Genomic DNA, 57,671 nt, shown 5'->3' on the forward strand with positions numbered 1-57,671 from the left:
CTGTAGCCAAATAATTCTGGTTCTTGTAAATAATCCGTAAAAGCGTCTGCCAACGAACGTTGGTTTCCTATTACTTGACTAACAATATTCCATGCATCGACATCCGCAATTAAATCTTCTCTACTAAAGAATCCCTTGCTTCCGCCAATCCAGTCAAAACCAAATTGATAAACAGAATCAATCGTATCTTTATTATTCCAGTAGTCAATCAAAAGTGTATCCAAATCTCCTAACCAACCACAGCCATCACCAATATTCGCCTTTTCATAATCTGGCAATCCATGGTTTAAATAACCAGCGATTGCAGCAAAGCAGTGTGCCCCACCAATCGTAGCTCCACTCATCGGATCAATATAATCAAATTGTCTTTCACTTGTAGGGATTGTTTCGTTTACCAAATCAACGAACTTCCAGTCAATAAATCCTGCTACAACTTCCCAAATCGTGTTGCCGTATGCTTTATTTCGGAAGTAATCTGCTACTAATTTAGCTTTACCCGCGGCAGTATTACCAGGGAAATATTTTTCTGCTAACGTTTCTACTCGTTGAACAAACTCGATAAAGCCATTTTTATCTTGCTCGTGGTCTACTACTAATGTATTGACGATAGCAGCATTTCGTCCAGGGATCGGTGCGAAATCTTCAAAATTACGACCATAACCAAGTTTGATTTGTTTTGGAGACTTGATATCTAACATTGCTAAGCTTACCGTTACCTCCACAGCGTTACTTTTTTTGATCATTTTTTTTACATGGCCTATCTCAGTCCAAGTGAAATCATCTCCGGTACCTGCATAGCGATAAACTATATCATTTTGGATCATAAAATTCATTTTCGCATTTGGCCAAGCCCAAATATTTGCACCAGTATCTGCTCCTGTATCTAAATAAAAATTGCTAGAAGTATCAAGATCATAGCCTCTTGCATAAAGATATAAATGATTGTTGTCTTCCGCTGCACTTAAATCAAAGATTTTTCCTGAACCAATTGCCAAAGATTTGATCTTAAGCCATTCCGAATTATCTCCTGTTGAACTGATCGTCGTCTTCAACTTTGTAGTCATCGGTATCGTGTATCTAAATTGCACACTTTGAGACAGTTTTCCATTTGTGATGTAGGCGATTTTAATATTCTGGGATTCCTTAATATGAATTGGCCCCTTATAGATCGTGCCATTTGCAAGTGTTGGTTCTAATCCATTAGTCGTGTAAATCAACTGGTCTGCATTACACGTGAATTCTACATCGAATGGTTGAGTGTAATTTCCAGTCCGCTTACTTGCGTAAATAATTTGTGGTTGTTTCCAATGATCTCTTTTTACTTGAGCATAGGCCCAAATATAAGTTTCGCCCATGCCAACATTTACACCATCCATAATCGCTTGATGAATTCTTTCCCACACAGCAGCATCATTCTTAGGATCTAGAACAAATCCTGTGAAGTAATGGATTTTTTCTGAAGGATATCCTAAATTATTTTGAATAAAATCTAGCACATCTTGATGTTCGCGCATTTGATTTTTAATCAAGTAATCGTAATCTTCTAGCATAAAGAAATCGAGATTTGGATATGCCCATTCTACTTTAGGAAAATTCACCATGCCCATCATCATTGGTGTTCGATTCTTATCCATAACAGAAGGTGGGAAAAATAATACCGTAAACTGTGCATTTGAATAATTCGCCTTGACTGCATCACGAAGCATTAATGTAAAGGAACCAATTTTTGTTTGCAACCATGAAAGCATTGGTTCATGGCCAATGATTGATTCGTTGACCGTATGAAACTCATGCATGTCTAATCCAGTTTCTGCTTTATAAAGATTTCTAGTGGCTTGATCATAAAAACAAGGAGTTAATTCATCTTGGTGCCACCACCATGGTTCACCTAACTGTACGATAGGGGTTAAACCAAATTGATTAGAAATATCAGCTAAGCCAACTGCTAATCGTTGATAAAATACTTGAACACCTGCATTTGTAAAGCTTAAGAAATGTGGAGTAGGCGTCCAACCACTTGTCCCCGGTGTTCCATCATATGTTCGTTGCCACCAATCCTCTTTCGCATCCACGTTTTCCATTGAAATTGAATGAATAATATCCATTTGATTATCAGCTAAGCGTCTTACATAGTCTTTATACCAAGCTTCAAATGCCTGATTGAATAATTTGTCTTCAAGTAAAATACCAGTACCATCTACGATTTTTTTATCATAGTAATGAGAAGCACCAATGTAAAAGTTTACGATTTTGGCGTAACCTAACTTGAGATAACTATCAATGATCCGCTCAGGTGTTAAATTATAACTATCATCGTAATCATCGCACATTCTGATTACTCCAGCAGAAACAGCTACTGGGTCATCACCAAGATAAGTGTCTCCTGTCACTTTCCAGTTCGTCACGTTCATAGCAAAAGGATAAGAATCATCTAAATATTGAGTAGCTCCTCCGCCATTTCCAGTATAGCCAATTGGTGTGAATGCCCACATGATTGTTTTGATATTCGTTACATCAATTTTTTTCCATTCAGGATTTTTGTTCCATTTTCCATTTGCATCAAAAGTATAAGGACTCCAACCTTCATAAAGATTATTGAAATCCAGTTGGATCGTTCCCAATTTTCCTGTTCCATTTCCCGGAGTTCTTCCTGCTGGAAAAACAATTTCTTCTTGTTTCTCCCATTCGTCTTCTGGTCGATTAGTCACATAATTCCATAGACGAATATAATGAATATCGCCATCAACTGTTTGAATTGTTAAAGCTGAAGCCTTATCAGAATCTAACCCTTCCGTATACCCACTTAAAGCATAATCATAACTTAACGATACATTTTTGAAATTCGGATTTGTTGGATACTTTAAAGATTCATGACTGTGAGTGTCTTCTGTCTCCCAAATAAGTCCAGCTAAATCATCTGTTGTTCGAAAATGCCCTTGTACGGAAAACGAATTTTCATTTTGTGTCACAACTGAAGCCGTCATTTCAAAATTGAAATTAATTGTTAAATATTTTGCTTGTAATTTGTACATACTCAATACCACTTCTTTCTTGTTGAATTATCAACATAAATTTTATTTGATCACTTAAACCTAAAATAACAGTATGAAACTATAAAGCTCTATGCCGTTTTCATAATACTTTATAAACTAAAGTTGTTTTGCTACCTTAAATTACGCATTTATCGCCTCCTCAAAAACCATTATACGAACATGCGTTCTTTTTAGCAAGCATTAATTAAATATTTTCACAATAAACTATAAAAAGAAAACAAAAAAATAACTTAAAAAATATTTTTATTAGTTATATTGTAAGATAATTGATTAAAATAACATTTTATTTTTTATTACCTGTACAAAAAAAACTGTAAACAAAAACCCAAAGTTGGTTTGTTTACAGTTTTTTATTTTGTTCAACTTTTTCACTTGTGATAACATGTTAAAAAAGTTAATTGGCTATTTTTTTACATTGGTTACAACATATTCTCTGATTTTTTCAGTACCATTCATAAAATAAAAATTGTAAGGGATACTGAATCCTTTTTTCTTGGTTTCTTCATCAAGATATTTTTCATCCACATCTGTATAAATAATTAAATCCGCAGTTGGCACCTTAGGATCTCTTAGATCATAGCTGATAAATTCTAAATCAAATTCTGGCATTAATTCAGCCTTGAGTTCCTTTTGAAATTTTATTCCATTCCCAAAAAGATATTGCCCAGCCTTCGTTCCCATGTATCCTAAAGGAGGTACGCCATCCGCATTGACGGAAAAAATCCATATGACTTTTTTCATAATGTTCACCTTGATCGTCTAAAATTTTTTGTTGACCTATTCAGTATGTCCAAACGTTTAATAAAACAGATTGCTAAAAAAATAATGAACTCTTTTTCACTTAAGTGATTCTCTTCTTCTCATCATACTTCTTATCGCACGAATATAAGCGGCCTATTTTTGCTCACTCTTCCTGTTAAAGTCACTAACACAAAAATGAACGATTTAATGCGAATCACCGATCTACTTACTTCAGCAACAGATAAAACCCTATCTTCAACGAAGTAGGAAAATGCATACAAGTATCAGAAGACTTCATCGTAAGCTTACTACAAATGATTATAACATAGCTTTTTTACTAGCTTAAGATATAAGCAAAAACCTCTTTTGCTTGCACAAAAGAGGTCCATTCTTTTCTTAATTAATATTCAAATTGACGATAATAACGACGAATATCTAATGGATGACAATTTAGTTTTTCAACGTGAGCATCTATTCGTTGCGTCACGCAGTGCATCAGCAAGTGAGATAGCACTCTTCCTCGATTTTTTTCACTAATTCCTTCGATAGGATAGTCTTTTGAGTCAATAAACGTATAATTTCCACAAATGCGTGGTAATAGATTTTTTACACGTTCAGCTAGTGGACGTTGCTCATCTTCGCCTAGAAATAAAGTGACCGGTGTTGTTTCATCAACGATTTCTAGTGTACCATGTAAAAATTCAGCTGCATGAATAGACTTGGATCGTAACCAACTTTGTTCTTCCCAATAACACATTGCATATGAATATACACCTCCCCATTGATTTCCGGCGCCGATAAAATAGTGCATTGAATCATGACGGTGCTTTTCTGCGAACGCTTGACCAAAAGTATCTGCCTGCTTTTCTGCTAAAACTAATCCCTTAGGTAAATAAGCTTCTAGTTCCGCATAGTATTCTTCATAATCAGGAAAATCTCCATTATGTTTCATCAGTCGATCAGCAACCATAAAGAATTTGATTTGTTCCGTCCCGGGTGCTGGATAAGTAACTACGTAGTCACAACTTTTCGCAAGTGGGGTATCTTCTGTATCAATAAATCCTATTAATGTTGCCCCAATCTTTTCAATTTCATTCACTGCTTTAACAACTTCCTCTGTCGTACCTGTAACAGATGACAGAATCACAAGCGAATCTTTCGTTAATCTTTGATTTCCAGTTGTATAATATTCCGCAGCATGTTGTACATAAACTGGTAGATTACTATGTCCTTTAATGTAAGTCTCTGCTTGCATTGCAGAAGCATAAGTTCCCCCGATCCCCAGATAGAAAATAGCATCATATCCTCTTTCACAGATTTCATCCACAATTTGCTCCACTTGGGGGCGTAATTCCAATGCCCCTTGAATATCATTGATTTGTTTTTGTTCGTCAAATTTCAACATTTTTAGTTCTCCTCAACTTTCTCTATTTTACTTTTTAATACTGAATCAAAGTCATCAAAAATTCTTCTACTTAAATCTATCCCTTTGGTTGTGGCTATACGGTAAGCTAATAGTTGAAAGGGAATAACTAGTAGCAATGGAGAGAACATCTCTGAAACCATGACATTTAATCCTAAAGTATCACTACTAGAACTTTTATCTGTCGTGATTTTAAAAATTTCCCCAACGTAATTAGCCATATAACTTGCTAATGCCTGTGACCGACTTTGGTTACAACTTGGCGTTTCGACAAAAAACAGCGTATGTTCCCAATTTGCTTCTAAATAAGGACCGTGCATATATGACTCTAGCTCAAATCCTTGACTAGGACGACGAACTGTTTCAGTGAACTTCGTTTCAAATTCTTTTACCGTTCCCCAATTTGGTCCATACCCCAATGCAACGAATCTTCCACCCAGTTTTAATACATTCTCATGCTGTTCAAAAAAAGTATTAGATTTATCGATTACTACTGAGAACTGACCGATTACTTCATACAATTCTTTTTTCAATTCATCCAGTTTATGAGTATCAATCTTTCTTTTAGAAACACCAATTTTAATTGCAAGTAACATCAGTTGTAATACAGTCGCTGAAAATCCTTTTGTTACAAAGCCAACTGTTTCAATCCCCATATTCAAATCAATTACATAGTCGGCCACTTCTGCAATAGGACTTTTCAAATCACTCGTTAGAATAATCCGTTGTATTTCGCTACTTTTCAAAGCTTTTACAGCTTCAATAGTTGAAGTACTCTTGCCACTTTGGGAAACGCCAATAATCGTGTCCGTCCCCTTTACTAGCCTTCCATAATGAGTAAAATGATAAGGCTCCTCAATCACAATCGTCACATCAGCCATTGTTTCCATGGCGAACTTAGCCGATAAACAGGCATTATAAGATGATCCTGTAGCTAAAATCGTCACTGTATTCGTATTTTTCAATTTGGAATCTGACGAGAAATCATAATCATCTAAAATTTTAGTCAACGCATTTTGTTCCTCATCGATATAGTGAAGCATTGTCGTTGGTTCCATTTTTTCCCCCATTCTAGAAAAAGCCGACCCATGAACCAAAAATTCCAAAGATAGCTAGTCCTAATAAAATTGTTAATGCTTTTACTTCTTTTTTAAGTAAGTAAAAGACCACACCGAAAGCCCCAAGTGATAGAATTTGAGGAACAATATCGTCAAAAATACTTTGAATAGTCACGGCATTTTCACCTGTTCCGATTTTTAACGGAATATTGATATCAATCATTGAAGCGGTCATTCCACCCACTACCATTAAGCCAATGATTGAGGCACCTAATGTCAAACTTCCCATCATGCCATTTTCTTGAATTTTCTTTAAGAATCCTGTGCCTAATTTATATCCCCAAGATGTTGCAAAATAACGAAATAGTAAATGAGGTATGTTAAAAATGAGTATAAATAAAATCGGTCCTAATATATTTCCTTGCATTGCTAATGAAGTACCCACGCCAGTAGCAATTAAGCGTAGCGTTCCCCAAAAGAAAGAATCACCTATACCTGCTAAAGGCCCCATAAGCGAGGTTTTGATATTATCAATCGTCGAAACATCAAAATTGGGATCATTAGCATTTTCTTCTTCCATCGCCGCATTGATTCCTAAAATCAAGGTCACAATATGTGGTGTCGTATTGAAAAACTCCAAGTGACGACTTAAAGCATTGGCCATTTCATTCTTAGTTTTGTAAAGTTTTTTCAAAATGGGAATCATTGCATAGCAATAAGCAAGATTCATTTGTCGTTCATAATTCCAAGAAAATTCCATCTGAAATGAACGCCAGAACACTTTACTCAAATCTTTTTTAGTGATTTTTAATTCATTGTTCTCATTAGAAGTCATCATCCATTATCTCTCCTGTCGAAGTTTGGGCACTGTTTTCTTGATTGCCACGTACATTCATAATATTAACAACTACTACTGCTACGATAGCGCCAAAAATTGCAATTCCAGTTACTGGAATTTCTAAATAAGCAGCTAAAGCAAAACCTAAGAAAAAATAGGGTGTTACTTCTTTATTGATTAAAAGACGTGCCAGCATTGCAAATCCAAGTGCAGGGATCAATCCTGTAGCTACTGATAACCCATGCTGAATGAACTCAGGAATCATACTTAACAAATTACCTATTGTTTTACTCCCCACCACAAATGAAATCATGACCACTAAACCTAACATCAGTGATAGACCAAATCCAGCTGATAAATGCATGCGCTCGACACCTTTATAGTTTCCTTCTAAGGCATATTTATCTGCTTTTTGGTTCATAATCGGAATCAAAAGGCCAAGATAGATATTCTTTAAAATCAAAGTCAAGGTTGCAATAGGCAAGCCCAATAGCAAAGCTGTTTCTGGTCCCGCATCAGCAGTAATGGCGAAAGCTGTTCCCAACACACCGCCAGTAACGACATCTGGTGGAATCGCTGCACCAACGGAAAAAGAGCCAATAAATGCTAATTCTAAAGTAGCTCCCATAATGATTCCAGTCTTTATATCTCCTAACACCATACCAGTGAATAGGCCAGTCACAATTGGTCGTGACAGTAATGAGGTACCCAATGCATATTCCGACTGAGCAATAAATGCTACGAGTCCGAGTAAAATTGCTTGAATGAACATTTTTCTTCAACCTTTCTTTTAAAGAACTTCAGTAACATTAACTTTTTTATCAGACGGTACTTGTCGTATTTCTACTTCGATCCCTTTATCCACCATTTCTGTTAATAGGTTTTCTTCTTCTGGTAAAACATTAACTGCCTTGCCAAGACTTCGTGTTCCTTCTTTTGCTTTGATTCCACCCAAATTGATTTTTTTTATTTCTGGATAGCCTTCTGCTAATTTCTTAGCATCAGCGATCGACTCCACTACAATAAAAAGTTTGTACTTATCTGTTACACCACTTTGTAATGCCAAAATTGAATCTTCGATATTTTTGATGACCAATTTTACTCCTTGTGGTTTTGCTAATTTGATTGTCGTCTTCCGAATTTCATTTGTTGGTACATCATCATTTGCAATCAAAATACAATCTGCGCCCAACCCTTGTGTCCAAGAAAAAGCCACTTGTCCATGTAACAAACGATGATCCACTCTTGTTAATAAAATCATTATTTTTCCTCCGTTTTCTTAATGAGTTAAAACTCTTCTTCCTCTACTTCATTACTGATTAATGCGTTGCAAAACAGAATCGTTTGTTTCGTTTTCTCTAAAGTTTCTTTTATTAAGTTTGAGAGTGATTCTGTAATTTGAAATTGCATAACTAACTCAATTAAAAAAGGTAAATTCATTCCAGTAACTAAATAAAAATTGTCTCTTTGGATATACGTTAAAAATTCATTGTTCACACTTCCACCAAATAAATCTGTCACAACTACTAACTGATGATCTTGGTAGCGTTCAATTATTTTTTTTACTTCCTCTTCCAGATTAAACTCTTCACTCAAGTAGCAATCCAATATTTCAACTTCTGTTTCTCCACAAATCAAATCCAAAGAAGATTTTATCCCAGATGCTAATTTCCCATGTGATGCCAGAATCAGTTTTCTTTTCAATAATTCTCACCTCTCCATTTCTTTTCAGTTTAATAAAAGCAAGCAGCGTGCCAACTTTAGTGGCGCACTGCTTGCTTTTCTAAAATTCTTCTGTTTTCATTGAAGTGTCTGTGTTTCGATAGATGATATCAAAAATATACGCGACTTCAGAATCCGGAATTGTGACACTATAATCACGTTCAATGACACTAAAAGCTTCCTTGAGGTTTTTCAAACGTTCTTTTTGACACTGATCAAATACCAAGGATCCTTCATAAGTTTCGATTGGAATATTTCGAATCAATCGTTCAATCAGACAACTCACATGGACATATAGAGCTAATTTTTTTGCATTTGATAGCTGGATTAAATTGACTAATTCCAAGTCACGGATAAATAAATCAATTTCGCTCATTACTTTATCCGTATCAAGAATCGTGACTGAATCAATCACTCGTTCTAATGAAAAGTTGCGGATGACGTTTGTATTAAAGATTTGCATTTCTTCTGGAGTCATCACTTGACTTAGCCATTCATTCAGTTTCTGATACTTATCTCCTGAAATCAATTCTTCTAAAGATAAATAGGCTATACCTTCAATTGTTGGATCGTCTGTACCAATAATTCCTAGAACATCATAAACAGAAAAAACGATTTCATCTGCTTTTCTTTCATTTAAAATCCGATATTCTTGTGGCAAGATTTTTAATTTGCAGGAATTAGGTAAACTTTTTTCTAATAAATGACTAATCTTAGTTGCCGTTCCGATGCCTGTTTGACAAGTAGTTAACAAGGCTTTTGGTCGATTTTCCTCTGGATAGATGATTTCCCAATCGAAATGGACTTGATCCACAGACTCACTTGCAATTTCATTTAAAGTTCGTTGGTTCTTAATGTTTTCACCTACTAAAATCGCTAACGGCGTTGTCACGTTGTTCATAATGACAATCGGTACATTGATTTGCTTGGGAAAATACTGATAGATCTCTTTGAGACTCCCCATATCCACTAAAATGACTAATCCATTAGAAATATCATTGTTCTCACTGTATACTAAGATTTCTTCTGCAATTTGCTGTGGCGTTACATCTAGAGGCATATCAAATGATTCAAAAATATTATGTTCTAAAAAACGATTCGCAACGTTTGCAATACTGCTAGCTGTCGCGTAACCATGGGCGACAATAATCGCTTTGGGTATTCCCTGTTTTTTTGTCCAATCTACTTGTTTTAAATATAAAGTCAAAACGATTCGATCCATTACTGATACTTCAATATCGACCTTTGGCTTGCATAATTCAAGAATTCTTTCAACATAATGATAGCTCGCCGGATAAGCTTCCAAAAGCTGCTCTTCCAATTGATAGACTAATGTCATAATTTGACTATCCTCAAGTATCCAACGACTAGCACCACGTTGAAATAAGTAATAACCAACTGCGTATACACTATTTCCATTAAACTTTATTTGATACGCATTTTCCATTTGTTGAAAAGTTTCGCGAACATATTGCGTTAAATATAGTAACGTCTCATGTTTTTGCTGACGGTCTGTTTTGAATAACAAATAGTCAAATAGTCGATCAACTATTTCTTTTAATTTTAAATGGCAATCGGTCAAATGCCCATGAGCTTTTTGATATTCTAAAATGATAGTTGATAAAAAGTCATCCACTTTTATTTGATCGTGCGTATTTGGCATCATTAAATTTCCTACTTTAGATTCGCTATGGATGACTATCTCTTCTGGAAATGATGTTTGTAAATTGTAATTATGCTGCGAAAATAATCTTTCTGGGAGATGATAAATAGTTAATTTGATTGGCTGTTCTTTCATAGAGTCAGAGAATGCTTTAGCTACCATGACTTTAATAATGTTTTTTAATTCTCCGATATTTCCTTTAAATTTTCCATTAGCTAGTAATTCAAGTGTTTGGCCACTAATCAAAAGATCGCGTTTGATTTTTGTTTGTTCATTAATCAAAAAAGAATAAATCAACGCCACTCGTTCATTCTTTTCTCGCTGTTGTAGCGAAGGAATGGTCACTTGGATCGGAATTCGTCGAATAAATGTATTTAAAAAATTACTCGTTAATTCTTCTGTGGTTGCAAAGAATAACCTTGTTTGAACATCAATTGGATTACTTGTATCTCCCATTCGATAAATTAGATGCTGATCTAAGTAAGTAAATAATTTTTCTTGCCCTTCAGCAGTCAAGCGATGCACTTCATCTAAAAATAAAATTCCACCATTTGCTAATTCAAATGCACCTTTGCGATCGTCGTCCGCTCCAGTATAGGCACCTTTTACGTGTCCAAAAAGATTACTAGTTAATAGTTCAGGATTATTCGCATATTGTGCACAATTCAATGTCACAAAAGGGGCATCTTCTGCTATCAGATCATTTTGGATACAGTAATGATGGATCAATTTCACCAAATAACTTTTTCCTGTACCGCTTTCTCCATTGATCAGGACAGGTAATCCACCATCAGGATAGTTAAGTGCTGCCTTGATTTGTTCAATTACTGGATTCAAACTTTTATCGTGCCCGATCATAAGAGAAAATAAATCTTGTTTTTTACCAAACATTGGTTGCTCAGACAAAATAAGTTTAGCGCTTTCATAATAATTCGTACGCAAAGTAAAAAACTGTTTTTCAAATGCTTCTTTGTGAAAATAATAAACTGGACGCGAATTGATCTTTACTAACTCGCCAGTTTCTGTCAGAAGATTTAAATATTGACTGACTGTATTTCGTTTCACTTTAAATATCTCTGCCAACTTTGAAGCAGTAAAAATATCACTTAGATCATTCAAATTAAGAAATGCCGTTTGATTCTTCAAATAATGTAACAGTTCTTCTTTCATATACTCCCCCCTTCTCTTTATAATAGAAAAAAAGCATTCAAAGTCAATCTTTGTTTTTCACCCAGAAAATAATTCTGCTGTCATTGATAGCTACTATAACTTTTAACTTTTTTATTTTCAATCAGGTGACTAGTCTATAAAAAAGATCAGAGAAATCCATTTTCTCTGATCTTTTACTTATTTTACAACTACTGCATATTTTCTTGCATTGTAAATATCCTTAAACGTTGTTCGGTTTAACCAATATGAACCACTGATTGGATCAGAAACATGAACTTGCTTACTCCTTTATGTCAGCTATTCCACGTTATAACCTATTCGAAAAACTGCAGTGTTTACTTTTCTCAATTCAAAGTAATCGAATCATGGTTGGAATATTGTTTAAAATTTATCCAGCCATTTGTCCATCTTCTTGCTAACCTGTGTGTCCATTTGTTGTTGGAGTAAGTCACTAAAAGTATTGGAATCAGGAATCAAGCTGTCAGCAAAAGCTCCTACATCTTCACCTGTAACTTGAAGAACATCTTTCTCTTTATTCGCACTCTCTTCAAAGAGATCGAGTAGCTCATTTAATGGGGTAAAGTCCTCAGATAAATTAATTGGATCAACCTTCATCAGATATTTTTGGATTTCTTTGTATACGATCAAATACTCTTTGGGCAATTTTCCCGCACGTTTTTGTAGATCACGCCAGTCTTTTTTTTCTTCAAAAGTTTCTTTAAATCCCATGATAGTTTTCACCGTCCTACTTTCTTTTTGACGTTTTTGTTTAGCTGATCACGTAGCTTATCTCGATAAGTCTTTGCCCCTTCTATATGAGCGATTTCCGAAATGAAATTTTCAATACGATCGCCAGTGACCGCTTCGATTGATAACCCTTCTGCAGCACTTTCTTCGAAAAGACCAACAATTCCTTCTAATATCGGATAAAGATTACGTCCTGTAAAATCGCTGAATTTCCATATTTCTTGATTCAATGTTCGCCAAGTATTTTGATACTCAGTAGGCAATTTTTCAATACGTAATTGGTATTCTTTTTGTAGTTTATTCATATCATTACCAGTAACCTTGTCATAAAGATTCATCACATATATCCTCCTTATATAGTCATATATTCACAAAAATTTGTTTATAGCGTTTTAATGACAGGAATGAAAAGACCAATACTAATGTAGCTAACCAGACTATTGTGAGCACGCTATTAGTTGATCCAAATGAGAATGTCCCATCAAGAAGACTCTTTGCCGTTTCAATAATTGAGGTCATTGGTTGATTTTCTCCCGGACTTCAGCAGCTTCATTTTGAACAGCTATTCCTAGAATTTTAGCAGTACCAGAGCTAGCTTTGGATAATGTTGTCCAACGTTGATTTACCTGCGCCATTTCCCCTAATAAAACAAAAATCTCTCCTTGTTTGATAGTTAAACTAATCCCTTTTAAAACTTTGTGATTCCCAAAAGATTTAGTTATTCTATCAATAACTATTGATTCCATTATTGTTCCTTCTTTCTGACCCAATTAGCTAATGTTTGATTTTAGCTAGCTGATTACTAAGAAATGCCCACTTATCCCAAAATTCTGCTAAATAAGTTTCACCAGAAGGATTCAGACGATAAAATTTCCTTGCTGGTCCCAATTCTGATTTTCGCTTTTCGACAATAACTAATTCTTTTTTTTCTAATCGAAGTAAAACTGTATAAACAGTTCCTTCAACGATATCTTGAAACCCTAGTTTAATCAGAGTATTTGTAATCTCATATCCATATGTTTCTTGGCTGTTTTTGATTACTTGAAGAACTACTCCTTCAAGTACCCCTTTGAGTAATTCAGTCATTCCTTTCAATTCCTTCATCCTCTCAAAAATCATTTACACATATACTTAGTAATACTTAGTACTGCTACATAATAATACCGAATAGCATAGGTGTCAACTACTTTGTAATAACTAGTAGATAAAAATTTTATTTTTCTAGTGAAACGGATTAATGGAATTTCTCATTGGTTATCCTAAATCTATTTATGTATAAATACCAATCAGAATACTAATGAGCTAAACTAAAATAAAAAAAGCTACCATAAAATGGTAGCTTAAAAAGATAACCCAAACGAAAAGGCTATTAAAACTAATACCACTGTCATTGTGCCCTGGATACACAAAATATTAGCTTTAACAATTATTATTATAACCTATTAAATTACAACTTATCATTATTTTTATTTATAATTAAATTTACTTTATTTATATTTGATGATCACCTCTAACTATCATAGTTTTTATTCTTTTCTGAATTGCGTATAAAGTCTATGACTACGTTTAAATTCAATATTTGCCTTCTCCATCACTTTTTTCATTGCCTCTTCTGACGATTCAAACTGATAATGACTCTTTTCAAAGCCTTCTTCGCATATGCTGTATCCTTCTTGATTATAAATGATAAGCAAATAACGATCCTTTTTAAACGTTAGTATTTTTAAAGCAAAATAGTTCTTTGACTTAAACGTTCTTTTCAAAAATTGTTTTAACTTTTTTTTATAAATCATGGTCATTTTATCCTATTCATTCCTTCATTGACTTGATAACCAAAGATCCTTACTAAAACGAATGACTAATTTGTTTACTTCTTTATCAAATACTTCTTTTTGTAACGTTCGACTAATATAAAAAACCTGCACCCTCTTATCATCTATTCTAAAAGCAATTCGAAAATATTCCTTTCCCAAATGGATTTTCATTTCATAAACAGGTTGTTTAACAGACAAACGAACAGACTTGATTCGATAAAAATCGTGTGTCAAATGCTCATTCACTTTATACATAATCAATTCCTGATAACTTTTAGATTGATGTTCTGGAAACATCTTCTGGATTGCGGAAGTAACTTCGATTTTATATTCCATGGCTCCCCCTTCTTAATAGTATTTAAAAAGTATTATATTAATCCCCTATCTTCACTAATATTCTACACTGATCGATCCATACTTGTGAAGTAAGTAAAAAATTACGCTTTAATTTAGCAGTTTATCTAAAAAATTATTTTAAATATATATTTCTTAACACATAGCTAATACATTAATCCCCTTTTGGAACAAGACAGTGGTATATTTTTTAACCGATTAACTAATAAAAAAGAACGTCCACTATTCTCTATAAAGAGAAAATAGTGGACGTTCTTTTTAGAAAATAGCTCATTTGAAAAGAAAAGTGATAGTTTACACTCTCACTAACTACTTGATTTTTATTAAAATGTACCTAAATCACAATACGCACCTTAATTCTTGAGTAAGGTAGTTACTTTCAGGTAATGTTTCAGTTGTCATTTGCTCTTTTCCAATATTGGTTTTTGTCTATTTTATCTTTTTTATCAACTCTCCTAGGCCTTCCACAAAAATCGTCAACCCCCACTCAAACGCTTCTTTACTTCCTAATGTATCTAAGACATTGCCTTGCAAAATTTGAAAAATTGGTTCATCAGATGCCATTCCAAACAACGATTGTTCTTCACCTTCGACCCTTTTGTTTTGATTTTCCTTTTGAGCAAGATAATCAATTTCAAAAGAAATGATGTAATTCATAAATGCATTGATACTAGTAAATTTTTGACTATATGTTAATGGTTGACTATCGATGATTTTTAATAATTCATTGTTTAATCTCAATAGCTCTGGATTATTCGGAGTAGTCCGTAAAAGTAAGTAAGCAGAATAAGGATATTTCCGTAATTTCTGAAAAAGTAGCTCACCGTAAAAGATTAATTGCTGTTGCCATTGATCTGCTATTTTGACTTCGTCTAACACTTCTCTTATAACTTGTGAAGCGAGTTTATCAAAAATTTGCTCTTTGCTTTTTACATACCAATACAAAGAAGGCGCTTTGATATTCAATAATTGGGATAACTTTCGCATACTAAAATTATTGAGTCCTTCCGTTGCCAATAATTTCCACGCTGCACCTAAGATTTCGTCTTCATTCATTTTATTTCTCAAAATACCTTCACACTCCTCGTATTCATTATATCAGAAAATCTACCAGTGTTAGTTTGTTCTTGCATTTTTTATTAAGAAGTGATAATCTAACACCGTTAGTTTAACTAACAGTGTTAGATTTATATTGAAAAGAGGTTTTTTAAATGGAACAAATGATGGAAAATTCAAATGAATACTTGTTAAAAGATGCTCCGATAAAAAAGGCAGTATTAAGTTTATCGGTCCCTATGATGATTGGAACTTCGGTCGGTGCAATCTACAGTGTAATAAATGCTTACTTTATTGGTTTGCTTCACAATACGCAGATGATATCAGCGATTACAATCGGAATGCCTGTGTTTATCGCATTGATGGCCATTGGGAATATGTTTGGGGTAGGCACGAGTACATACATTACTCGCTTGATTGCTGTTAAAAACACAGAAAAAGCAAAGAAAGTGGCTGGTTATGGCTTTTATATGAGTTTGATCGTAGCACTTTTATTAGGTGTAATCGGAGTAGTCGCAATCAATCCTTTATTAAAATTATTAGGTGTTGATATGCCAATGTACAATTATGCGATGCAATATGTCGTGACACTTTTAATCACCGGTTTTACTACAACGATCAATTTCACCTTAGAACAAATCATACGTTCAGAAGGGGCTGCGAAAGAATCAATGTATGGCATGATTATCAATGTTGTAGTGAATCTGATTTTTGATCCGCTATTGATTTTAGTTTTGCATTTTCATGTAATTGGGGCTGCTTTGGCGATCGCGGTGGCTAATCTGGCTTCGATGCTTTATTATCTTTATTATTTATCTAACAAAAGCGACCACTTAAAGGGTTTTGCTAGACACATTTTTTTATCTGTAAAAGATCAAATCGAAGTATTGAAAATCGGAGTTTCTGAATTAATGAATTCTGGTTTTATGATTATTTCAACATTATTATTAAATGTGTATGCTGTCCATTATGGTGATGATATTGTGGCTGGCTTTGGAATTGCGACGCGCTTAGTTCAAGTTCCACAATTTTTGGTAATGGGGATTTTCTTTGGAGTGATTCCTTTATTTGCTTACAACTATTCAAGTAAAAACAAAAAACGTTTAAATGCTAGTTTCAAAACAGCTTGTGCGTTTATTGCCTTGATTGTCTTCGTATTTGTATCCTTGACTTATCTTCTCCGTTATCCGATTTTGGGATTGTTCACGGACAGTCCAAGTCTAATCAAAGTAGGAGAATATATTTTGATAGCATCACTTGTAACCACAGTTTTTAATGGATTTACAGGATTGATTTTAGGTTTGTTCCAAGGTACTGGTAAAGGTCTACCTACAATTATTATTTCCATCATCCAAAGTTTATTGATTATTCCAATCATCCTTTATATGAATGCCAACTTTGGTTTGCATGGGCTTGTTTGGGCTTCTACAGTAACTGAATTCATCGCTTTTTGCATTGGTATTGGCTGTTACTTCTATTATCGCAAAGACTTTCACGCTGCTTGAATAGACTCAACTCAGTGGAGGGACTTATTGATTAGCTACTCAAAAAGTTTTAGAATGCTCTTCAACGTATCCTAAAGTAGGAGTCTGCTAGTCATCATTAACTATACGAAAAAACCTCTAAAGTGTTCTCTTTAGAGGTCATCTATATATATTATTACTTTTGACAGCAAAGGGTGGTCTATCTAATTGAAATTTAAGTAGTGATTATGCTCGCACTTCTGAAATCTGATGAAAGATAATACCATTTATCCATGTACGCGATAATTCAAACTCTTCTCATTTTTAGTATGTTTTCCCTTGCTTTGATTTATCTGATTGTGAATATTCTTAAAAAGAAATACGCGTCTACTTTAAGAAGAAATTTTCACAGCAGTCGTTTCGATACTTCCAATTTATCGTCGTCTTTAACGATGTGTCTAAGAGGACATAGTGACACTTTCCTCTTTTCATCTTCATTAGGACACGTTGTTTGACAATCAGAAGGGAAGTTCATCAAATTTATATCCATTTGCCACATAAACTCCGCGAACTATTTTTAGTTGGAATCTACTCCTGAATGAATTTGTTCTCAAAGTCCAGAAAAAACTAATCTTTTCTGGACTTTTATCTTACAACTACCGCGTATTTTCTTGCATTGTAAATATTCTCAAATGTTGTTCGGTTTAACCAATATGAACCACTGATTGGATCAGAAACATGAACTTGATTACTGCCTTTATTGTATCCGTCGAGAGTTACTGCATGATTATTATTGGCAGCTAGACCAAAGTTCCAATTTCCCCAGCGAATTGGTTGAAAATTGATTGTTACCCAAGCAACTACTGGGTTACCGCTTTTCACTTCATTTAAAAGAGTATTCATCGAACTTCCAGAAATATTTTGTACATTACCATACTTTTGTCCCCAAGTTGTTAATGGTGCAGGATAGATTGCGGAATAGGTCCAAGAATTTTCCACAAAGGGGCTACCAACAAAACCTGTATTTGGATTTCCATTTGTGGATTTAGGAATCGTATTTAAAAATTGAGTTAACCCCCAGTTAGTGATTTTCCCTTTGTATTGTAAAGCTTGCAGTAGTGAAGCACCTTCACAACCACTGGGTGCGCCTAAAGCATATTGGTTGTAATTTTTTACACCAAGAAGCTTATAGTCATCATTCGTTGGTTGGCCATTTCCTACCGCGTACCAGCCTACACCTTCATATGCCCAACCTTGTTTGCTAATCACATTTTTCTCATTTTCGTCTAGCGTGTAGTGATGCCAATTGACTCGTTTACTATACAGACGACTAACAGGAATCCCATTTGCACCTGTGTAAGAATACCAGCCAATGCCTTCATATTTCCAACCATACTTCGTGATATTATCGCGTTCTTTTGCATTTAACGTGTAAAAATGTTCCCCGTTGTAACGGTTATACAAACGATAGACAGGTGCACCCGTTGTTGGCGCTTGCCAACCAATTCCTTCATAATTCCAACCAATTTTTCTCAGTTTATCACGCTCACCAGTATCTCTTGTGTAGAAATGCTCACCACTATAGGGATTGAACAAACGATACATTGGAAATGTTTTAACTGAACTACGTGCATAAAGACTTGGTCCACCTTCTTGCAGCTCTTCTTTGGGTGCCTCCGTTTTCTCTGCCTCAGATTGACCTTCTTTGACTGGTGGTTCAACAGTTACTTGTTCTCCATTGACAATGGTTGTCTGCAATTCTTCATCCAGTGGGTCATTCTCTGTAACTGTACTACTTGTCGCCTGTTCCTCCACATAAGTAGACATTACCGTCTGCTCATCTGTTCCTGTATTCATTGTCGTATCAATTGTTTCTTCAGCAAAAACACTTGTCGTTGCTAGCATCATTGTCGACAATAATGTCACACATGCGAAATACCCTACACTCTTTTTCATTAAACCGTTCCTCCGTAAAAGATATGTTTCATTTATGATAACATTCTTTTTTATATTTATAAAAAAAGACATAAGTGACTCAAACAGGCATGTATCTATCACATCTTCCTAGGTGAATATATTCTAGTCACTTTATATAGTGAAAACTTGTCTTTCTTTTATTTACTTAAATATAAAAATAGCTTAAGAAACCCACCTTCCTGATTTCTTAAGCTATCCTTCATTTAGTCATTTTGGCGTCACATCTTCCCCAAACCATCGCTTCGACAGTTTTTGAAATTCACCTGACGCTTCCAACTGGTCAAAAGCCTGATTTATTTTGGTCACTAATGTCCGATCTGCCTTTCTTGCACCTACAGCAAAGTCCTCACTTGCATAATTCCCAGTTAAAATGTGATAGTCTTGCAATTGATTTTTTTGTTTCAAATAATAATTTGCATACACGCGATCCATCAATAGCCCATCAATTCGACCGCTTCTTAAATCAATCAATGCTTCATTAAAGCTATCATATAGCACAGCTTCCTGGTCTTTTACATAATCTTTTAAAACTTCTGGTTGTTTCGTAAAGACATCATAACCTGATGAACCATTCTGAGCACCTAAGATTTTCCCCTTCATATCTGCAAAGCTTGCGATTTCAAAACTTTTAGGGGTTATCAAGACTTGCGTATTTTCCATGTATGGCTGCGTGAACTGCACTTTTTTTTCACGTGCTGGGGTTTTCGAATAGCCATTCCAAATCAGATCAATCGTTCCATTGGTCAACTCAAATTCCTTCATTGACCAGTCAATCGGCTGAAAGTTGACTTTGATGCCATATTCTTTGAATACAGCTTTAGCTAACTCAATATCAAAACCAGTTAACTTACCCTCTTTATCACGAAACCCCATAGGGACAAACGTATCATCTAAACCGATTGTGATTTCTTTTTCTCGATCAATCGTTGTCCAACTATCTTCTGTTGGCTTTCTTCCACAACCAGAAAGTCCGAGTAAAATAAAAAGAACTAAAAATAATGCCCGAGTAATTTTTTTCATCTATTTTTTCTCCCTTTCTTTTACTGGTTTGGTGTTACCTTTAATAACTGATCACTCACATTTTCTGCAAAAACTAAATCATGGGTCACGATAATTTGAGTCACGCCTTCTTCTTTCAAAGATACAATCAGTTTTTCAACTTGTTGACGCAACTCGGGATCAAGTGCACTAGTTGGTTCATCGTAAGCCAAAACTCTTGGATTCATAGCTAACGCACGGGCAATTGCCACACGTTGTTTTTGTCCACCTGATAATTGGAAAGGATAACTATCTAATAAATCACTGATACCTAAAGATTTTGCCAGCTCTTTTGCCTTTTTGATATACACTTCTTTCGACTGCTTTAATACATTCTTAGGTGCTAAAGTGATGTTATCAAAAATACTTAAGTGTGGAAATAATTGAAAGTCTTGAAACACCACCCCCACTACTTGCTCTCGATTTTTTAGTTCTGCTGGGTTAAATGGTTCGTGATCTAAATAAAACTCACCACTATCTGCTTTTTCAAGACCAGCTAATACGCGAAGAAGCGTTGTCTTCCCACCACCTGAAGGACCAACGATAGCGAGTGTCTTACCATCAGGAATGACTAAATCTAACTCTTTGATTACTTGCTTTTTACCAAATGTTTTACTTACTTTTTTTAACTCGATCATCTTTTTTCCTCCTAGCGATAATAGTTCAACTTCTCTTCCACTTGTTTCATCACCAAAGTCAAGATTCCAGTTAGCGCAAGATAAATTCCTGCTACACCAAGTAATGGGAATAAACTAGCATCACGTTCCATAGCAATCTTCCCTGCACGCATAACGTCTCCCAAACCTAGAATATAAACTAACGAAGAATCTTTCACCAAGTTGATAATTTCATTTCCTACTGAAGGAAGAACAATTTTTATTACCTGTGGAATAACGATTTTCGTTACTGTTTGAAAAGGACTAAACTGTAAAACTTGTGCTGCTTCATACTGGCCTTGCGGAATAGATTGGATCCCACCGCGAAAGATTTCGGCAAAGTACGCCGCGTAATTCAATACGAAAGCGAGTAAAGCTGCCTCAAAACGATCAAAAACAATTCCAATCGTCGGTAATCCATAAAATACAAAAATCAATTGTAAAAGTAAAGGTGTTCCTCGCATAACCCAGACATAAGTTTGAAGAAGATAACGAACTGGCTTAAAGTTGAGTGATAACCCTAACGCTAAAATCAATCCGAGTGGTAGCGAACCGACCAATGTTAAACAAAATAATTTCAAGGTTGTCAGTGCGCCCACTAATAATTGCGGCATAACTTCAATTAAATCTTTCATTGTTTTTCCTCCTTTAAATAAAAAAGTCCTCTTGGCTTAATGCCAAGAGGACGTTCACACGTGATTCCACCTCTGTTTGCTTTTTCCTTGCAGAAAAAACCTCCAGCGGTCATGTTCCCAGAAAATAGTGAAAAAAAAAGCCTTTGGTCATTATGACCAAAGGACGAATAATCGTGGTTCCACCTTTTTTTGTCAGCGCTTCACAGTCAGCCAACCTCATCTGGTCATCAAACAATGACCGCAGCTATAACGGGCTACCCGGGTTTTCCTACTTCTCGATTTCAGAAAACCGACTCCAAGATGTGTTTCACAATTAGTCGCTATCTCTTCGCACCAACCAGAGACTCTCTAAAAACTGCTAATGGCTACTCTTCTTTTCGATGTCATTTCATTTACTTACGTGTAATTTACAGGATTTATTTTCATTTGTCAAATTTTTTTTACCTGTTAAAATAAAAAGAAATGAAGGAGGTCGAATAAACCATGCCCCAAGCAACTGAACAAGAAGCATATGATTTACTTTCTCATCTCGAAATTTCTTATCAAAAAGTTGACCATCCAGCAATTACCTCTGTCAAAAATTTAACATTTGATTTGCCTGGTCCTCAAGTCAAGAATCTATTACTGAAATCAAAAAAAGGCAAGCAAATTTATCTTGTTATCTTGCCTGATGAAAAACAGGCTGATTTAAAAAAATTAGCCGAGGAATTATCTGAAAAACGACTTTCTTTTTTATCGGAAGAACAAATGAATCAATTATTAGGGGTTCCTGCCGGCACACTCACTCCTTTAGCGCTCATGCATGATACCGAAAATCAGATTCAAGTAGTGATTGATGCAGAAATCGACCAAAAAAACACCGTTGGTTTTCATCCAAATGTGAACACAACGACACTAATCATTGACTTTGTGGATTTCCAGAAAATTTTGAAGTATTTAAATCATCCGCCAATTTTTGAAAATTTATAGAAATTTGAAATTAAGTAAATAGTCTGATTTAACTTTTCTGTCTCGATCCTAAATAACCTGCTATCACATGACAGAAACTTCCATAAAAAAAGCCACGCAATCTCTCGTGCAGAAAATTGCGTGGCTTTTTCGTTTTTTTTGTTCTTCAGTTGTTTAAATGATTTTTTAGAAAAAGCATTCTTACTTGTTCGAAGCTAACCTTTTGCACTACAACCTTTTTCCTCGGTGTTCAAGAAGTAACTCCTTCAAAATAAAACTAAATTACTCAAAAATTTGGGAAGCAATTTCTGGGAATTCATTCTTGTTTATTGGCGCTAAGCACTTCTCGCACACCCTTTTTTACTACTCTTTCATCGCAGCTCTTAAAGCAGCTGCTAATGGACTTTCTTCTGGCTCTTCCGCCTGCGAATATTTCTTCATCAGACGACGTTCCTCGTGCTTTGTCATCTTTTTCTTTTGCTCTTTTTTTCCTAACATTTTTTCTGTCGTTCCATCATATTTACAACGGAAATAAGCACCATTTTTTCCTTCAATGATTTCCATTTTCCGATGACATTGTGGACAGCGATGGTTAGACACCTTAGGATCTTTTCGTCGACGGTAACTACAGTCCACATTCGTGCATACATAGATTTTACCATCACGTGTATTTTTTTCTCGTAAATTTGATCCACATTCAGGGCATTTCTTTTGCGTAATTGAAAAATCTTGATAAGATTGCTTGCTTGTTTTGATTTCTTGCACTAAACGTTTCGTTTCTTTTTCAATTCCTTGAAGAAATTGATTGGACTGTTTTTTTCCAGCAGCAATGGCTTCTAAATCTTTTTCCCACCTTTCAGTCAATTCCGGTGTAACTAATGAAGGATTGACTAATTCAAGTAATTGCTTGCCTTTTGGCGAAACTTGTAATCCCACTGGTGTACGTTCCATCAATTCTGATTTGATCAATTTCTCAATAATTTCTGCGCGAGTCGCTGGTGTACCCAAGCTGTATTTCTCCATAAATCCAAGTAAACTTGCTTCAGTCAATGGTTTTGGTGGTGCTGACAGTTCTTTTTTAACTGTAAAGTTTGGTGCAATGCGCTGTCCTTTTTTCCACTCAACTTCGTTCACTGCTTCTTCAGTTGATTGTTTCCAACCAGCTTGAACTACTCGATTTTGACGAAAAACAAAGATTTCTGTTCCAAAACTTACGGTAATTTTTGTCTGGCTCACTTTATATGGTTCCGCAAATAACATTAGAAAACGTGTGACGATCATTTGATAAATTTTCTGTTCTTCGTTACTCAATTTTTCATAACGTGGACGGTTTTCCGTTGGTAACAACGCATGGTGATCTGTTACTTTGTTATCTTGAAATACTTTTGTTTGTTTCACTACTGCGCCATTTTTCAAGTAAAGTTTTACTTCTGGTGCAAAATCACTAACAGCTTGTAAACGTTCTTTCATCGTACTTTTCATATCATTTGTCAAATACTTACTATCTGTACGTGGATAAGTCACGATTTTGTGTGTTTCATACAAACTTTGAACTAAACTTAATGTTTTTTTTGCTGAATAACCATATCGTTGGTTGGCTTCACGTTGGATTTCTGTCAAATCATAAGGAAGCGGGGCAGGCTCGGTTTTTAACTTCTCTTGAATCTCTGTTACCGTTCCATTCGACTGATTTAATGTTTTCACCAGTGCTTGTGCTTCTTCTATTTTTTTCAATGCAAATTGATTCTTTTGAACCATTTTCGCTTGTTCGTTGGCCACAGCTAAATGAATCGTAAAATAAGTTTGTGGTCGAAATTGCTCGATTTTCTTTTCTTGATCACGTACTAAAGCTAAAGTTGGTGTCTGCACCCGACCCGCAGATAAATTATCTTGATATTTAACTGTCAATGCACGTGTCACATTTAATCCAACTAACCAGTCTGCTTTTGCTCTTGCCAAAGCAGAAGCATAGAGTGCATCGTATTCTTTGGCTGGCTTGAGGTGTTTAAACCCATCTTTGATTGCTTTGTCTGTTTGAGAAGAAATCCATAAACGTTTCACTGGTTTATTAAAATGTACATATTCTAAAATCCAGCGAGCAACTAACTCGCCTTCTCTTCCAGCATCGGTCGCAATGACAACTTCCCCCACATCTTTTCGGGTTGCTAATTGCTTAATTGCCTTTAATTGATGCCCAGTTTTTGGTAGGGGTTTGATTCCTAGATTTTTAGGAATCATTGGCAATGTTTCCATCTGCCAACTCTGCCATTCTTTGTTTAAGTCTTCTGGCATTTTCAAACTCAATAAATGACCAAGGGCCCAAGTCACGATCACCTTGGGTCCTTCGTAGTAGTTTTTATGTTTTTGATTAGCTCCAAGCACCTTGCTTAGGTCTTTGGCAACGCTTGGTTTTTCCGCTAGAATTAGTTGTTTCATAAAATTCCTTTCCACTTTCTACGCTGAGTGGTTGATTCTCTTTTAATAAAGCTAACCCTTTATATTGTTGGAGATCATCATCACATTCTTCACACCAGCGCTCTTCTCCTTCATTCCAAAAGGCACTTAGAAAGTTGCTCTTCGCATTGATATATTCATATTTTTGATGGATTGCGATCCATTGTTTTTCATACTCAGCTTTGGCTTCTTCAAAAGAATCGAAGATCTTCTCATCTTGAATATCTTCTTCCCAATTTTCGAAAAACCACCATGGCTCATTATCACCAAACATGGTTATTACTTGATACATATTTGCGTTACCTCTCTTCAACTTAAATGTAAGCATTTTGTTCTGCTCGTTTCACAATAGCTACATCTTAGTCACTTTTCAAGAAAGTTGCAAGAAATCACTCTTACGAAAATCTAGCTAATTTTATTTTCATTTATCCAAACCTTTTTTAGATGACAATGTCGCAATAAAATCTTCAATCATCCAGCGGTAGCTTTCTTCTGGATCCACTTGTGGTTCACGCGTAAAATAGCCTAAAAAACGTAAAGATAAATAACCATGGATCAGACTTCTTAGCTCACGGCTGCGATGAACTTTTTCTTCATTTGTTAATTCGAACACTTCAAAAATCTGCAAGATAATTTGATTCGTTTCATGAATTCCATCAAGTAAAATTTCTTCATTTGTGTGAGGAATACTAATCAATAATTCATAGACTGCACGATTGGCAAAAGCAAATTCTTGATACGTTTTTGCATATATTCGGAGTGCTTCAGCACCACTTTTTCCAACTAAAGCTCGTAATAATTGGTCATTTAGTTCACGTAATAGCTGCGCCGTCAACGCCGTTTTCACCTCACGAATATTTTTAAAATAATTATAGAGTGAGGGCGATTTGATGTCTAAACGTTTTGCTAAATGTTGAAAAGTAAGTTGTTGCACATCCATTTCTTCTGCTAACTCACGAAAACAGTCGATGATTTTTTCTTGAGACAGATTTCTCTTTTTCATTTCTTTAATCTCCTCATAAGTAAAAAAATCCTTAACATTCATAGTTTAACATGAAAATCTAGGATAAAAAAGGGAGTTTTGTTGATAAACTACAGTCTGTAGTTTATAATAATCGACTGTAGATGAAAATTTTCAGAAAGAAGGATTTTGTTTGACTACACAAATAAAAAGAAAATTATTTAGAAAAAGAGAAGTTTGGGAACGTAATCTACTTGTTTTATGGTTTGGTACTTTTATGGCTGGTATTGGGTTTAGTCTGGTCATGCCATTTATGTCACTTTACATAGACACGTTAGGTCATTACAGTACCGCTCAGTTGAATTTTTGGAGTGGCTTGACCTTTTCTTCTACTTTTTTGGTAACGACGATCATCTCCCCATGGTGGGGAAAACTTGCCGATCAAAAAGGACGAAAATTGATGCTGCTACGTGCTTCTCTTGGCATGGCGGTCGTGATTGCACTGATGGGTTGTGTCAGCAATGTTTATCAACTTGTCGGCTTACGTCTCTTACAAGGTATTTTTTCAGGCTATATCAGTAACGCCACAGCGCTCGTTGCGACAGGGACGCCTAAAGAAAAAAGTGGTCAAGTTCTCGGAACACTGGCAACTGGATCAGTTACTGGAACATTGCTTGGTCCGCTGTTAGGTGGGATTTCTGCTTCAACATTTGGTTATCGCCCAACATTTTTTATTACTGGAATCATTTTATTTTTAGTTTTTCTCCTTAGTTTATTTTTTGTTCATGAAGAATTTGTGCCTGTTAAAAAAGAAAACATGGTCTCTGCCAAACAAATCTTTCGAGAACTTAAGTATCCTCAGGTTGTTTTAGGAATGTTCATCACAACGATGATCATCCAAGCATCTAATAATTCAATTAGCCCAATCATTAGTTTATATATCCGCCAGTTATTGAATGGACACGGAAATGTGACCTTAGTTAGTGGAATCATCGCATCCATTCCTGGGATAGCAACTTTGATTGCTGCACCCCGATTTGGAAGGCTTGGTGATCGAATCGGTAGTGAACGAATTTTAGCAATTGGTTTAGGTTTTGCTGTTTTAGTTTATATCCCAATGGCATTTGTCACCAATGTTTGGCAGCTTGCTGGTTTACGTTTTTTAGTTGGGATCTCAGATGCGTGTCTTCTTCCGGCAGTTCAAGCATTGATTACTAAATATTCACCACATCATGCTGCAGGTAGAATTTTTAGTTACAATCAATCCTTTCAAGCAACAGGGAATGTGATTGGTCCAATGATTGGTTCAAGCGTTTCGAGTGCTTTTGGTTATCGAGGTGTATTCCTCTCAACTTCATTACTGGTCATGGTTAATTTTGTGTTAGTCCGTCATAATACACAAGCTATCCACGAAACAGTTACCGAAAAAGCAACATCTTTAGATGATTCAGCATTAACAGACCATTCTTTGAAAGAAAAACAGTTGCATTAAATAAAAAAATGAAAAGATTCATTGATAGTGATATCAATGAATCTTTTCTCACATCTATCTTCTTTTCTGTTAGTGGACAACAAAAATAGCTACTCCTAAGTTAGGAGTAGCTATTTTTTCTTTTTTATGACCTAGCGTACTCATGATTGCTTGCTCAAAACGATGTATACTGTTCTTCCTTATCGTCTCGGAGCTGGACGATTTGCGCCGCAACCTTTAGATATATTGCAACACTTTCGCTTCTTGGAAAGCATTATCAATTAAACCGCCACCCAAACATTCCATTCCATCATAAAAGACAACTGCTTGCCCCGGCGTGATTGCACGCACTGGTTCATCAAAAATGACTTCAGCACGATTTCCAGGAAGTAAACGAACCGTTACAGGGACATCTTGTTGACGATAACGGAATTTCGCTGTGCATTTGAATTCTTTTGGCATTTCATTGTTGGTTGTGAAATGAATTTCACTTGCTTCAAGGCTTGTTGCATACAATGCTGGATGATTAAATCCTTGTCCAACATATAACGTATTTGTTGTTAGATCTTTTCCTACAACAAACCATGGTTCTTGTGTCTTTCCACCGCCACCAATTCCTAATCCTTGGCGTTGACCGATTGTATAATACATTAAACCAGCATGTTGTCCCATGACTTCACCATCAAGAGTTACCATGTTTCCTTTTTTCGCTGGTAAGTAGTTGCTCAAAAATTGTTTGAAATTCTTTTCTCCAATAAAACAGATTCCTGTTGAATCTTTTTTCTTTGCTGTCGCTAAGCCAGCACGTTCAGCAATAGCACGTACTTCTGACTTTTCCATGCCACCTAGTGGGAACATTGTTTTTGCTAATTGTTCTTGTGACAATTGGCTCAAGAAATAGGTTTGATCCTTGTTGTTGTCCACGCCACGAAGCATGTGAACGACACCATTTTCATCACGAGACACCTGTGCATAATGTCCAGTTGCTACATATTCTGCTCCTAAATCCATTGCATAATCTAAAAATGCTTTAAACTTGATTTCTTTATTACACATTACATCTGGATTCGGTGTTCGCCCTGCACGATATTCTGCTAAGAAATATTCAAATACTCGATCCCAATATTCTTTTTCAAAATTTACAGAGTAATAAGGAATCCCGATTTGCGCCGCAACTTTTGCAACATCTTTGTAGTCTTCCGTTGCCGTACATACGCCGTTTTCGTCTGTATCATCCCAATTTTTCATGAAGATACCGACTACATCATACCCTTGTTCCTTTAGTAAAAGTGCTGTTACTGATGAATCGACTCCACCGCTCATCCCTACGACAACGCGTGTTTTGCTGTTGTCTGTCATACTATCACCATCATTTCAATTAGATTTTCTGAAACATCTACGAGTTGAAGGTCGCAACTTTTCAGTGCTTTCCATTATACGTCATTTTTTTGAAAATTTCATCTCTTTGTTCTTAAGATTTCACCAAAAATAATTTCAATAACTTGTAATCAAAAAATCATCGTTTTATATAAAATAAGTTTTTCTTATACTCGGTTGATTTTTGCTAGTTCTTCTTGTTTTGCTTGAAAAATTTCATCAATATTGACTTCTGACAGCGGCGATCCAAATGGCAATGCTCTACCTAGCAGTTCTCTTTCCGGAGCATCCACACCAACATTTACATCGTTTCCAATTGGAACACTGTAATTGTGGATGTGTCCATGTAAATTACGGACTGCATCATTTTGTCCCAGCAGTAAAGGATAGTGCGTTAAATAATATTGATGATGATTAAATTTAACAATTGCGCCGACATCATGAAAGTAAAACTTCTTATCTTGATTCATCATTCCAGGATCATTTTTTTCTAAATAACGAAAAAAGGCACGGCTATCATGGTTCCCTTTAATAAAATGGATTTTTCCATTTAGTTGTTTCACTTGTTCCAGTATTTCTTGACTTCCTTTTTCATACTGGGGGTGCATAGCAAGATCACCTAAATGATAAACGGTATCGTGCTCTTTTACGATAGCATTCCAACTATCAATAAGTTGGGCATTCATTTCGTCAACTGTTTTAAATAAACGTGGAGCAAAATCATTTTGTCCTAATAGAGCCTCATGAAAAAAATGAAGATCACTAATAAAATAATTCATGTTCTCGCCTCTTTCTAAACTTCTCAAGTTCTCTTTATTTTAGCGTTCTTTTGCTAAAATCACCAAAGTTAGAGCCGAATAAAGAGAAGTTGTTTTTCATTCATGCTAAACTGAACGTAGCTATTGCCAAACTAAACAAGAGAGAAAGGTGAACATTATGACAATTTCATTCACTGGAACAATCAAAAAAGATCAAACAATTATCGAGTTAGCTGATGGACAAGGTACCTTAACAATTTCAAGTAAGAAAGTGGCACCTGCAGACAACTCTTTTGAATTGTACTTCCAAAATCGTCACTGTATTGGAATTAATTCTGCACCTAAAGAATTTGATACGCTTATTTTGGTATCACTCCCTTGGGAAATGGAAGCAAATTATTTAAGCCATTCCTTTTTCACACTTGCAGAAGAAAATAACTTAACGGTTTCAAAACCAAAAGATATTGCAAAGCAAATTCCTGCAAATGTTTTACCAAAAATTGAGGAATCACGCGAACAATTTTTACGTTTATTAACAACACTTGGTTACTCCTTCTTGCCAACAGAAATAAAGAAAAAGAAACCAGCAAAAGCACGTCATCGATGGTCAAAAGAAGTCAGTAAAATTCCTTTCACCGTTCATTTTCGTGGCAGTAAAGCCACTCTTTACTGGAAAAACAGAAATGAAATGTTAGTTAAAAAAGGAGCAATCATGATGACAGAAGCCCCTCTCAATAAAGATGGATCGGTGAGTTACGCTGCAAAGTATGGTGACAAATTACGTGCCGATCATCAAGAAAATATTTCTGGTAATAAAACAACTGCTGATATTATTTTGAAAAGTGTCAATGAAGTCAGTTTGTTTCTTTACTTTGGGGGGACAAACAGTTGGTTGGAAATTCTAGATGAGAATGGAAAAAGTCTAGATGAATGGACTAGAGTAGATTAGTTTGCTGATACAAACACTTGAAATAAAAAACTAGCATCAACAATAGCAAAACAGGAGCTGTGACAATCCTTTTGTCACAGCTCCTGTTTTTGAATAGGTGGTGTTCACAAAACTACTCCTCGTAATAATTCACAACTGTTACAAAATATGAAAGGCTATTTTTTTCAGAGTTGTTCTTTATTTTTTCGGAGCTGATCGCTTGGCGCCACAACCTTTTTCTTAACGAATCAAGTCTGTTTCTGGATGTTCCAGTAATTGCTTGACTTGTTTTCGCGTTGTTAGCGGCACATCTCCTTGGATTGCATGAGCAAGTCGAGCATTAGCAATGGCAAATGCCACAGTTTCTTCCAAGGACCAGCCTTCAGCAAAGCCAAGTAGAATTCCCGCAGCATACGCATCGCCAGCACCAATTCGATCTAAAACTTCCAATCGTTGCTTAGGTAATTCGAATGTATCTGTCGGCGTCATCAAATAACCACTCAAAAATTTTTCATGATCAATCACTTGACGTTTTGTTCCAGCGAACCATGTAATGTCATAATGTGCTAAAAATGATTGGATAAAAGCAGGTTCACTTTCTGTAACGGAGACGCTCGATTTCCATTGCATCAACTCAACCAGATCTCGGGTCGAACCAAAAACAATCGTACAATAAGGTAATATTTTTTCGTAACGCTGCTTCATTTGTCCTTTTTTCCCTGCTTCTTGATTTAAACTGGGGCGAAAATTGAAATCAAAACAAACGATTTTTCCTGCAGCATGTGCTTCTTTTGCCAACGTAATCGCCGTTTGCGCTGTAATCTCAGTCAAACTCAGACTAATTCCGCAGATATGAACCATATCTACTTGTTCAATGAATCGCTTCACACCATACGCTTCGATTGAAGACAAACTAAACGAACTGCTTTTCCGATTTTGGTAAGTAACTTCAGTTGGCCTTGCGCCGAATCCCATCTCTGCAAAGTACGTACCAATGTGTTGATGTTGTTGAATGATATATTCTGTTTGAATACCTAAACTTTTTAAATTAGCTAATGCAGCTTTTCCTAAACGATTGTCTGGTAAAGCCGTCAACAAATAGCTTTCTATTTCAAAATGTGCTAAATTTCCAACCAGATTCACACCTGTTCCCGTATATGCCATTCGCAACGTATGTGTTTGTTCTAATTGCAAATGTTCTGGGGGCGTCAAGCGTAACATCACTTCTCCATATGCACCAATCTTCATTTTTTTCACTTTACTTCACCAGCTTCTCCATCATTTCCAATAACGTTTCAACATCTTCGACTTTTGTATCGCCTGTTTCTGGATCAATAATTGAGCTATAAACATGAGGAATAATTTTTTTCACGCCAGCATCAACGGCAATCTGCACGATCTCTTCGAAATTCGTTAAATCAATACCTCCTGTTGGTTCCAACGCAAAATCGAATGTTGCACAAGCTTTTGCGACTGCTTGATATTCTTCTTTATGCGTAAGCCCCTTCATAGGAAAATATTTAATGGATGTCCCACCCATATCTTTTAATAACTGAATAGCTGTTTCAATTGGTACTTCAGCTGCAGGTGCTTGTGCACTTAATGGCCCAGTTGCGATATTGACATAGCCTACTTTTCCAGTCGGTGACACGAGACCATTTATAACTGTTTCTTCTTGTTGTAGTAATGCTCGTGAAGCACCTACCCCCGTAAATACTTGGTTCACATGTTGTGGTTGCAAAACAGCTGATAATCTTGAAACCATTTGACTTTGGTTGGGATCACCCGCACCTAAGCCAACAGACAAAGCATTATTGGTTGCTTCTTGGTATTTCTTCATATCAGCAATCGCTGCTTCATCAGTTTCATAATTTTTCGAAAGAACGCCTAAAACAATATGACCCTTGGCTGCTTCATAACATGCTTTTGCGTTTTCGACAGAGTTTGCTAAAACGTTTAGACAAATTCGATCGGCTAAATAATTTGGACTAAGTGACATTCTTCATTCTCCTCATCAATTGGTTTTAGTTTAAAATTTCCGTTAATCGTGTAACGATTTTTAGCATCTCAGCATTAGTTACTGAACGAATATCAAATTCGATCACACCATTGTTTGCCTGATATTCCCGAGTATAGATAGCAGGATCCTTTTCCTTCAATTCAGTAATCACTTCTTTAGCTGATTTTTCACCTGAAACTTTGATGCTTGCTCGATAAATATCTCGACCAGCGCCGTCCTGTACAATTTTCGCTTCAATGCTTGGTAATTGGTTCATCGCCTCAACAAAAGGAACTAACCTTTCTTTCATTGCTTCTCCTGTTTCACTTCCTGTAAGTAAATAGTCCTCAACAGCTTGGGTGAAGCCTAGTAAGTTATCTTTACCGATTTTCATTGCTCGTCCGATTCCTTTACTTTGTAAACGAACCCACTCCACATATGTCTTCTTACCAATCACTAAGCCAGCACTAGGTCCTTCAATTGCTTTCGCGCCAGAATAAATCACTAAGTCAGCGCCCAATTGACTGTAAGTAAACAAATCTTCTTCTGCTGCTGCATCGACAATTAACGGAAGGTTATGTTGATGTGCCACCGCTACAGCTTCTTGCACACTCAGCATACTTTTTTGAACAGTATGATGGCTTTTGATATATAAAATTGCTGCTGTTTCTTCAGTAATCATCATTTCTAGATGGTCAGGTGTACACATATTGGCATAGCCTGCCTCCACAACTTGTCCACCGCCTTGTTCGACCATCACCTCAACAGGAGTACCATAATCGACATTATGGCCCTTAGGTAAAATGATTTCTCGCTTAGTAATTTTTTTAGTATATGGATGGTACACGTGATAGGTACTTCCTTGCCCAATAATGCCAGCAACTGATTGTGCAATTCCAGCTGAAGCACTCGAAACGATTTGCGTATCTTCGACTTGAAGTAACCCAGCTAAGTAGCTCCCTGTTTCTTTCACTAATTCACTCATTTCAAAAAAGTGTTCACCGCCAAAACGTTGTGCTTCTAGCACTTTTTCCGAAACCTTTGATACACCTAAGATAGTCATCTTGCCGGAAGCATTGATGACTTCTTTTAAGTGGAATTTTTCATAGCTGACAGTCATAAATTTCCCCTCCAATAATGGTTTTGACTGGTTTGATTTGACTATTCGTCGTCCGAGTAAAACCATTGGAATCTGTTAACACTTTTGGTTCTTCTAGAAATTCAAAAATCGTTAGATCTGCGTCAAACTTTTCTTTTAACTGACCTTTATTTGCTAAGTGAAAGTTTTCCGCAGGTATCTTTGTTACTTTTTCAATGATTTCTTCCCAAGAATAGCCAATGACATGTAACTTTTCCATCGTAGTTGCTAAATCATAAACTGGTCCATTTTCCCGATTACGAATATAGATATCCGTACTAATTGATGACGCTTTGATGTTTGCTTGTTGCGCGACTTCTGCCACATGAAAATTAAAGCTATCTGTCCCATGACCAATATCAAAAATGATTCCTTTCGCAAAAGCTTCTTTGGCAATCCGTTTGATTTCATTTGTTTTTGAATCAAGGATACCATTACTTTTCCCATTGAAACAGTGAGTCAAGACATCTCCTTTTTCCATTCTGGCTAAAACATCTGCTAATTCTGGTGGTGCTGAACCAATATGAACCATTAAAGGTAAATGCTGATTCTCATTTTGGATTTTTTTGGCTAAATCTAATGGAGTGATACCATTTTTTCCTACTACGGTTTTACTCATTCGCGCCTTGATCCCAACAATAAATTCAGGAAGTTCATTGATTTTGTTCTTTACTAATGCTTCTTGCACTTTACTTAAGTCAGCTAGTTCATCTTGCGTGACGATTCCCCATTTAGAGATATTCAACAACGCATAAACATTCGTTTTTGCTTGCTTAGCATACCTGTAAAACGTTGCAATATTTTCTGCACCAGTTGTTCCGGCGTCAATAACAGTCGTCACACCTTTTTCAACACCGATTTTATCTGGATAGTCATAATAAAGTGTCATTTCTTCAAAACAATGTACATGATCGTCAATCCAACCAGCCGATAAATACTGCTGTGAGGTTAAGGTCAATGTTTCTTTTGACTCTCCTGTAATTTTGGGCGCAATTTGACTGATTTTTCCATTTACAACACCAATTTCAAAGGAAGGACCTTTAAGTTCTTTTGCATTTTTTATTACTAAATCAAACATGGCGACACCCTACTTTTCAATAAATTTAAATTTTGACCAAGGATGGATAAATGGCAATAAAATAAGCTCTTCCTCACGAATTGTACCTACTTTATTTTTTCTTGGATCACTATGAGGCTCTAAAACGACTTGTAGTTCATTTTTGTATTTGCCAAACTGATCATTACCAATCACAACATCCCCCACTTGGAATTCAAAACTTGCATCATGAACAGGGTTACTTTTATTTTTATATTTTTTTCGTACTTCCGTGGAACGAATCACTTGATTCGTAATATCTCCCCGACGAACATGCTGTTCATTCAATACGATTTGTCGTTCTACTTCATTAACTTCTGCTACAAATTCAATTGCAAAAACACTTTGATAACGATCAATCTTACCTAAAGCTTGTAGCTCTTCTTCTGAAGCATACGCATTTCCGATAATGACATCATCAATCAAATCTGTCGCAAATAAATGTTTTGCAGCAACTTCAACAGGTAGATGACGATGCATTTCTAATGTTGGTAACCCATCGTTGATATCCCAAGGACCAATTTCTCCAACTTGTGAAGTAATGAATGCCGCTGTGCGAATGCCTTGACGTTTAAAACGTTGGCTACATTTTTCAAAAAATTCAAATGGTAAAGCTGTGCCCTCTTGAGGATAAAAATTATGACAACCATATAAGAATGGTGTATTTGCTTGATAAGTCAAAATGTTATCTAAGTAAGCAACGTCATTACTCATATTTAATTCGATTGCTAATTCATAAGGATTATACGTTAGCATTGCTTCCTTGTTCCCATCGAAGCCCAGATCTAAACGAATGCCATCCGCACCTAATTCGTGGAAAAAGCTCAAATCATCATAAGAAATACCAAGCTGTTCAAAAATCGTTGGTGCAACATCTAAAATCGTTTCATACCCAAGTGATTTGGCGAAAAAAATCAAATTTTTGAATTTTTCTTTGACAATTTCACTTTCTTCATTGATTTCTAACATACTCATAAAAATTCGACGGAAACCATAGCGATGCGCCAGTTCAATATAAGCACGATCTGTTTCACTGTCACTGTGGTCTGGATAAACTGAAATACCTAAAACTCTTTTCATACTTCTTCTCCTCGTTCCATTTTTTCAAATTTTTTTCTGTACTTATAAGCAATACTTGTGGCAAAAAGAATGGTCACAATTCCTACAAGTTGATGTAGACTAGCAAAAAGCCCACTCAAAATAATCACAGTTGAAATACCAATGATTGCAATAACTAGAAAATAACGTAATTTCATCTGCTCCATTTTTGGAGGTAATCCTCTTTTTTCCAAATAAGTATGTGCAACAATCAACACAACTATGCCAACAATCAGTTCCATTTTTTCACCACCATTTACTTTTGCTGATTCAATTGAATAAAGGGCAGGACTGCATCCCGCCCTTCGTTGTTTATTGTTCTTGCGTGATTCCAGTATTCAATACTTCTTGTGTTGCTTGTTCTTGTGCATGTTCTTCAGCTTCTCTTGCTAGCTGTTGTTTTTCAAATACTTTAAAGAATGGATAGTAGATTCCTAACGTAATGAAAAAGTTCACTACTACTAAGACTCCTGCGGCTACGCTCCAATTCGTACTCATCCAAGCAGCAATTGGGGCAGGCATCGCAAATGGTAAGCGTGCAACCATCATTGGAACAACTCCACTAATTGTTAAGACATAAGATAAAGTCGTGGTAATCAATGGTGCTACGATAAACGGGATACCTAAAACAGGATTCATCACGATTGGCGCACCGAAAATCACTGGTTCATTGATGTTAAATAACCCTGGAAGAATCGATAATCGTCCTAAACTCTTCAAATATTTTGATTTTGAGAACATGAATAACACGACTAAAGCAAGGGTTGTGCCAGCGCCACCAATCCAAATGAACCATTGTAAAAATTGCTCTGTGAAAATATTTGGCATGTTTTGTGCACTTGCTCCAGCATTGAATGCATCAATGTTTTCAGCAATTGAAATATCCCAAAATGGACGGATAACTGGTCCCATGATTGCTGGACCATGAATCCCTAAAACCCAGAAGAAACAGATTAAGAAAACAGTTAGTAAACCACCAAACAAGCTATTGCCAGCTAGAATCCCTTTTAAAGGCATCAAAATTTGACTCAAGAAGCCATTCAAATCAAATCCTAACATATGACGAATGACCCAGAAGAAAATCAAGATCACCGCACCTGGGATCAAAGCGACAAATGAATTGGTTACTTCAGGTGGCACACCATCTGGCATTTTGATGGTAATTTTCTTTTCAATAAAGAAACGATAAATTTCTACAGAAATAATTGCAGTTACGATTGCACCAAATAATGAACCTGAGCCTAAATTAGCAATATTGATATAACGTCCTGCACCAATCACGCTATCTACATCTTCAAACACACGTGTTGGCGGTGCTGCAACAATCAAAAATGACATTAGTGCTAAAATTCCAGCTGTTAATGAATCGACTTTGTAGCTTTTTGCTAATGATGAAGCAATCCCAAAAGTTGCATATAATGCTAAGATCCCCACAGTATAGCGAAATGGAATGTCTAAAATTTCTCGGTATGGTTCGATCATTGCAGCAACTGATTCGATTGGAATATTTAACAAAATAGTGAAAAATGAACCAACAATCGTTAATGGCATTGTTGCGATGATTCCCTTTCTGATTGCAGTCATGTGTCGTTGTGTTCCAATTCGATTGGCTACTGGCATAATTTTTTGCTCAATGATGCCTACAAATTTATCCATGTTGCTCCCCCTCTAGTCCCTTTTGTTGTTATAACATTATAATGTTTACACAAAGAGAATAACACATCTCGTTTGCAATGTAAACGCTTTTTAAAATTCAAAAAAAAGAAAAAGTGAAACGATTGACATTCCACTTTTTCTTTTTTGGGGATAACATCCCTTGCTTTTTTGCTTCAACACACTTATGTTTCGTAGTCGATATGATAAGGATGTAAAGCCGTGTGATAGATAGCTTCTGAGTACTCAACTAGCTGTCCTTCTTCTGTCAATGAACGCCTAATGCGTTTCATTCCCAGCGGTTCATTTGTTTTCAAGATTGCTTGTTCTTCTTCACTTAAAAATACCGCAGAGAAATCATCTGAAAATTGGTCAATTGCATAACCTTTTTGAGTTAACAAACGATATAAAGACTCTTGATGGAACATTTTTTCGTCTAGCTCAGTGACTGTTTTTGGTAAATAATGCACAAAATAAATATATGGTTTTTCATTGAGGTAATACAATCGTTTGAAGCGTACCGCATGATTTCCAAAAGAAGAAAATAGCGGATCTTCCTCAGCTAGATCAATTGAAGTAAGCTCTAATGTTTCTTTGCGTACCTCGTGTTGTGAATTTTCTAAAATTTGTGTAAAACTTGCTGCTTTCGATAAACGATTATAGGGACGATTACTTAAAACTGTTGTACCACGTCCACTTTTCTTTTCCACATATTCATCAGAAGCTAGCAATTCGATTGCCTTACGCACAGTGATTTTACTTACCTGAAACATTTCTTCTAGTTCATTTTCTGTCGGTAGCATGGAACCTACAGGATACCTTCCAGAGAAAATATCTGCTTTGATTTTGTCTGCAACTTCTAAGTATAATACCCGCGTTCTCTTCATAGTTTCACCCTTTATTTTACTCTTAGTAAAAGAATAGCATATAAAAAATAAAATACAAAAAGAAGAACATAAAAGTCTGGGATCTAGTAGATTTCCCAGACTTCTTTATTGTATAGAAAGTAGTGATTTTGTTTTTCTTTTAAGTGTCTGCTCGCTATCTTTTCAGAGCTAAGCGTTTTACACCACAACCTTTTCACAGCTTTATACTCTTTCACCATTCGTTCTAATAACTTCCTTATACCAATCAAATGATTTTTTCTTCGAACGATTCAGCGTACCAACACCATTATCATCAAGATCAACATAGATAAATCCATAACGCTTGCTCATTTCACCAGTAGAAGCACTCACCAAATCAATACAGCCCCATGGGGTATAGCCCATCAAATCAACACCATCTGCCACTGCATCCGCCATTGCATCAATATGTCGACGTAAATAATCAATTCGATAATCATCATCAATCGTTCCATCGGGATTGACTTCATCAATTGCACCTAAGCCATTTTCTACGATAAACAATGGCTTTTCATAACGATTATATAACTCGTTCAATGCAATTCGAAGACCATCTGGATCAATTTGCCATCCCCACTCACTTGCTTCCAAGAATGGATTTTTGACTCCACCTAATAAATTACCAATTGATGTGTCTGCTTCTGGACTAACTTCATCAACTGCACTAGACATATAGTAGCTAAAGCCAATATAATCGACAGGATATTGTTTCAACAACTCAAAGTCTTCCACTGTTTGTTCTAAAAGGCTAGCATCAACACCATATTTTGCATAAGTTCGAGAGGTATATGCAGGATATTCTCCACGAACTTGCACATCCGTACAAAAGAAATTAAATTCTTGATTTTGGATCATTGTTGCCACCTGGTTCACTGGGTTCGAATCAATACTATAAGTAGTAGCATAAATAATCATGCACCCAACTTCAATGTCTGAACGTAATTCATGAGCAAGCTTAACTGCTTTACTGCTAGCAACAAATTGATTGTGCCACGCTTGGAAAATATTTTGATAATCTGCTGCCCCATTACTTTTAACAAGTCCTTGGCTTAAAGCAGGAAAGTGAAAAGCTGAATTGATTTCATTGAACGTCATCCAGTATTTTACTTTTTCATGGTAACGAGTCAAGACTGTTTCTGCAAATCGTTCGTAAAAAGTAATCAATTCGCGATTTTTCCAACCACCATATTTTTTGGCTAAGTTCAACGGCATTTCATAATGAGAAATCGTGATTACAGGCTCAATACCATACTTCAAACATTCATCAATCAACTGATCATAAAAACGTAACCCGGCTTCATTTGGCGTCAACTCGTCTCCTTGAGGGAAAATTCGTGACCAAGCAATCGAGAAACGATAACATTTGAAATTCATTTCTGCAAATAAAGCAATATCATCTTTAAAATGATCGTAATGTTCGATTCCTCGATGATTTGGGTAAATATATTTTTCTTCATCCATCGTCCAATCAAAGTCTTCACTACCAATAATCGCAAATCTTTGCTTTCCGCCCGGCATTGCATCAGCAACGGATAAGCCCTTGCCATCACGATCAAAAGCACCTTCTAATTGATTCGCAGCTGTTGCGCCGCCCCATAAAAATTCTTTTGGAAAACGTGTTGTCATCATTTGTATCCCCCTAATATCTTTATTTTACAATTGCTAAAAAATCTTCAGTTGAGATAATTTCTTCTTGATCCAGTTCCAAAACATCAGTAAATTGATCGGTATTCGTAATCACAATTGGTGTTACGGTACTGTAACCCGCAGCACGAATCGCGTCAATATCAAATTTTACTAATAAGTCCCCCGCTTTCACTTGGTCCCCTTGCTTCACAAACGTTTCAAAACCAGCACCATTTAATTCCACTGTATCCATTCCAATATGCATCAATATTTCAATACCATCAGTCGTTGTCAAGCCAACCGCATGACCAGTTGGAAAAATCGTAGTGATTTCACCATCTGCTGGCGCAAGAAGTTCTCCTTTTTCTGGTTCAATCGCGATTCCTTTTCCCATCGCACCGGATGAAAAGACCTGATCAGCTACCTCACTTAATGGTAACACTTTTCCTGTCAATGGGCTCTTTAGATTATGACGACCAGAAGAAAGTGTTTCTCCGGCTGTCGCTTCCATTTTCTTTGTTTCTTCTGCAGGATCTTCAAATCCAACCAACAAAGTTCCTAAAAATGCAAGAATGAAAGAAATTCCTGTTGCAATGATTGCCATCGTTACATTGGATTCTACACCAGCAATCGTACTAATGAATGACGGAATCGTTAATAAGCTGACTAAGCCACTAGCAAAAGATTTTACACCTGCAAAACCAATCAATGCCCCACCAATACCTCCAGAGACACAAGCGACGATAAATGGTTTTTTCAATGGTAAGGTTACACCATATACAGTGGGTTCTGTAATCCCAAACAACGCAGTGATTGTTGATGAAATACCTAGTGAACGTAATTTACTATCTTTTGAGCGAACCGCCACAGCTAATGCGGCACCACCTTGTGCCAAAACAGCTGGCAATAACATCGGCATCAAAATATCATAACCAAATTGATCAATATTCAAGAACATGATTGGTACAAATCCCCAATGCATCCCAAACATAACAAAGACTTGCCAAAAACTTCCCATAATCAAACCAGCCACAATCGGACTAAAACCATAAATCGAATTGAATAGACTACCCAGTGCATTCCCAGCAACTGTTCCAATCGGCCCTAAAGCTAAGAAAGTCAAAGGAACCATAACTAACAAAATGATTAAAGGAACTAAAATCATTTGCAAAAATTGGGGAATGATTTTTTTCACAAGTGGTTCAAATTTACTTTGCACCCAAACAGCCAAGATAATTGGGATAACAGAAGAGGTATAACCAGAGGGAGATAAAATAACCGAAATTCCAAAGAAATCTAATGCTGTTCCTGCACCAGCTGCCGCCGTGATTGCTGGATACACCAATGCCATCGCAATAGCTACTGCTAAAAACTGATTTGTTTTGAATTTTTTAGCCGCTGTAAAAGCCAGCATTACTGGTAAAAACGTGAAGACGCCATCTGCAGCTGCAAATAAAATCTGATAAGCTCCACTCTCTGCAGCTAACCAGCCGAGAACGGTTGCCAAAGATAGAAATCCTTTTAAAACCCCTGCTGCTGCCATCGCACCTAAAAACGGTGTAAAAATACTTGAAATAATATCAATAAACTTACTTAAAATATTCCCAGATTTTTCTTCTTTTGCTACCTGATCCGCTAAACCTTCTTCATCCACAATTGCTTGATAGACATCAGCTACATTACTGCCAATCACAACTTGGTACTGACCACCACTTTGAACAACTTGGATCACATCCGGGTCACCCTTTAATTTTTCTGTGTCTGCAATCGATTCATCTTTCAATTTAAAACGTAATCGTGTGGCACAGTGGACCAGACTATTGACGTTTTTTTGCCCCCCGACTGCTTCCCATACACGTTTGCCAACTGCTTTGTTATCCATCTTTTCTTCCTTCTTTCTACTAAATTTTGATAAAATAAAAAACCTAGATTGAAAAAACGGTCACGAATTGTTTGCTCGTGTCCATATTTTCAATCTAGGTTTTGCCTGCCTGACAGTAACAACCCTTATGATTGGATCTGTTTTTCATTCACTACACGTTGGATATGAATCGTCAAATAGATTTGCTCTGCAACTTCCATTTCTTGTTGTTGCGTATGAACCAAATAATCATTGATTCGTTGCACACAACGGAAGGCTTGGGGATATTTTCCCTGAACTAATGCATAAAGAAACTCATCTTTTTCGTCAGAATTTTCACCTTTTAGATAACGCTGTGCAAAAAATTGTAGATGTGTAATGATTCGTTGATAGTTCAATGATTCTTCATCAAAAACAACACCAAAAAATTTACTAATAATGCTTAAGATATCACGTACCATGGTTGTCGCAGTCATCGTCACTTGCATATCACCATTTCCTTGCTGGCTATTCACAAAATGAAAAGCGATAAATCCCGCTTCATCTTCAGGAAATTCAATACCAGTTTTTTCTTCAAGAAAATACAAGGCTTCTTTAGCAACCTGATACTCTTTAGGATAAAACTTTTTTGTTTCAAATAATAACGGATTTGGTAATTGGACTTTTTCTTTTGCCCGCCCCATCGCGTAATGAACATGATCCGTTAGTGTTAAATAAATATTCGATGAAAAGTTCACAGCCAATTTTTCCTCTGCTAAGTCAACTATTTGTTTGACTAATTCGACTTCTTCAGAAGGAATGTCAGCCATTAGCTGTTGAAACTGGCTTCTGGAAAAAGAATCTTTGAGTACAAACTCTTTTTGGATTGCTTCAGATGAAATCGAATCGCCAGGCTTCTTTTGAAATGCCAATCCTTTGCCCATATAGACTATTTCTTCACCTAATTCATTTTTCGAAATGACGACATTATTATTCAGTACTTTTTCAATAATCATCTCGTCTTCTCCTTTCCAAAAAATAAAAAAAACCTAGAATTCGCCTGTCAATCCACAGCTGAATTCTGGTTTTGCCTGCCGAGCAGTAACAATCCATTCCTTAACTGAATTTATGATAACACTTTCTCCTCCTCTTTGCAATCCCTTTCAATTTTTTATTTTGACTTTCTTCTATTGTTAAACGTTGACAACGATTAAACAAAAAAACCGAGAACATGCGCTCTCAGTTTTTAAACTTTTCTATTTTCCTTCAACGCACACACTTTGAGTAGATTTTGTACTAAAAAGTTTTTGTTTCTAAATGAAAAGCTTGTTCCATTTCATCCGTTGCATCTTTCATTGGCGTTACTTTTTCCAATGCTCCTTGTACAACTAAACGAGTTACTGCATTGTTATCCCCACAAGTAATCAAGGTCACGATTTCTTTACCATCCACTACATCTAATAACTCGGTTTGTGTTGGTGCCACTTTTTCTTTGAAAAAAGCTTTATACGTGTACACATTTTCTAAATCAGTCAAATAGATCGTTGCACCCATTGAAAGATTTTCTAAAGGAGTGAACAACAACTCTGGATTCGTGGAGCGATGACTAGCCAATGCATAATTTCCTTTTCCCATTTGTTGATCAGGTGATAAAGTTCCTGCACCATACAATAATGCTGTGTTTGAAAGGCCCTTAAAAATCGGCAAGTTAATTGACACAGATGGAACTGCCACACTAGCAATCACTGGCAGGTCCTTACTTTCTGAGCTGGCCTCTGCCCGGATCACTCGTTCAGAACTCATTGGTTCAACTGCATCAAAGTCAAAGGTTGTTTCTCGCTCATTATTTTTTTGTAAATCTTCTTTCGTTACATTGGCTATCGCGTATTGATCCCCAGTATTCTTCACAAAAAAGTCTTTGATTTGTTCATTAAAAATCAGAGCAATTCCTACTAGCAAGAGTAACAACAAAAGCAAATTCATCAGCCATCGTCTCACTCGGTTGCCCTTTTTCTCTTTATTCGTGTTTTTGTCAGTCGTCATTTTACGACCTCCTCTTCCCACACCATATTTTCTTCATTTTAATGGATATACCTACTTCTGTCTATCATTCAATCATAGATTATTGTCCATTTTCTTTATAGTTCCGTGTATTTTTCGCGCTTGCCTACACTCTTTTCGACAGGATATTTGATATTATTTTTGATTAACTTTTCTTCAATGATCTCCTCCAAATCAAAATCGAGATTGTCTGCTAGCATGTACGAATAGATCAAGACATCTGCTAGTTCTTCTTTGATTCGTTCCACTTGATTTGCTGTGACTTCCTCAGGTTGCTTCCATTGAAAAAGTTCCAATAGTTCTGAAGCTTCCAAAGAAATCGAAATCGCTAAATCTTTTTCGTTATGAAATTGTCGCCAATTCCGATCATCACGAAATTTATTTACTTTTTCCATACTGTTCATCTGTCAAACCTGCTTTCTTTTTATCACTAAGTTTATTTAGTAGACAGTCTTTGATAATTGATCTTCATATTCTTGATGCCATTTTTCGCTGACTTGTCTTGTTCCTGGTTCAAAAAAAATTGTTTCTGTTCCAACTTCATTTGCTTTTTGATAATACCATTTCTTCCAACGCAAAAAGGCCAAATTAGCTTCTAATACTTGGATTTTTGCTTCTAAAATCGTCTCTTGTTCGACAATGAAGGCGTAACGATCAGGTAGAGTTCCATCGCCTTGCATACACCACTCCATAAATGTTGCGATATCCTTTACTGGAATAGCCGATTTTTTTAAGCACTCAATGACATTCAAGTATCCTAAATCATCTTCGGTAAATACACGTCTCCCCGCGGAATTTTTCTTCACGAATGGTAACAAACCTTCTTTATCATAATAGCGTAAGGTATCTGTTGATAATTGATACTTTTCTGCAATTTCACCAATTGTATAAGTTTTCATTTTTCCTCCTTGACTTGGAGCTAACTCCAAGTTGTATACTACGTTTATCTTAACAGAAGAAAGTAGGAAATGAAATGAATAAACCTTTAATCGTGATTACTGGAGCAAGTTCAGGTTTTGGAGCAGAAATCGCTAAACTATTTAATAAAGAAAACTATCCCATGTTATTATTAGGTCGCCGTACAGAAAAAATTTATGCTTTACCGCTTGATTTTGATCAAATCCTTGTCGACTCTGTCGATGTAACCGATGCGCAAGCTTTCAAAGCCAGTATTGCCTTAGCAGAAGAAAAATTTGGAAAGACTGATTTATTAGTAAATAACGCTGGTGTGATGTTATTAGGAAATGTTCAGTCACAGTCTCCATTGGAATGGAAAACGATGATGGACACAAATGTTTTAGGGGTGTTAAATGGTATGCAAGCTGTATTAGCAGATATGGTTGAAAGAAAACACGGTACGATCATCAATATGTCTTCCTTAGCTGGACGTAAAACTTTTATAAACCATGCCGCTTATGTTGCCTCAAAATTTGGTGTCCATGGTTTAAGCGAAACCATTCGCGAAGAAGTTTCAAAAGATAATGTTCGTGTAAGTTTGGTTGCCCCTGGTGCTGCTGAAACAGAGTTATTAACTCATGTTACAGATACTAATGCTTTGTCAGATTATCAAGCATGGAAAGAAACAATGGGAGGAATTACCCTTGACCCTGCCCATGTCGCAGAAGTAGTTAAATTTATTTATGATATGCCTCAAGAAGTGAATATTAGAGAAATTGACATTGCGGCAACACGCCAAGATGGCTAATCATTCTGATACTAAAAAAGTCGGAACCATTTGGGAACTGATCTAAAGTTGTGAGACAGTAATAAAAAAACATTTTCCTAGGTTGCTGATTTCCGATAGTCAATCGGTGATTGGTAGCCTAGTTTTTGTTGAATACGAGAGCATAGTTCCTATGATGAACTGTTAAAAAGACAGTGACTTTGATATAAATAAACGTTTAACTATCTACGCGCCGGTCAAAGTGCCAGATGGTTATTTTTTAGCTCTTATAGTCGATTCATGTCTCTTTTGTCTTCATATAATTTTTTTATCATTTGTAATATATGGCTGAAAAAACTCAGTTAAATGACTTCTCTATGTAGATTGCAGAGGAGTTTTTTACAATACCAAAAATATTTTAGTAGTGAAATAACTTTATTAATTACAGACCCCCTTATTCCTTTAGTCAACGAGCTTTGCTCGGTTATTTCACTCTTTAACACTGCCACTCGATAGCCCCATTTTTGTGAACGTCTGCTGTAAATCATGTGAGTTAGGAATTTTTCAGTTCGTTGTTGCTCTTTATAGTTGAAAATGTCTTCTTCCGTAATTTGATACTCAAACATTAATTTGGGGAATTTGGCTAACGTACTCATCGATTCTTCATCATTTGCATCCGTAAGTAGTATTGATCTTATCTTTTTTTCATTTATACGTTCCTCCTTTCTTTACAAGCTATATTGTTTATAATTCGCATTCCTAACATCATTTGACAATGAGCCATAAAAAACCTTGAATGGAGAAGAATATTCTTCATTCAAGGCTTAAATTGATGGTCATTTGAATAACTATTTAACAAGTAATTCTCTCTGAAGATCATCCGTTATGGATTATACTTCTTGTGTCGTCGGACGGATAATCATGTTGCTGACGGACATCCGGTCTGGCGTTTCTATCGCAAATGCTACAGCAGAAGCTATATCTTTGGCTGTCAATCCCCATTCTTTTTGTGCTTCATGAAGTTCAAGAGCAGCCTTTTTGTCGCTAATGGTTTGATATAATTCAGTTTGAACAGCTCCTGGAGAGATAATCGTAGATTTGATGTTATTTTGCCGTTGCTCTTGACGTAATCCTTCCATGATTGCACGGACAGCAAATTTTGTCCCACAATAAACAGCGGAATCAGGATAAACAACATGTCCTGCCACAGAATCAGTTGAAATGATATGCCCAGATTTTTGTTTTTCCATGATTGGAAGTACGGCGGAAATTCCATTTAACACACCCATGATGTTGATATCAAGCATATTTTGCCATTCATCACGGTGGCCTTCAACTAATGGAGCGGTTGGCATGATTCCTGCATTATTGTACAATACATCGATTCGACCGAACTTTTCCATCGCTAAATCGATAACTGCTTGGACTTGTGCAAAATCTCTTACATCTGCTGCTTGAATATATAGCTCTGCATCTGGTAAAGATTCTTTTATTGCTTTTAAACGATCTTCTCGGCGTGCAGCTATAACTAGTTTAGCTCCTTTTTCTGCTAACAGCTTCGTTGTTGCTTCACCGATTCCGCTTGAAGCGCCCATGATGATAATCACTTTTTCTGATAAATCATTCATTCTATTCTCCTCCTGTTTTGAAAAATCTTTTGCTTATACTCACTATCCTTTATTTCATCTTACTGTTCAAATAATCCGTTCGACAGATTTGACGATTTTGGCAGGGATTCCTGCAACGATGGTATTGTCTGGGACATCTTTCGTAACAGTTGCATTTGCTGCAACAATGGCATTCTCGCCAATTGTTACGCCTGGCAAAACAGTTGCTCCTGCTCCGATCCAAGCATTTTTCTTGATGTGGATTGGCTTTACTGACAAGCCTCTTCGTTCTGTTGGATCAGTTAGATGGTTTACCGTGATGAGATTGACACGAGGACCAATCAATACTGAATCTTCTAAACAGATACCACCCAAGTCGACGATCATCGCTTGACGATTGATAAAGACATTTTTTCCTATACTAATATGTTTGCCGAAGTCTGTATAAAAAGGCAACAGAACAGTCACCGTATCATCTACTTTATCACTAATGATTTTTTCTAGCCGTTTGCGGATATCTGCTGGTTCATGGTACCCAGTATTCAGCGCTGCTAAAGGCTCTTCGTTTTCCGCTTGAATCTGATGGATCACTTCAAAAAGTGGATCTGTCACTCGAATCTCTTTATTAACGATTTGTTTTTCGATGGCACTTGTCATTTTGCTCCCTCCTTTTATCTTTACTTTATGCACTTGCTGTATCTAATAAACGATAACCAGTTTTAATAGCCTCAAAGACAGAATTCTCACATTCTTTTAAATCACTAACTCGGTAAACACCAAAACCTAATTCAGGAATGTTCACACCATTATTCCATTCGTACATTTCCGTTACTATAATCTCCCTCTCAATTATTTATCAAGTCCTTTCTATGGCTTAATTGGTTCAAAAATATTTTTATGTTACTATACTAATACCTCAAGTTAGCTTCAGGTCAAGCAAAAAGATATAAGAAAGGAAATGAGTTATGTATACTATTGGAGAAGTATCAAGAATGTTCCATTTACCTATTTCTACCTTACGATACTATGATAAAGAAGGATTTTTTCCTGATCTTCAAAGAATTTCAGGAATACGTAAGTTTTCAGATAATGAATTAGAGATCTTACGAGTGATCGAATGTCTCAAAAAATCTGGTTTAGAAATTAAAGAAATGAAACAATTTTTTGTATGGTGCAAACAAGGAAGTAAAACGTATCAAATACGCAAAGAATTATTTGAAAAGCAAGAAAAAATTATTGAAGAAAAAATTACTGATCTCAATAAAATATTAAACATGGTCAAATACAAGCAATGGTATTATGACGAAGCGATTAAAACAGGATCTGAGGATTTAGTCGAACAACAAGTTCCTGAAAAATTACCTAAAAAAATAAAAAGATATTATGAAAATTCACATACATTCTCTATTTGAATTATGTATGAAATAACTTTATAAACTATGAAAATCAATATAGATTCCTTAGTAAAAGGTATTTTACTATTAAGTGATAAATTTTTACCATTTAAAAAGAAAAAGGTGTAGCTAATCATCACAAGTTTACCAATCATGGCTGAAGCAATTGGTAATCCACTACTAGATAAATTCATTAAAGATTTAATCATTCAAATCTTGTCTATGATTGCTGAACAAGAGCGTACCGAATCTAAACGACGTCAGGCACAAGGCATTAAGCTTGCGAAAGCCAACGGTGTTTACAAGGGACGTCCTAAGTTATATAGTGCAAACACAAAAAATCCTCAACGACGCTTAGTTTATGAAAACATCGTTAAGGATTTAAATGAAGGAATTGCGATTTCAAGAATTGCGAAAGATTACAATGTTACTAGACAGACAGTTTATCGAATAAAACAGGATATTGTAATTTAATAGTTATCTATACCACACTGAATTTTTAACTTGATTTTTATTAAAAATAATAAAAAAACTATCAATATGAATTAAGTTAAATCACATTTCTGCTCAAAAGCAGAAATGTAATCTTTAAAAATTAAATCTTCTTTTTCAACATTCTTTTTGGAAATACCCGTAAGTATTCTAACATCTAAAGCTAAAAGACTACTATTCGTTTCAAGAATGCCCACCGATTCATCATAAAAAACATATATTCTCTCGTCTTTCAATAATGGATCTGTGACACTTTGAATAAAGTATGGATGTTGGTAATATTTTTTACTCTTTTCATTGTGAATCACAAATAACAATTTTACTGAAGTCTTATTTGATTCATCAAAATATATTGAATTTACTATATTTTCTTCTAATAACTTAATCCGTTTTTGCGAAAGAAAGTCAATTGATTTTTCTTCTACGTCAACAAGTTTTTTCAAAATATCACTTGTTTTTTCTCGCTTATCAGTATATATAAATGCATCTTGGTACTTTTTTAGTAACTCGGAAAAATTTCTCAAAGCTTTCTCCTCTCACTAATTAATAACTACAGTTCCATTATTAATTATACCTGATCTCCATCCATAGCTAAGGTAATAAGCTTGTAAGTTTGTTGCATAAACTTTAGCTTTAGTTTCACCAGTAGGAATGGACATCGTTCCTACATAGCTAGTTCCAACTGGACTAGCAGTTGTTGTCTTATAATAGTTATTCATATTTAGATATGTTACTGGACCGATCAAATTCAGATTCGTCGCTTTTATATTATTCGCACGCCAAATATTGATTGAATCTGTTCCAGCCCAAGAAATATATAATTGGCAGGTTGTTCCACTCATACGAATAATGTTGGCTCCAACAACAGTTGTTCCTCTTAATGATCGATCATCGTTTTGAGACTCTAAAATACCTGTTTCTACAGTCCTACTATTTTGTTTAGTTATATTTTCCAGTGTTTTTTCTATGGGAACATTAGAAGGTAAATCTTCTTTATTTAATATTTTTGTATCTAATGTAAGAGGTTCTTGAACATCTGCTTTTGCTACCATTGTAGGATAAAACAATAACGACAATGTACCTATCATTAGTAACAAATACCAAAGCCACACATTTTTATAGCGATTACTTTCGTTAAGTGAGTTATTCATCATTAAGATTTTCTTTTTATTTATTTGTAATATACATATTTACACACATAGATTATTTTGTATACATTTATTTTCATAAATAGTTATTTTATAAACATAAGTGCATTGCTTTACTAACAACTATTCTCCTTTTAATACCTAGCTCAAAAGACCGACCTGCAATTCGTTTAAATCTCAGGTAGAGTTAAAGTTCAACAGAGTATATCCTGTTGAACTTTTTTATCTGCATTATTTTTTTAGGTTTCATCTAATTTATTGATTACAAATTTTAACCGATCTAGAGCATAAGTGTAAGTTAAAAGTAATTCTCTGAGTTTCTTTTATACCAGACTTTTTTAATGGTATAATTTTTTTGGCAATTTGCCCCTGATTGGGGGTGTTTTTCGTGAAAAAGCTTATCTCATTGGTTATCGCACCAATTTTTGTTGGACTGGTCAGCGAACTGGTTTCTCACTGGCTAGACGAGAAAGACGATAACTAAAGCAAGTTGTCTCTAACCCACATGTTCGGAGTCGCAACGAACATAAAGAAAGCCAATCCTACTCGCAATAGGGTTGGCTTTTGTGCTATTCGTGTATAGCTTATCTCATTTCGTAACTATAATATAGCATCAATAATTTAAATGCTCAACTTAAATGTCCATATACAATTAGTAATCTATATTCAATTTGTCTTTTGATCATCCAAGTATACTCTGTTGTCTCCAAGAGTATATGACTTTCTGACCTAATTAATTGAGCCCCTGAAAGTGCTGTGAAGTGAAGAATAAAAAAAGGATCAAAAACTTTTAAGTTTTTGATCCTTTCTTTTCATTAAACACTTTATCTCAATTCATTGATATCCAAAAAAGTCCTATATAGTATACCAAAGATTTTTTTTTCTGATATCCTCGTATACTACTAATTGTAAACAAGATTGAAGGTAAGGAGCTATAAAATGTGTTGGGTACTAATGGTATTTTTTTTGATAATATTGAGTTTTTTATGATTAACATATTTGGTTTTATTAATTAATAAATTTTAACTGTATAAGGAGAAAGAGACATGAAAAAAGTAACAATTAATGCATTATTAGTTCTTTCGTTTTTCTTGGTAAGTACACAAGCTATCTTCGCTCAAGAATCTGTTGCTTCTACAGAATCAGTTGTATCTGACCAAAAGAGAGCATTAGCTAACGGAACTGTTATAAATGAAGATACTAGTCATTTTTACCTAACGAACGGAACACAAGTTTACCAAGACGGTGATAAATGGTACCTAATTGATGGAACCCCAGTAATTTCAGAACCTTCATTTGATACTATTCATTCGACCAAGATTGACAATACACATACTTTACCTGAACTACCGGTTGAACCTACTAAAGTGCCTACTTTGACTGAACAAAAAGTGCCTGCTCTACCTGAACTACCGGTTGAACCTACTAAAGTGCCTACTTTGACTGAACAAAAAGTGCCTGCTTTACCTGAACTACCGGTTGAACCTAATAAAGTGCCTACTTTGACTGAACAAAAAGTGCCTGCTTTACCTGAACTACCGGTTGAACCTACTAAAGTGCCTACTTTGACTGAACAAAAAGTGCTTGCTCTACCTGAACTACCGGTTGAACCTAATAAAGTATCTACTTTGACTGAACAAAAAGTGCCTGCTCTACCTGAACTACCGGTTGAACCTGATAAAGTATCTACTTTGACTGAACAAAAAGTGCCTGCTCTACCTGAACTACCGGTTGAACCTGATAAAGTATCTACTTTGACTGAACAAAAAGTGCCTGCTTTATCTGGGGCACTCACTCATCTTTCTAATAGTTCAAAATTGACTAAGCTTCAACTGCCTAAGGATTTTGAAAAGAATACTGAAGAAAGCAGCTCTGCTATTCCAAATGACGAAAAAGCTTTCGCAGATACTTATACAAACAGAAAATTACTACCAAAAACTGGCTTTGGTTTAAAAGAAGTTCTCTTCAGTAGTCTTACTTCAATTTTAGGTATTCTGATTTCTTTCCTAGCTATCGGATTACTTGTAAATAAACGTGATAAAAGAAAGGGAGGTAACTTATGAGAATGCAAGATCCAGAATCATATTTCAATTTATTTGATCGATTTTTTGAAGAAAATAACCATCCGCTTGTTCATTCTTATTACAAGAATTTAAAGGAGCAGTTTTATACTTTAACGAAGTCTATACCCTAAACGATTAAACAACTAGTCACTATCGATGCAAAGCTTCAAATTCTTATGAGTTTGATAAATGATAATATTTTCAACTTACCCGAATGGGAGATCATAAAAATTTCAGAAATAGATAGCTCCAGTTACTATAAAGAACTCCTGGACATGGTGGGTACATCAAGCAAGTATCCTTCAAGATTATTTCTTTAAAATATATAAAAAAGAACTCTCCCCAATTAATAATATGAACGAATAAATTTTAACGGTATTTGAAAAGGAGAAACAAATTTATGAATAAACTTTTTCTAACTAATATAAACCACTATGGCGTGGTTATCTCACTTTTTACTTTGACAATAGGCTTTGTCACTTTAACCTCTGGAGTCCCTACTCGGTTCCGTATCAGTTTTCCTCGGAGGACTTATTGGATTATTCGCATTGTTTGGTAGTGAAGGAGTAATGAATGCGTTCCAAAAACCACAAAAATTTTTTAGTACATTTGTGTTCGGTTACTTAGTGGCAACAATACTTGCTGTTCTAATGTCAACAGTTGTACAACATATCCTTCATGCGCCTACTGCACCAAATAAAGTCATTGATCAACTGTCTGTACCCTTTCTGCTTCAAACACTACCCATGCTTTTAGGTGAAGAATTATTAACTATGGTCATTTTGATTATCATTGCAAATCTCATGGGAGGAACTAAAAAGGCGGTGATCGTTGGTATAACTATTTCAACTTTAGTCTTTGCTCTACTGCATTTACCTACCTATGACTGGAATATCTTACAATGTCTATTGATCATTGGTGCAGCACGTATTTCTTTTACATTGGCAACCCTGTATGGACGGGGGTTACGCTGTCCATGTAGCTTACGACTGGACGGCATTTCTGTTAATCATGTTTCTTTCATAAAAAAATACTAACTGTTTTCCAAGTATACAGATCTTGAGTCAGTATTCTTTAATAAAATTTAATATTTATGATAAAATCAATAGAAAACTTAGTTTAAATATGGAAAAGGAGTCTAATATGAATTTTGGACCAAGAGTAAGGGAAATCAGAAAGAGCAAAGGGTTTTCTCAAAAAGAGGTTTATGCAAATATTATCTCCAAATCTTATGCGATATCATTTGAAAAAGGAGAAAACAATATCTCGGTCGTTCTTCTGATTGATATTTTGGACCGTCTTTCAATGGATATTGATGAATTCTTATTTATCAACAAAGGATATCTTCTGAATGAATATGCCGATTATATTTACAACATGTCAAACTACTCAAATAGCCATGACCTTGTGTCGCTCAAAAAAATGTTACAGACCCTTTCACAGGGAAGGGACACAATTAGTCGTGTGCGTTTTGCAGAAATTCGCTGTCGAATCAAAGCGATAGAAAAATTTAATCGCACGGGTATCTTTGACGGAACAGAGACACTAGAAGATGACCGAAACACGATTCAATCCTATTTAGTAGGCATCGAATCTTGGACCTTGCGTGAGATTCAATTTTTTGGAAATACAATCGAATTTTTAGATTTTTCAGCCCATTTTCCTCTATTTAAAAATATATCAAAATCACTTACTTTATACATGGAGTATGATAAAGGTCGAGAAATCTTTTGTTCCATGTTAGTGAATTTGATCAGCCAATCGATACGTATGAGATATTACGATTATGCCGAAGTACTCACCTATCAATTAAAAATTTTATGTGCTGATTATAAGAACTTTATCCACCAAATCATTACTAGCTACTTCGAAAATCTACTACTAATCAAGAAAAATGGACATTCGGATCGTGCTAACGAAGAATGCCAGAATGTCCTTTCTATTTTATCCACTTATGGTCATCTTTCAATTGCCAACGAATTGAAATCATTGAGTTAATCAGTAGTTGGATACCTTGGGGGAAATTACTTTTATAAAACGAATAAAGAAGGAGTTTTAAAATGGAACTAACTCAATCAATGCGTCAAACAAAAGAAGAACGAAAAGGGATTTTAGGGCTAACAATATTTTTTGGACTTGTCATAGTATTTTTGGTTCAATACCTTGTAAGTATCCCTTCAGAACTGCTCTCAAATAGTGGCGCAAAAGATGTATATATCTTATTTTCTAATATTGCAATAATTATTGCCTTGCTTGCTTTTTGTATCGTTTTTGAAAAAAGAAGTCCTAAAACACTTGGTGTAAATTTCAGTAAATTCCCGATGAAACTAGCTATCGGCTGGGGACTAGGATTCCTATTAATGTTTTTTGCATTCCTAATTAATTTATTTACAGGAGCAATCACAATTGATTTCGACCTACAATCTCTTAGCTGGATTTACTTCATAACCGCTTTCTTTGCTTACTTTTTTCAAGGAACTATGGAAGAATTTGTATGTAGAGGATTTATAATGAACTCCCTATCAGCAAAATACAATGTTTGGACAGGAATCATCGTTAATACACTTATTTTCTCCTTATTACACAGTCTCAACCCTTCGGTAACACTACTTGCTTTGGTCAATATATTTTTAGCGGGTCTACTCCTTTCTTTTATCTTTTATTTGAGTGATAACATATTTTTAGTTGGTGCTTTTCATGCGGCATGGAACTTTATGATCGGCCCTTTCTTAGGAGTTCCCGTAAGCGGACTAAAAATGTACTCTTCCTTATTAAATGCTAAACCTGTAGCCGGAAAAACACTAATCAATGGCGGAGATTTTGGTTTGGAAGGTGGCTTAGGTCTGACAATTCCTGTAGCTATTGCGGTATTTGTTGCCTACTATCTGATTGTTAAACAACAGAAATCTGTTAAACGTTAATCGTTAAAATATTTTTGTAACTTGAAACAAAGAAAAAGTTTTGCTTTAGTTGAGCAAAACTTTTTCTTTTTATCTAAGCTATATGATTGTCAAGCGAGACCAATAACTATTAAGTTTCTGACACACCCGAAGAATTATGCCGGATAAAAAACATTTAATATTTAAATCAAACAAAAGAATAATTATGATTCCAAAGTAAAAGTTTTATGAAAAAAATATATATCACTAAACATTATGAGTAATTAGATACTTCCTATATGACATTAAGCTCTCTTTTAGTTTTTCAATTTTTCCATTTCTTTTTCGTCATATTTATCTATTTCATGCAACAAATGTTTGATCTCGTGTATTGATTTTTTTCTTCAATCCATTTTTTTGAAATAATATTTCTTGTCTTTATCTTCATTAAGTATGTTCGGAAGGGGGATCGTATATCCAAAAATTGAAGAAATAGTATCAAGATATCAATTAGATGAAAATGAAGTTGTATTTATAGCGATAATTTATGGTTTATTAGATCAAAATTTTCATAACTATCAGTATTTAATTATTGATTATAGAGTTCTTAGAAAAAATATCGTATATAGCTGTTTCAGGTAACTATATTATTGGAGAAATAATGACTGTATTACAGAATACTGTCATCGTTTCAAATGGAATTGAAGCAGAAATCATAAGAAAAAAAGATTTACAAGAAACATCTTTACTATCAAATATTTTTATATTAAAAATATAAGAGTAATCAGAAAAAAATCTATTTTAGGAGGAACTTATATGTGTACATCGATTACTTATACTACTAAGGATCACTATTTTGGAAGAAACTTTGATTATGAAATATCTTATGATGAAGTAGTTACTATCACTCCAAGAAACTATAGTTTAGATTTTCGAAAAGTAAAGAACTTAGATACTCACTATGCAATGATTGGAATTGCAGCTGGAATTGCAGACTATCCACTTTATTATGATGCCACAAACGAAAAGGGTTTAAGTATGGCAGGATTGAATTTTTCTGGTTATGCAGAGTATAAAGAGATACAATCAGAAAAAGATAATGTGTCTCCATTTGAATTTATTCCTTGGATTTTAGGACAATGTTCAACTGTAAATGAAGCGAAAAAGTTATTAGAAACAATCAATTTAGCGGCTATTAACTTTAGTGAAGATCTCCCATTGTCGCCTTTACATTGGTTATTGGCAGATAAAGAAAAATCAATCGTTATCGAAAGTATGAAAGACGGACTTCATATCCACGACAATCCTGTAGGCGTTTTAACCAATAGCCCTTCATTTGACTATCAATTATTTAATTTAAATAATTATCGTGTATTATCTAATAAAACGCCTAAAAATAATTTTTCAAATAAAGTTGTTTTGAATGCTTATAGTCGTGGTATGGGTGGAATAGGATTACCTGGAGATTTATCGTCTACCTCTCGATTTGTTAAAGCAACATTCACTAAACTTAATTCGGTATCAGGTGACTCAGAATCTGAGAGTATTAGTCAATTTTTCCATATTCTGGGATCCGTTGAACAACAAAAGGGATTATGTGATGTTGGTGGCGGAAAATATGAATATACAATTTATTCGTCATGTTGTAATGTAGATAAAGGCATTTATTATTATCGCACGTATGAGGATAGCCAAATTACAGCGGTAGACATGAATAAAGAAAATTTAGATAGTGATAAGTTAATCAGCTATCAAATAGTTGAAAAACAACAAATTAACTATATCAATTAGATTTTAAGCAAAAAATACTATATTTTCAAAGGAATATAGTATTTTTTTGCTCTTTGTTAATAAGGAATTGAAGTAGATATATACTTCAATTGGTTCTTTTTTATATCAACTATAACCAAATTAAATGAAAAAGATTATAAGTATTTATCATTGTTAGATTTAGCTAAGTAATAGTAATATCAGTAAGGAGATATGAAGAATGACTTTTTATCAGTTACTACAATTGGATCCTTTAATACTTAAGCAAAAAATAAAAAATACAAAATCAAGTAGTAAGCGGAGAAAATATTTTTTATCCTTAGTATTAAGATCTTTATTAATTGTTGGATCTGCTATTTGTGTGATTGTTACATCTACGAAGTTTTTTGGTGAATCCAATAAGCCATATGCTATTGTTTTTTTCTGTATGATGCTTAGTCTAAGATTTGTCGACTTCGGATATAAATTTACTCAATCAATTTTAGGATTGGGCATTGTCCTGGGTGCGTTGTTTGTTGCACCATTTGTCCACTTATTACCGTATTTTATTTTGCAAGTATTGTTGCATTTCTTTTTACTGGGAGGGATACTAATTGCTACTCTAAGTGATCCCAAAATGGGAAATCCGTCATTATATGGATTTTCCTATATATTTGTTGTTTATTCAACAATAACAGAACATCTAACGAAACAATTACTGAATGGTCGCCTTCTTTTCTTTGGTCTCTTTTATCTAATATTTTTGTGGATAATTTATCACAATCATCGAAATAAACATAAAGAAAAGACAATGTTCAAGGCTTTGAAAGAAAAGAGTGATTCATTGAAAATCTGGTTGTGTTCCTATGTAATTTTCATTAGCTTATTATTAGCTATTAGCCAGTATCTATCTTTTGAACGATTTATGTGGTTTGGATTTGCCTTTTCTTCTTTA

General features: G+C 35.3%; 58 protein-coding genes, 2 pseudogenes and 1 other annotated feature (2 of these 61 running past the window's edge). Of the genes and pseudogenes, 15 read left to right on the forward strand and 45 right to left on the reverse strand.

Features of this window, described 5'->3' with window-relative positions:
* The 17 genes and pseudogenes from AC4BD1_RS09750 to AC4BD1_RS09830 form a co-directional block, all read right to left on the reverse strand.
* Positions 1-3,032, reverse strand: partial view of a non-contractile tail sheath protein gene (locus tag AC4BD1_RS09750; protein ID WP_490485543.1) — the 5' portion only. Its footprint begins 244 nt before the window's first position; the window shows 3,032 of its 3,276 coding nt (coding positions 1-3,032); its start codon is at positions 3,030-3,032; the stop codon falls past the left edge of the window.
* Between the two features lie 423 nt (positions 3,033-3,455).
* Positions 3,456-3,794, reverse strand: a complete 339-nt coding sequence (locus tag AC4BD1_RS09755; RefSeq protein ID WP_490485544.1) for a hypothetical protein — start codon at positions 3,792-3,794, stop codon at positions 3,456-3,458.
* A gap of 400 nt (positions 3,795-4,194) precedes the next feature.
* A complete protein-coding gene (locus tag AC4BD1_RS09760) occupies positions 4,195-5,199 on the reverse strand; it encodes an SIS domain-containing protein (protein WP_206910447.1) in 1,005 nt (334 codons plus the stop codon).
* A 2-nt stretch (positions 5,200-5,201) separates the two neighbouring features.
* Entirely contained in the window at positions 5,202-6,275 is a 1,074-nt protein-coding gene (locus tag AC4BD1_RS09765) for an SIS domain-containing protein (RefSeq protein ID WP_490485545.1), read from the reverse strand.
* A 13-nt stretch (positions 6,276-6,288) separates the two neighbouring features.
* Positions 6,289-7,113 carry a PTS system mannose/fructose/sorbose family transporter subunit IID gene (locus tag AC4BD1_RS09770; protein ID WP_490466395.1) on the reverse strand — a complete coding sequence of 275 codons (825 nt, stop codon included), beginning with the start codon at positions 7,111-7,113 and terminating at the stop codon, positions 6,289-6,291.
* On the reverse strand, positions 7,100-7,885 hold the full coding sequence (locus AC4BD1_RS09775) for a PTS mannose/fructose/sorbose/N-acetylgalactosamine transporter subunit IIC (protein WP_490466396.1): 786 nt from the start codon (positions 7,883-7,885) through the stop codon (positions 7,100-7,102). Before AC4BD1_RS09775 ends, AC4BD1_RS09770 begins: the two co-directional genes overlap by 14 nt.
* A gap of 18 nt (positions 7,886-7,903) precedes the next feature.
* Entirely contained in the window at positions 7,904-8,374 is a 471-nt protein-coding gene (locus AC4BD1_RS09780; RefSeq protein ID WP_206910456.1) for a PTS sugar transporter subunit IIB, read from the reverse strand.
* A 26-nt stretch (positions 8,375-8,400) separates the two neighbouring features.
* A complete protein-coding gene (locus AC4BD1_RS09785; protein WP_490485546.1) occupies positions 8,401-8,817 on the reverse strand; it encodes a PTS sugar transporter subunit IIA in 417 nt (138 codons plus the stop codon).
* A gap of 79 nt (positions 8,818-8,896) precedes the next feature.
* On the reverse strand, positions 8,897-11,668 hold the full coding sequence (locus AC4BD1_RS09790) for a sigma-54-dependent transcriptional regulator (protein ID WP_490466398.1): 2,772 nt from the start codon (positions 11,666-11,668) through the stop codon (positions 8,897-8,899).
* 177 nt (positions 11,669-11,845) lie between these two features.
* A pseudogene (locus AC4BD1_RS09795) lies at positions 11,846-11,947 on the reverse strand (C39 family peptidase); the annotation flags it as partial.
* A 102-nt stretch (positions 11,948-12,049) separates the two neighbouring features.
* On the reverse strand, positions 12,050-12,409 hold the full coding sequence (locus AC4BD1_RS09800) for a DUF1048 domain-containing protein (protein ID WP_490485547.1): 360 nt from the start codon (positions 12,407-12,409) through the stop codon (positions 12,050-12,052).
* A complete protein-coding gene (locus AC4BD1_RS09805; protein ID WP_490466400.1) occupies positions 12,406-12,753 on the reverse strand; it encodes a DUF1048 domain-containing protein in 348 nt (115 codons plus the stop codon). The genes AC4BD1_RS09800 and AC4BD1_RS09805 overlap by 4 nt, the downstream gene beginning before the upstream one ends.
* 177 nt (positions 12,754-12,930) lie before the next feature.
* Positions 12,931-13,161, reverse strand: a complete 231-nt coding sequence (locus AC4BD1_RS09810) for an ATP-binding cassette domain-containing protein (RefSeq protein WP_206910468.1) — start codon at positions 13,159-13,161, stop codon at positions 12,931-12,933.
* 28 nt (positions 13,162-13,189) lie between these two features.
* A complete protein-coding gene (locus AC4BD1_RS09815; protein WP_206910485.1) occupies positions 13,190-13,510 on the reverse strand; it encodes a PadR family transcriptional regulator in 321 nt (106 codons plus the stop codon).
* A gap of 431 nt (positions 13,511-13,941) precedes the next feature.
* The gene (locus AC4BD1_RS09820) at positions 13,942-14,208 is read right to left on the reverse strand and encodes a hypothetical protein (RefSeq protein WP_490466401.1); all 267 of its coding nucleotides are present in this window, start codon (positions 14,206-14,208) and stop codon (positions 13,942-13,944) included.
* Between the two features lie 24 nt (positions 14,209-14,232).
* Positions 14,233-14,565 (reverse strand): hypothetical protein, encoded by a 333-nt coding sequence (locus AC4BD1_RS09825; RefSeq protein ID WP_206910473.1) that lies wholly within the window; start codon positions 14,563-14,565, stop codon positions 14,233-14,235.
* Between the two features lie 447 nt (positions 14,566-15,012).
* Entirely contained in the window at positions 15,013-15,651 is a 639-nt protein-coding gene (locus AC4BD1_RS09830; RefSeq protein WP_206907211.1) for a TetR/AcrR family transcriptional regulator, read from the reverse strand.
* 143 nt (positions 15,652-15,794) lie between these two features.
* Here AC4BD1_RS09830 and AC4BD1_RS09835 point away from each other — a divergent pair, with 143 nt between their 5' ends.
* Entirely contained in the window at positions 15,795-17,144 is a 1,350-nt protein-coding gene (locus AC4BD1_RS09835; protein ID WP_206907213.1) for an MATE family efflux transporter, read from the forward strand.
* Between the two features lie 603 nt (positions 17,145-17,747).
* Here AC4BD1_RS09835 and AC4BD1_RS09840 read toward each other — a convergent pair.
* The 4 genes from AC4BD1_RS09840 to AC4BD1_RS09855 all read right to left on the reverse strand — a co-directional run bounded on the left by AC4BD1_RS09840 (position 17,748) and on the right by AC4BD1_RS09855 (position 21,408).
* Entirely contained in the window at positions 17,748-19,058 is a 1,311-nt protein-coding gene (locus AC4BD1_RS09840) for a C39 family peptidase (RefSeq protein WP_490485548.1), read from the reverse strand.
* A gap of 228 nt (positions 19,059-19,286) precedes the next feature.
* Entirely contained in the window at positions 19,287-20,099 is an 813-nt protein-coding gene (locus AC4BD1_RS09845; RefSeq protein ID WP_490466403.1) for a transporter substrate-binding domain-containing protein, read from the reverse strand.
* Positions 20,100-20,119: 20 nt separating this feature from the next.
* On the reverse strand, positions 20,120-20,755 hold the full coding sequence (locus tag AC4BD1_RS09850; protein WP_490485549.1) for an amino acid ABC transporter ATP-binding protein: 636 nt from the start codon (positions 20,753-20,755) through the stop codon (positions 20,120-20,122).
* Positions 20,756-20,766: 11 nt separating this feature from the next.
* A complete protein-coding gene (locus AC4BD1_RS09855; RefSeq protein ID WP_206907220.1) occupies positions 20,767-21,408 on the reverse strand; it encodes an amino acid ABC transporter permease in 642 nt (213 codons plus the stop codon).
* 156 nt (positions 21,409-21,564) lie between these two features.
* Positions 21,565-21,798 (reverse strand) — a binding site (T-box leader).
* A gap of 93 nt (positions 21,799-21,891) precedes the next feature.
* Between AC4BD1_RS09855 and AC4BD1_RS09860 the strand changes: the two genes are divergently transcribed.
* Positions 21,892-22,377, forward strand: coding sequence for a prolyl-tRNA synthetase associated domain-containing protein (locus tag AC4BD1_RS09860; RefSeq protein ID WP_206907223.1), 486 nt, complete (start codon positions 21,892-21,894; stop codon positions 22,375-22,377).
* A gap of 342 nt (positions 22,378-22,719) precedes the next feature.
* On the opposite strand, the gene AC4BD1_RS09865 is transcribed toward AC4BD1_RS09860, so the two are convergent.
* The 3 genes from AC4BD1_RS09865 to AC4BD1_RS09875 form a co-directional block, all read right to left on the reverse strand.
* Complete coding sequence (locus AC4BD1_RS09865) at positions 22,720-24,792, reverse strand: DNA topoisomerase III (RefSeq protein ID WP_490485550.1); 2,073 nt, start codon at positions 24,790-24,792, stop codon at positions 22,720-22,722.
* Positions 24,725-25,102, reverse strand: coding sequence for a DUF1033 family protein (locus AC4BD1_RS09870; protein WP_067482663.1), 378 nt, complete (start codon positions 25,100-25,102; stop codon positions 24,725-24,727). Before AC4BD1_RS09870 ends, AC4BD1_RS09865 begins: the two co-directional genes overlap by 68 nt.
* A gap of 129 nt (positions 25,103-25,231) precedes the next feature.
* On the reverse strand, positions 25,232-25,813 hold the full coding sequence (locus tag AC4BD1_RS09875) for a TetR/AcrR family transcriptional regulator (protein WP_071868838.1): 582 nt from the start codon (positions 25,811-25,813) through the stop codon (positions 25,232-25,234).
* A gap of 151 nt (positions 25,814-25,964) precedes the next feature.
* Here AC4BD1_RS09875 and AC4BD1_RS09880 point away from each other — a divergent pair, with 151 nt between their 5' ends.
* Positions 25,965-27,263 carry a multidrug efflux MFS transporter gene (locus AC4BD1_RS09880; protein WP_490485551.1) on the forward strand — a complete coding sequence of 433 codons (1,299 nt, stop codon included), beginning with the start codon at positions 25,965-25,967 and terminating at the stop codon, positions 27,261-27,263.
* Between the two features lie 216 nt (positions 27,264-27,479).
* On the opposite strand, the gene mnmA is transcribed toward AC4BD1_RS09880, so the two are convergent.
* Positions 27,480-28,601 carry a tRNA 2-thiouridine(34) synthase MnmA gene (gene mnmA, locus AC4BD1_RS09885; protein WP_067482668.1) on the reverse strand — a complete coding sequence of 374 codons (1,122 nt, stop codon included), beginning with the start codon at positions 28,599-28,601 and terminating at the stop codon, positions 27,480-27,482.
* A 185-nt stretch (positions 28,602-28,786) separates the two neighbouring features.
* Positions 28,787-29,398, reverse strand: a complete 612-nt coding sequence (locus AC4BD1_RS09890; RefSeq protein ID WP_490466406.1) for a metallophosphoesterase family protein — start codon at positions 29,396-29,398, stop codon at positions 28,787-28,789.
* Positions 29,399-29,555: 157 nt separating this feature from the next.
* Between AC4BD1_RS09890 and AC4BD1_RS09895 the strand changes: the two genes are divergently transcribed.
* Entirely contained in the window at positions 29,556-30,326 is a 771-nt protein-coding gene (locus AC4BD1_RS09895) for a hypothetical protein (protein ID WP_490485552.1), read from the forward strand.
* A gap of 219 nt (positions 30,327-30,545) precedes the next feature.
* Here the strand turns inward: AC4BD1_RS09895 and AC4BD1_RS09900 are convergent, their stop codons facing one another.
* From AC4BD1_RS09900 to AC4BD1_RS09965, 14 genes are all read right to left on the reverse strand, one after another.
* Complete coding sequence (locus AC4BD1_RS09900; RefSeq protein WP_490486028.1) at positions 30,546-31,553, reverse strand: sugar kinase; 1,008 nt, start codon at positions 31,551-31,553, stop codon at positions 30,546-30,548.
* A gap of 10 nt (positions 31,554-31,563) precedes the next feature.
* Positions 31,564-32,304, reverse strand: a complete 741-nt coding sequence (dagF, locus tag AC4BD1_RS09905) for a 2-dehydro-3-deoxy-phosphogluconate aldolase (RefSeq protein ID WP_490466407.1) — start codon at positions 32,302-32,304, stop codon at positions 31,564-31,566.
* Positions 32,305-32,329: 25 nt separating this feature from the next.
* Positions 32,330-33,424 (reverse strand): DgaE family pyridoxal phosphate-dependent ammonia lyase, encoded by a 1,095-nt coding sequence (locus AC4BD1_RS09910; protein WP_206907235.1) that lies wholly within the window; start codon positions 33,422-33,424, stop codon positions 32,330-32,332.
* Complete coding sequence (locus AC4BD1_RS09915; RefSeq protein ID WP_490466408.1) at positions 33,408-34,520, reverse strand: amidohydrolase/deacetylase family metallohydrolase; 1,113 nt, start codon at positions 34,518-34,520, stop codon at positions 33,408-33,410. The genes AC4BD1_RS09910 and AC4BD1_RS09915 overlap by 17 nt, the downstream gene beginning before the upstream one ends.
* A 9-nt stretch (positions 34,521-34,529) precedes the next feature.
* A complete protein-coding gene (locus tag AC4BD1_RS09920; protein ID WP_490485553.1) occupies positions 34,530-35,618 on the reverse strand; it encodes a DUF871 domain-containing protein in 1,089 nt (362 codons plus the stop codon).
* Positions 35,615-35,878: a hypothetical protein gene (locus AC4BD1_RS09925; RefSeq protein ID WP_206907241.1), complete on the reverse strand. Its 264-nt coding sequence runs from the start codon at positions 35,876-35,878 to the stop codon at positions 35,615-35,617. Before AC4BD1_RS09925 ends, AC4BD1_RS09920 begins: the two co-directional genes overlap by 4 nt.
* Positions 35,879-35,948: 70 nt before the next feature.
* Positions 35,949-37,292: a PTS sugar transporter subunit IIC gene (locus AC4BD1_RS09930; protein ID WP_206907244.1), complete on the reverse strand. Its 1,344-nt coding sequence runs from the start codon at positions 37,290-37,292 to the stop codon at positions 35,949-35,951.
* A 182-nt stretch (positions 37,293-37,474) separates the two neighbouring features.
* Positions 37,475-38,176 carry a GntR family transcriptional regulator gene (locus tag AC4BD1_RS09935; RefSeq protein ID WP_206907245.1) on the reverse strand — a complete coding sequence of 234 codons (702 nt, stop codon included), beginning with the start codon at positions 38,174-38,176 and terminating at the stop codon, positions 37,475-37,477.
* Positions 38,177-38,377: 201 nt separating this feature from the next.
* On the reverse strand, positions 38,378-39,820 hold the full coding sequence (locus AC4BD1_RS09940; RefSeq protein ID WP_206907370.1) for a glycoside hydrolase family 1 protein: 1,443 nt from the start codon (positions 39,818-39,820) through the stop codon (positions 38,378-38,380).
* 22 nt (positions 39,821-39,842) lie between these two features.
* On the reverse strand, positions 39,843-41,702 hold the full coding sequence (locus AC4BD1_RS09945) for a beta-glucoside-specific PTS transporter subunit IIABC (protein WP_490485554.1): 1,860 nt from the start codon (positions 41,700-41,702) through the stop codon (positions 39,843-39,845).
* Between the two features lie 125 nt (positions 41,703-41,827).
* Positions 41,828-42,676 (reverse strand): BglG family transcription antiterminator LicT, encoded by an 849-nt coding sequence (gene licT / locus AC4BD1_RS09950; protein ID WP_490466411.1) that lies wholly within the window; start codon positions 42,674-42,676, stop codon positions 41,828-41,830.
* Between the two features lie 280 nt (positions 42,677-42,956).
* On the reverse strand, positions 42,957-43,703 hold the full coding sequence (locus AC4BD1_RS09955) for a class A sortase (RefSeq protein WP_490466412.1): 747 nt from the start codon (positions 43,701-43,703) through the stop codon (positions 42,957-42,959).
* Positions 43,704-43,798: 95 nt separating this feature from the next.
* On the reverse strand, positions 43,799-44,125 hold the full coding sequence (locus AC4BD1_RS09960) for a nucleotide pyrophosphohydrolase (RefSeq protein WP_490466413.1): 327 nt from the start codon (positions 44,123-44,125) through the stop codon (positions 43,799-43,801).
* Between the two features lie 36 nt (positions 44,126-44,161).
* Positions 44,162-44,620, reverse strand: a complete 459-nt coding sequence (locus AC4BD1_RS09965) for a MerR family transcriptional regulator (RefSeq protein ID WP_206907255.1) — start codon at positions 44,618-44,620, stop codon at positions 44,162-44,164.
* Between the two features lie 74 nt (positions 44,621-44,694).
* Between AC4BD1_RS09965 and AC4BD1_RS09970 the strand changes: the two genes are divergently transcribed.
* A complete protein-coding gene (locus AC4BD1_RS09970; RefSeq protein ID WP_490466414.1) occupies positions 44,695-45,426 on the forward strand; it encodes an SDR family oxidoreductase in 732 nt (243 codons plus the stop codon).
* An 848-nt stretch (positions 45,427-46,274) separates the two neighbouring features.
* On the opposite strand, the gene AC4BD1_RS09975 is transcribed toward AC4BD1_RS09970, so the two are convergent.
* The 3 genes from AC4BD1_RS09975 to AC4BD1_RS09985 all read right to left on the reverse strand — a co-directional run bounded on the left by AC4BD1_RS09975 (position 46,275) and on the right by AC4BD1_RS09985 (position 47,814).
* Positions 46,275-47,012 (reverse strand): SDR family oxidoreductase, encoded by a 738-nt coding sequence (locus AC4BD1_RS09975; RefSeq protein ID WP_490466415.1) that lies wholly within the window; start codon positions 47,010-47,012, stop codon positions 46,275-46,277.
* A gap of 66 nt (positions 47,013-47,078) precedes the next feature.
* Positions 47,079-47,648, reverse strand: a complete 570-nt coding sequence (locus tag AC4BD1_RS09980; protein WP_206907261.1) for a DapH/DapD/GlmU-related protein — start codon at positions 47,646-47,648, stop codon at positions 47,079-47,081.
* Positions 47,649-47,673: 25 nt separating this feature from the next.
* Positions 47,674-47,814 carry a hypothetical protein gene (locus tag AC4BD1_RS09985; protein WP_490466416.1) on the reverse strand — a complete coding sequence of 47 codons (141 nt, stop codon included), beginning with the start codon at positions 47,812-47,814 and terminating at the stop codon, positions 47,674-47,676.
* 142 nt (positions 47,815-47,956) lie between these two features.
* Here AC4BD1_RS09985 and AC4BD1_RS09990 point away from each other — a divergent pair, with 142 nt between their 5' ends.
* Together AC4BD1_RS09990 and AC4BD1_RS09995 are read left to right on the forward strand one after the other, a co-directional pair.
* A complete protein-coding gene (locus AC4BD1_RS09990; protein WP_490466417.1) occupies positions 47,957-48,403 on the forward strand; it encodes a MerR family transcriptional regulator in 447 nt (148 codons plus the stop codon).
* A 111-nt stretch (positions 48,404-48,514) separates the two neighbouring features.
* A pseudogene (locus AC4BD1_RS09995) lies at positions 48,515-48,859 on the forward strand (helix-turn-helix domain-containing protein); the annotation flags it as partial.
* A 71-nt stretch (positions 48,860-48,930) separates the two neighbouring features.
* Here the strand turns inward: AC4BD1_RS09995 and AC4BD1_RS10000 are convergent.
* Together AC4BD1_RS10000 and AC4BD1_RS10005 are read right to left on the reverse strand one after the other, a co-directional pair.
* Positions 48,931-49,401: a hypothetical protein gene (locus AC4BD1_RS10000; protein ID WP_242589832.1), complete on the reverse strand. Its 471-nt coding sequence runs from the start codon at positions 49,399-49,401 to the stop codon at positions 48,931-48,933.
* Positions 49,402-49,416: 15 nt separating this feature from the next.
* On the reverse strand, positions 49,417-50,031 hold the full coding sequence (locus tag AC4BD1_RS10005) for a hypothetical protein (protein ID WP_490485555.1): 615 nt from the start codon (positions 50,029-50,031) through the stop codon (positions 49,417-49,419).
* Positions 50,032-50,413: 382 nt separating this feature from the next.
* Between AC4BD1_RS10005 and AC4BD1_RS10010 the strand changes: the two genes are divergently transcribed.
* From AC4BD1_RS10010 to AC4BD1_RS10045, 8 genes are all read left to right on the forward strand, one after another.
* Positions 50,414-50,509: a type I toxin-antitoxin system Fst family toxin gene (locus AC4BD1_RS10010; RefSeq protein ID WP_206907268.1), complete on the forward strand. Its 96-nt coding sequence runs from the start codon at positions 50,414-50,416 to the stop codon at positions 50,507-50,509.
* Positions 50,510-51,071: 562 nt separating this feature from the next.
* Complete coding sequence (locus AC4BD1_RS10015; RefSeq protein ID WP_490485556.1) at positions 51,072-52,088, forward strand: hypothetical protein; 1,017 nt, start codon at positions 51,072-51,074, stop codon at positions 52,086-52,088.
* 134 nt (positions 52,089-52,222) lie between these two features.
* Complete coding sequence (locus AC4BD1_RS10020; protein ID WP_490486029.1) at positions 52,223-52,408, forward strand: DUF7006 family protein; 186 nt, start codon at positions 52,223-52,225, stop codon at positions 52,406-52,408.
* A gap of 228 nt (positions 52,409-52,636) precedes the next feature.
* Positions 52,637-53,125, forward strand: coding sequence for a hypothetical protein (locus tag AC4BD1_RS10025; RefSeq protein ID WP_490485557.1), 489 nt, complete (start codon positions 52,637-52,639; stop codon positions 53,123-53,125).
* Between the two features lie 106 nt (positions 53,126-53,231).
* A complete protein-coding gene (locus AC4BD1_RS10030) occupies positions 53,232-54,086 on the forward strand; it encodes a helix-turn-helix domain-containing protein (protein ID WP_490485558.1) in 855 nt (284 codons plus the stop codon).
* Positions 54,087-54,148: 62 nt separating this feature from the next.
* Positions 54,149-55,009, forward strand: a complete 861-nt coding sequence (locus tag AC4BD1_RS10035; protein WP_490485559.1) for a CPBP family intramembrane glutamic endopeptidase — start codon at positions 54,149-54,151, stop codon at positions 55,007-55,009.
* A 774-nt stretch (positions 55,010-55,783) separates the two neighbouring features.
* Positions 55,784-56,758: a choloylglycine hydrolase gene (bsh, locus tag AC4BD1_RS10040; RefSeq protein ID WP_206907270.1), complete on the forward strand. Its 975-nt coding sequence runs from the start codon at positions 55,784-55,786 to the stop codon at positions 56,756-56,758.
* Between the two features lie 199 nt (positions 56,759-56,957).
* On the forward strand, positions 56,958-57,671 hold the 5' portion of the coding sequence (locus AC4BD1_RS10045; RefSeq protein WP_490466419.1) for an FUSC family protein. The gene runs 348 nt beyond the window's last position; only the first 714 of its 1,062 coding nucleotides appear in the window; the start codon lies at positions 56,958-56,960; its stop codon lies off the right edge, out of view.

Source organism: Enterococcus sp. DJ147D b (genome assembly GCF_058216655.1).

Bases quoted from the DNA above. Each gene is read 5' to 3' on its own strand.
- AC4BD1_RS09990 (WP_490466417.1), top strand. From the start codon at position 47,957: ATGTATACTATTGGAGAAGTATCAAGAATGTTCCATTTACCTATTTCT.
- AC4BD1_RS09825 (WP_206910473.1), bottom strand. From the start codon at position 14,565: ATGGAATATAAAATCGAAGTTACTTCCGCAATCCAGAAGATGTTTCCA.
- AC4BD1_RS09850 (WP_490485549.1), bottom strand. From the start codon at position 20,755: ATGATCGAGTTAAAAAAAGTAAGTAAAACATTTGGTAAAAAGCAAGTA.
- AC4BD1_RS09855 (WP_206907220.1), bottom strand. From the start codon at position 21,408: ATGAAAGATTTAATTGAAGTTATGCCGCAATTATTAGTGGGCGCACTG.
- AC4BD1_RS09960 (WP_490466413.1), bottom strand. From the start codon at position 44,125: ATGAACAGTATGGAAAAAGTAAATAAATTTCGTGATGATCGGAATTGG.
- AC4BD1_RS09865 (WP_490485550.1), bottom strand. From the start codon at position 24,792: ATGAAACAACTAATTCTAGCGGAAAAACCAAGCGTTGCCAAAGACCTA.
- AC4BD1_RS10015 (WP_490485556.1), top strand. From the start codon at position 51,072: ATGAAAAAAGTAACAATTAATGCATTATTAGTTCTTTCGTTTTTCTTG.
- AC4BD1_RS09790 (WP_490466398.1), bottom strand. From the start codon at position 11,668: ATGAAAGAAGAACTGTTACATTATTTGAAGAATCAAACGGCATTTCTT.
- AC4BD1_RS09910 (WP_206907235.1), bottom strand. From the start codon at position 33,424: ATGACTGTCAGCTATGAAAAATTCCACTTAAAAGAAGTCATCAATGCT.
- AC4BD1_RS09820 (WP_490466401.1), bottom strand. From the start codon at position 14,208: ATGATTTATAAAAAAAAGTTAAAACAATTTTTGAAAAGAACGTTTAAG.
- AC4BD1_RS09860 (WP_206907223.1), top strand. From the start codon at position 21,892: ATGCCCCAAGCAACTGAACAAGAAGCATATGATTTACTTTCTCATCTC.
- AC4BD1_RS09970 (WP_490466414.1), top strand. From the start codon at position 44,695: ATGAATAAACCTTTAATCGTGATTACTGGAGCAAGTTCAGGTTTTGGA.
- AC4BD1_RS09965 (WP_206907255.1), bottom strand. From the start codon at position 44,620: ATGAAAACTTATACAATTGGTGAAATTGCAGAAAAGTATCAATTATCA.
- AC4BD1_RS09895 (WP_490485552.1), top strand. From the start codon at position 29,556: ATGACAATTTCATTCACTGGAACAATCAAAAAAGATCAAACAATTATC.
- AC4BD1_RS09945 (WP_490485554.1), bottom strand. From the start codon at position 41,702: ATGGATAACAAAGCAGTTGGCAAACGTGTATGGGAAGCAGTCGGGGGG.
- AC4BD1_RS09930 (WP_206907244.1), bottom strand. From the start codon at position 37,292: ATGGATAAATTTGTAGGCATCATTGAGCAAAAAATTATGCCAGTAGCC.
- bsh (WP_206907270.1), top strand. From the start codon at position 55,784: ATGTGTACATCGATTACTTATACTACTAAGGATCACTATTTTGGAAGA.
- AC4BD1_RS09810 (WP_206910468.1), bottom strand. From the start codon at position 13,161: ATGGAATCAATAGTTATTGATAGAATAACTAAATCTTTTGGGAATCAC.
- licT (WP_490466411.1), bottom strand. From the start codon at position 42,676: ATGATTATTGAAAAAGTACTGAATAATAATGTCGTCATTTCGAAAAAT.
- AC4BD1_RS09840 (WP_490485548.1), bottom strand. From the start codon at position 19,058: ATGAAAAAGAGTGTAGGGTATTTCGCATGTGTGACATTATTGTCGACA.
- AC4BD1_RS09890 (WP_490466406.1), bottom strand. From the start codon at position 29,398: ATGAATTATTTTATTAGTGATCTTCATTTTTTTCATGAGGCTCTATTA.
- AC4BD1_RS09935 (WP_206907245.1), bottom strand. From the start codon at position 38,176: ATGAAGAGAACGCGGGTATTATACTTAGAAGTTGCAGACAAAATCAAA.
- AC4BD1_RS09940 (WP_206907370.1), bottom strand. From the start codon at position 39,820: ATGACAACACGTTTTCCAAAAGAATTTTTATGGGGCGGCGCAACAGCT.
- AC4BD1_RS09845 (WP_490466403.1), bottom strand. From the start codon at position 20,099: ATGAAAAAAATTACTCGGGCATTATTTTTAGTTCTTTTTATTTTACTC.
- AC4BD1_RS09915 (WP_490466408.1), bottom strand. From the start codon at position 34,520: ATGTTTGATTTAGTAATAAAAAATGCAAAAGAACTTAAAGGTCCTTCC.
- AC4BD1_RS09955 (WP_490466412.1), bottom strand. From the start codon at position 43,703: ATGACGACTGACAAAAACACGAATAAAGAGAAAAAGGGCAACCGAGTG.
- mnmA (WP_067482668.1), bottom strand. From the start codon at position 28,601: ATGACAGACAACAGCAAAACACGCGTTGTCGTAGGGATGAGCGGTGGA.
- AC4BD1_RS09900 (WP_490486028.1), bottom strand. From the start codon at position 31,553: ATGAAGATTGGTGCATATGGAGAAGTGATGTTACGCTTGACGCCCCCA.
- AC4BD1_RS09870 (WP_067482663.1), bottom strand. From the start codon at position 25,102: ATGTATCAAGTAATAACCATGTTTGGTGATAATGAGCCATGGTGGTTT.
- AC4BD1_RS09770 (WP_490466395.1), bottom strand. From the start codon at position 7,113: ATGATGACTTCTAATGAGAACAATGAATTAAAAATCACTAAAAAAGAT.
- AC4BD1_RS10030 (WP_490485558.1), top strand. From the start codon at position 53,232: ATGAATTTTGGACCAAGAGTAAGGGAAATCAGAAAGAGCAAAGGGTTT.
- AC4BD1_RS09775 (WP_490466396.1), bottom strand. From the start codon at position 7,885: ATGTTCATTCAAGCAATTTTACTCGGACTCGTAGCATTTATTGCTCAG.
- AC4BD1_RS09755 (WP_490485544.1), bottom strand. From the start codon at position 3,794: ATGAAAAAAGTCATATGGATTTTTTCCGTCAATGCGGATGGCGTACCT.
- AC4BD1_RS09875 (WP_071868838.1), bottom strand. From the start codon at position 25,813: ATGAAAAAGAGAAATCTGTCTCAAGAAAAAATCATCGACTGTTTTCGT.
- AC4BD1_RS09980 (WP_206907261.1), bottom strand. From the start codon at position 47,648: ATGACAAGTGCCATCGAAAAACAAATCGTTAATAAAGAGATTCGAGTG.
- dagF (WP_490466407.1), bottom strand. From the start codon at position 32,304: ATGTCACTTAGTCCAAATTATTTAGCCGATCGAATTTGTCTAAACGTT.
- AC4BD1_RS10035 (WP_490485559.1), top strand. From the start codon at position 54,149: ATGGAACTAACTCAATCAATGCGTCAAACAAAAGAAGAACGAAAAGGG.
- AC4BD1_RS09760 (WP_206910447.1), bottom strand. From the start codon at position 5,199: ATGTTGAAATTTGACGAACAAAAACAAATCAATGATATTCAAGGGGCA.
- AC4BD1_RS09805 (WP_490466400.1), bottom strand. From the start codon at position 12,753: ATGAATCTTTATGACAAGGTTACTGGTAATGATATGAATAAACTACAA.
- AC4BD1_RS09975 (WP_490466415.1), bottom strand. From the start codon at position 47,012: ATGAATGATTTATCAGAAAAAGTGATTATCATCATGGGCGCTTCAAGC.
- AC4BD1_RS09780 (WP_206910456.1), bottom strand. From the start codon at position 8,374: ATGATTTTATTAACAAGAGTGGATCATCGTTTGTTACATGGACAAGTG.
- AC4BD1_RS09985 (WP_490466416.1), bottom strand. From the start codon at position 47,814: ATGTACGAATGGAATAATGGTGTGAACATTCCTGAATTAGGTTTTGGT.
- AC4BD1_RS09835 (WP_206907213.1), top strand. From the start codon at position 15,795: ATGGAACAAATGATGGAAAATTCAAATGAATACTTGTTAAAAGATGCT.
- AC4BD1_RS09920 (WP_490485553.1), bottom strand. From the start codon at position 35,618: ATGAAAAGAGTTTTAGGTATTTCAGTTTATCCAGACCACAGTGACAGT.
- AC4BD1_RS09925 (WP_206907241.1), bottom strand. From the start codon at position 35,878: ATGGAACTGATTGTTGGCATAGTTGTGTTGATTGTTGCACATACTTAT.
- AC4BD1_RS09765 (WP_490485545.1), bottom strand. From the start codon at position 6,275: ATGGAACCAACGACAATGCTTCACTATATCGATGAGGAACAAAATGCG.
- AC4BD1_RS10005 (WP_490485555.1), bottom strand. From the start codon at position 50,031: ATGATGAATAACTCACTTAACGAAAGTAATCGCTATAAAAATGTGTGG.